The sequence below is a fragment of the Pseudomonas sp. S49 genome, from assembly GCF_009866785.1.
In the GTDB taxonomy this organism is placed as follows: Bacteria; Pseudomonadota; Gammaproteobacteria; order Pseudomonadales; family Pseudomonadaceae; genus Aquipseudomonas.
Map to the genome: position 1 here is coordinate 4264811 of NZ_CP019432.1, position 57671 is coordinate 4322481.

At 59.7% G+C, this 57671-nt stretch carries 44 protein-coding genes (1 of these 44 cut by a window edge); 21 read left to right on the top strand and 23 right to left on the bottom strand.

The features are described 5' to 3' along the window. Positions 1 to 527, top strand: the end of a protein-coding gene (locus PspS49_RS18745) for an acyltransferase (RefSeq protein ID WP_160040968.1). Its footprint begins 685 nt before the window's first position; 527 of the gene's 1212 nt are visible here — the last part of the coding sequence; its start codon lies off the left edge, out of view; the stop codon is at positions 525 to 527. Positions 528 to 816: 289 nt separating this feature from the next. On the opposite strand, the gene PspS49_RS18750 is transcribed toward PspS49_RS18745, so the two are convergent. The 6 genes from PspS49_RS18750 to PspS49_RS18775 all read right to left on the bottom strand — a co-directional run bounded on the left by PspS49_RS18750 (position 817) and on the right by PspS49_RS18775 (position 8062). Then, the gene (locus PspS49_RS18750) at positions 817 to 1197 is read right to left on the bottom strand and encodes a DUF6124 family protein (protein WP_160040970.1); all 381 of its coding nucleotides are present in this window, start codon (positions 1195 to 1197) and stop codon (positions 817 to 819) included. A gap of 371 nt (positions 1198 to 1568) precedes the next feature. Beyond that, complete coding sequence (locus PspS49_RS18755) at positions 1569 to 1901, bottom strand: DUF2790 domain-containing protein (RefSeq protein WP_127928953.1); 333 nt, start codon at positions 1899 to 1901, stop codon at positions 1569 to 1571. Positions 1902 to 1980: 79 nt separating this feature from the next. Next, entirely contained in the window at positions 1981 to 2184 is a 204-nt protein-coding gene (locus PspS49_RS18760) for a co-regulatory protein PtrA N-terminal domain-containing protein (protein WP_127928954.1), read from the bottom strand. A 223-nt stretch (positions 2185 to 2407) separates the two neighbouring features. After that, a complete protein-coding gene (locus PspS49_RS18765) occupies positions 2408 to 5557 on the bottom strand; it encodes a CusA/CzcA family heavy metal efflux RND transporter (protein ID WP_160040972.1) in 3150 nt (1049 codons plus the stop codon). Positions 5558 to 5571: 14 nt separating this feature from the next. Then, entirely contained in the window at positions 5572 to 6765 is a 1194-nt protein-coding gene (locus PspS49_RS18770; protein ID WP_160040974.1) for an efflux RND transporter periplasmic adaptor subunit, read from the bottom strand. A gap of 49 nt (positions 6766 to 6814) precedes the next feature. After that, entirely contained in the window at positions 6815 to 8062 is a 1248-nt protein-coding gene (locus PspS49_RS18775) for a TolC family protein (RefSeq protein WP_160040976.1), read from the bottom strand. A gap of 443 nt (positions 8063 to 8505) precedes the next feature. Between PspS49_RS18775 and PspS49_RS18780 the strand changes: the two genes are divergently transcribed. The 4 genes from PspS49_RS18780 (at position 8506) to PspS49_RS18795 (ending at position 11553) form a co-directional block, all read left to right on the top strand. Then, positions 8506 to 9180 carry a heavy metal response regulator transcription factor gene (locus tag PspS49_RS18780; protein ID WP_095048087.1) on the top strand — a complete coding sequence of 225 codons (675 nt, stop codon included), beginning with the start codon at positions 8506 to 8508 and terminating at the stop codon, positions 9178 to 9180. Beyond that, the gene (locus tag PspS49_RS18785) at positions 9177 to 10583 is read left to right on the top strand and encodes a heavy metal sensor histidine kinase (RefSeq protein ID WP_160040978.1); all 1407 of its coding nucleotides are present in this window, start codon (positions 9177 to 9179) and stop codon (positions 10581 to 10583) included. The genes PspS49_RS18780 and PspS49_RS18785 overlap by 4 nt, the downstream gene beginning before the upstream one ends. 257 nt (positions 10584 to 10840) lie before the next feature. Next, positions 10841 to 11179 carry a type II toxin-antitoxin system prevent-host-death family antitoxin gene (locus tag PspS49_RS18790; RefSeq protein ID WP_224790125.1) on the top strand — a complete coding sequence of 113 codons (339 nt, stop codon included), beginning with the start codon at positions 10841 to 10843 and terminating at the stop codon, positions 11177 to 11179. Beyond that, positions 11176 to 11553 carry a type II toxin-antitoxin system VapC family toxin gene (locus tag PspS49_RS18795; RefSeq protein WP_008083738.1) on the top strand — a complete coding sequence of 126 codons (378 nt, stop codon included), beginning with the start codon at positions 11176 to 11178 and terminating at the stop codon, positions 11551 to 11553. Before PspS49_RS18790 ends, PspS49_RS18795 begins: the two co-directional genes overlap by 4 nt. A gap of 234 nt (positions 11554 to 11787) precedes the next feature. Here the strand turns inward: PspS49_RS18795 and PspS49_RS18800 are convergent, their stop codons facing one another. The 6 genes from PspS49_RS18800 to PspS49_RS18825 are packed head-to-tail and all read right to left on the bottom strand — an operon-like array spanning position 11788 to position 17737. Continuing rightward, entirely contained in the window at positions 11788 to 13530 is a 1743-nt protein-coding gene (locus PspS49_RS18800; RefSeq protein WP_064389298.1) for an ABC transporter substrate-binding protein, read from the bottom strand. Positions 13531 to 13577: 47 nt separating this feature from the next. Then, entirely contained in the window at positions 13578 to 13850 is a 273-nt protein-coding gene (locus PspS49_RS18805) for a DUF2160 domain-containing protein (protein ID WP_007912485.1), read from the bottom strand. Positions 13851 to 13860: 10 nt separating this feature from the next. After that, positions 13861 to 14661, bottom strand: a complete 801-nt coding sequence (locus tag PspS49_RS18810) for a carbohydrate ABC transporter permease (protein WP_090284391.1) — start codon at positions 14659 to 14661, stop codon at positions 13861 to 13863. Between the two features lie 9 nt (positions 14662 to 14670). Beyond that, the gene (locus PspS49_RS18815; RefSeq protein WP_007912484.1) at positions 14671 to 15537 is read right to left on the bottom strand and encodes a sugar ABC transporter permease; all 867 of its coding nucleotides are present in this window, start codon (positions 15535 to 15537) and stop codon (positions 14671 to 14673) included. Then, on the bottom strand, positions 15534 to 16643 hold the full coding sequence (locus tag PspS49_RS18820; protein ID WP_160040980.1) for an ABC transporter ATP-binding protein: 1110 nt from the start codon (positions 16641 to 16643) through the stop codon (positions 15534 to 15536). The genes PspS49_RS18815 and PspS49_RS18820 overlap by 4 nt, the downstream gene beginning before the upstream one ends. Next, complete coding sequence (locus PspS49_RS18825; protein WP_007912480.1) at positions 16643 to 17737, bottom strand: ABC transporter ATP-binding protein; 1095 nt, start codon at positions 17735 to 17737, stop codon at positions 16643 to 16645. Before PspS49_RS18825 ends, PspS49_RS18820 begins: the two co-directional genes overlap by 1 nt. Positions 17738 to 18120: 383 nt before the next feature. On the opposite strand from PspS49_RS18825, the gene PspS49_RS18830 reads away from it, so the two are divergent. Further along, on the top strand, positions 18121 to 19959 hold the full coding sequence (locus PspS49_RS18830) for a sigma-54-dependent Fis family transcriptional regulator (RefSeq protein WP_160040982.1): 1839 nt from the start codon (positions 18121 to 18123) through the stop codon (positions 19957 to 19959). A 306-nt stretch (positions 19960 to 20265) separates the two neighbouring features. Here the strand turns inward: PspS49_RS18830 and PspS49_RS18835 are convergent, their stop codons facing one another. The 3 genes from PspS49_RS18835 to PspS49_RS18845 form a co-directional block, all read right to left on the bottom strand. Then, positions 20266 to 21483 (bottom strand): MFS transporter, encoded by a 1218-nt coding sequence (locus PspS49_RS18835; RefSeq protein WP_127928964.1) that lies wholly within the window; start codon positions 21481 to 21483, stop codon positions 20266 to 20268. A 326-nt stretch (positions 21484 to 21809) separates the two neighbouring features. After that, positions 21810 to 23192 carry a cysteine--tRNA ligase gene (cysS, locus tag PspS49_RS18840; RefSeq protein ID WP_160040984.1) on the bottom strand — a complete coding sequence of 461 codons (1383 nt, stop codon included), beginning with the start codon at positions 23190 to 23192 and terminating at the stop codon, positions 21810 to 21812. A gap of 15 nt (positions 23193 to 23207) precedes the next feature. Further along, on the bottom strand, positions 23208 to 24905 hold the full coding sequence (locus PspS49_RS18845) for a glutamine--tRNA ligase/YqeY domain fusion protein (RefSeq protein ID WP_122600546.1): 1698 nt from the start codon (positions 24903 to 24905) through the stop codon (positions 23208 to 23210). Positions 24906 to 25155: 250 nt separating this feature from the next. Between PspS49_RS18845 and PspS49_RS18850 the strand changes: the two genes are divergently transcribed. Continuing rightward, the gene (locus tag PspS49_RS18850) at positions 25156 to 25662 is read left to right on the top strand and encodes a peptidylprolyl isomerase (protein WP_095118204.1); all 507 of its coding nucleotides are present in this window, start codon (positions 25156 to 25158) and stop codon (positions 25660 to 25662) included. Then, entirely contained in the window at positions 25659 to 26405 is a 747-nt protein-coding gene (gene lpxH, locus PspS49_RS18855) for a UDP-2,3-diacylglucosamine diphosphatase (RefSeq protein WP_034154735.1), read from the top strand. The genes PspS49_RS18850 and lpxH overlap by 4 nt, the downstream gene beginning before the upstream one ends. Positions 26406 to 26585: 180 nt before the next feature. Here the strand turns inward: lpxH and PspS49_RS18860 are convergent, their stop codons facing one another. The 4 genes from PspS49_RS18860 to PspS49_RS18875 form a co-directional block, all read right to left on the bottom strand. Beyond that, positions 26586 to 28115 carry a DHA2 family efflux MFS transporter permease subunit gene (locus PspS49_RS18860; RefSeq protein ID WP_127928968.1) on the bottom strand — a complete coding sequence of 510 codons (1530 nt, stop codon included), beginning with the start codon at positions 28113 to 28115 and terminating at the stop codon, positions 26586 to 26588. A 136-nt stretch (positions 28116 to 28251) separates the two neighbouring features. Beyond that, positions 28252 to 29454 carry an HlyD family efflux transporter periplasmic adaptor subunit gene (locus PspS49_RS18865; RefSeq protein ID WP_008082123.1) on the bottom strand — a complete coding sequence of 401 codons (1203 nt, stop codon included), beginning with the start codon at positions 29452 to 29454 and terminating at the stop codon, positions 28252 to 28254. A 15-nt stretch (positions 29455 to 29469) separates the two neighbouring features. After that, on the bottom strand, positions 29470 to 30939 hold the full coding sequence (locus tag PspS49_RS18870) for an efflux transporter outer membrane subunit (RefSeq protein WP_160040986.1): 1470 nt from the start codon (positions 30937 to 30939) through the stop codon (positions 29470 to 29472). Continuing rightward, on the bottom strand, positions 30929 to 31411 hold the full coding sequence (locus tag PspS49_RS18875; RefSeq protein ID WP_077573642.1) for a MarR family transcriptional regulator: 483 nt from the start codon (positions 31409 to 31411) through the stop codon (positions 30929 to 30931). Before PspS49_RS18875 ends, PspS49_RS18870 begins: the two co-directional genes overlap by 11 nt. A 221-nt stretch (positions 31412 to 31632) precedes the next feature. Here PspS49_RS18875 and PspS49_RS18880 point away from each other — a divergent pair, with 221 nt between their 5' ends. The 8 genes from PspS49_RS18880 to PspS49_RS18915 all read left to right on the top strand — a co-directional run bounded on the left by PspS49_RS18880 (position 31633) and on the right by PspS49_RS18915 (position 44656). After that, complete coding sequence (locus PspS49_RS18880; protein ID WP_150774795.1) at positions 31633 to 32601, top strand: fimbrial protein; 969 nt, start codon at positions 31633 to 31635, stop codon at positions 32599 to 32601. 55 nt (positions 32602 to 32656) lie between these two features. Beyond that, on the top strand, positions 32657 to 35470 hold the full coding sequence (locus PspS49_RS18885; protein WP_116030160.1) for an ATP-binding protein: 2814 nt from the start codon (positions 32657 to 32659) through the stop codon (positions 35468 to 35470). Then, positions 35457 to 36644 carry an EAL domain-containing response regulator gene (locus PspS49_RS18890; protein WP_116030161.1) on the top strand — a complete coding sequence of 396 codons (1188 nt, stop codon included), beginning with the start codon at positions 35457 to 35459 and terminating at the stop codon, positions 36642 to 36644. Before PspS49_RS18885 ends, PspS49_RS18890 begins: the two co-directional genes overlap by 14 nt. Before the next feature lie 87 nt (positions 36645 to 36731). Then, positions 36732 to 39893 carry a hybrid sensor histidine kinase/response regulator gene (locus tag PspS49_RS18895; RefSeq protein WP_160040989.1) on the top strand — a complete coding sequence of 1054 codons (3162 nt, stop codon included), beginning with the start codon at positions 36732 to 36734 and terminating at the stop codon, positions 39891 to 39893. 22 nt (positions 39894 to 39915) lie between these two features. Continuing rightward, positions 39916 to 40563: a response regulator gene (locus tag PspS49_RS18900; RefSeq protein WP_160040991.1), complete on the top strand. Its 648-nt coding sequence runs from the start codon at positions 39916 to 39918 to the stop codon at positions 40561 to 40563. Between the two features lie 106 nt (positions 40564 to 40669). Beyond that, positions 40670 to 41257, top strand: coding sequence for a fimbrial protein (locus PspS49_RS18905; RefSeq protein ID WP_116030164.1), 588 nt, complete (start codon positions 40670 to 40672; stop codon positions 41255 to 41257). Between the two features lie 74 nt (positions 41258 to 41331). Next, positions 41332 to 42078, top strand: a complete 747-nt coding sequence (locus PspS49_RS18910; protein WP_116030165.1) for a molecular chaperone — start codon at positions 41332 to 41334, stop codon at positions 42076 to 42078. An 85-nt stretch (positions 42079 to 42163) separates the two neighbouring features. Further along, positions 42164 to 44656 carry a fimbria/pilus outer membrane usher protein gene (locus tag PspS49_RS18915; RefSeq protein WP_116030166.1) on the top strand — a complete coding sequence of 831 codons (2493 nt, stop codon included), beginning with the start codon at positions 42164 to 42166 and terminating at the stop codon, positions 44654 to 44656. A 130-nt stretch (positions 44657 to 44786) separates the two neighbouring features. Here the strand turns inward: PspS49_RS18915 and PspS49_RS18920 are convergent, their stop codons facing one another. The 3 genes from PspS49_RS18920 to PspS49_RS18930 form a co-directional block, all read right to left on the bottom strand. Continuing rightward, on the bottom strand, positions 44787 to 48461 hold the full coding sequence (locus PspS49_RS18920) for a translocation/assembly module TamB domain-containing protein (RefSeq protein WP_160040993.1): 3675 nt from the start codon (positions 48459 to 48461) through the stop codon (positions 44787 to 44789). Next, positions 48458 to 50185, bottom strand: coding sequence for an autotransporter assembly complex family protein (locus PspS49_RS18925; protein ID WP_160040995.1), 1728 nt, complete (start codon positions 50183 to 50185; stop codon positions 48458 to 48460). The genes PspS49_RS18920 and PspS49_RS18925 overlap by 4 nt, the downstream gene beginning before the upstream one ends. A gap of 66 nt (positions 50186 to 50251) precedes the next feature. After that, positions 50252 to 50902: a GNAT family N-acetyltransferase gene (locus PspS49_RS18930; protein ID WP_150652300.1), complete on the bottom strand. Its 651-nt coding sequence runs from the start codon at positions 50900 to 50902 to the stop codon at positions 50252 to 50254. 303 nt (positions 50903 to 51205) lie between these two features. Between PspS49_RS18930 and xthA the strand changes: the two genes are divergently transcribed. Further along, complete coding sequence (gene xthA, locus PspS49_RS18935; protein WP_008082104.1) at positions 51206 to 52018, top strand: exodeoxyribonuclease III; 813 nt, start codon at positions 51206 to 51208, stop codon at positions 52016 to 52018. Between the two features lie 191 nt (positions 52019 to 52209). Beyond that, positions 52210 to 53544, top strand: a complete 1335-nt coding sequence (locus PspS49_RS18940) for a phosphate ABC transporter substrate-binding/OmpA family protein (protein ID WP_160040997.1) — start codon at positions 52210 to 52212, stop codon at positions 53542 to 53544. Positions 53545 to 53663: 119 nt separating this feature from the next. Here PspS49_RS18940 and PspS49_RS18945 read toward each other — a convergent pair whose 3' ends face one another. Beyond that, a complete protein-coding gene (locus tag PspS49_RS18945; RefSeq protein WP_127928975.1) occupies positions 53664 to 54893 on the bottom strand; it encodes an acyl-CoA dehydrogenase in 1230 nt (409 codons plus the stop codon). A gap of 157 nt (positions 54894 to 55050) precedes the next feature. Between PspS49_RS18945 and PspS49_RS18950 the strand changes: the two genes are divergently transcribed. From PspS49_RS18950 to PspS49_RS18960, 3 genes are all read left to right on the top strand, one after another. Next, positions 55051 to 55980 carry a LysR family transcriptional regulator gene (locus PspS49_RS18950; protein WP_016986544.1) on the top strand — a complete coding sequence of 310 codons (930 nt, stop codon included), beginning with the start codon at positions 55051 to 55053 and terminating at the stop codon, positions 55978 to 55980. A 204-nt stretch (positions 55981 to 56184) separates the two neighbouring features. Further along, complete coding sequence (locus tag PspS49_RS18955; RefSeq protein WP_042559912.1) at positions 56185 to 56583, top strand: MerR family DNA-binding transcriptional regulator; 399 nt, start codon at positions 56185 to 56187, stop codon at positions 56581 to 56583. Positions 56584 to 56730: 147 nt separating this feature from the next. Further along, positions 56731 to 57630 (top strand): hydroxymethylglutaryl-CoA lyase, encoded by a 900-nt coding sequence (locus PspS49_RS18960; protein WP_077573650.1) that lies wholly within the window; start codon positions 56731 to 56733, stop codon positions 57628 to 57630. Positions 57631 to 57671 lie beyond the last annotated feature (41 nt).

Sequence of the window (57671 nt, forward strand, 5' to 3'; positions counted from 1 at the left end):
TAGAACCGCTCGGATTGGCTCAGGGGCCATTCAAGCCGCTGCTGTGCACGCTGTTTCTGCTCTACATGCTCGGCGCCGTGGCCATACAACTGATTGCTCTGCCGATTGCCGTGGGCATGGTCGCGATCATCGCGGTCGTGATTGTCTGGCTGGCGAGTTACCAGAAAGGCTACATCTATTGCCCGCAGTTCATGCGCGGTTTCATGCAGTGGCTCGGCTCGCGGTCGTATGGCCTGTACGTGATCCACGTGTTTACCAATCACCTGAGCACCGAAATCTGGACGCGCGTAGCCGCCAGTCAGGGCGTGCCGCTGGATGGGCGTTTTACCCTTGAGCTGATCGTCACGTCGGTGGTTGTGCTGGTGATCTTGAGTGAACTCAATTACCGCTTTATCGAAACGCCGCTGCGTCTGCGCGGCGCAGAGGTTGCCCGACGCAAACTGAACCATGAGGCCGCGCCCGTGCCGGCCGTTGCGGTTGATGCAAATTCACCTTTAGAAGCGCCTTGCTCCTTTGGTAAGAGATGAATCTATTGGCGTCCTTCGGGCGCCTTTTTTTGCTCGGCGTTGTGCAGTGGTTATGTTTTCCAGGTTCAGGCCCGGCCCTCACCCTAGCCCTCTCCCAGAGGTAGAGGGGACTGACCGAGTTGGTTGTCGAAGATACATCGACCCGAAGAACCTAGGCGTACTCTGATTTTGAAGGGCTTGAAGATCTGCTCCCTTTCCCCCTCGCCCCCCTCGGGGGAGAGGGCTGGGGTGAGGGGGCAGGATTTTGAGGTCAACGCAAAAACAACGGCTAAAAACTGGCCATTGATAACTACGCGTTTGGATCTACGTTATCCAGTGCTTTGTTAACCGCCAGTTCGCCGAGCATGACGACCTGCGCGATACCCAGCAGGGTCTTGCGATGGGTGCCTTCCAGCATCGCCGCGAAGTCACCGAGCATCACTGTGGCAGAAGACAGCGATTCGCTGGCGTTGGCCAGTAATGATTCGGTATCGGCTTTGGGATTGACCAGGAACATCTGGTTGGGGATGTATGGCGCGGACATGATGGCGGCTGAGGGTTTGAGGTAGAAATCGAGGGCGCGGTCGGCGGCTTCGTGGAGTTTTCGGGTGTCGACGGAGGCGTAGGGGGATGTTGAGTTGGCGTCCGGGATTGCGTCTGTTTCGGGGGGATTGGGTGTTGGCTTTTTCATGATATTTCTCCTTCATAACGTTGAAGCTGATCCATTCGGTTCCACGCGAAGGGGTGGCAGCTGTACGCAGGTTGGAACCCGGGGAACGGAGAAACCCGGCAGACTCGAAAGTCTCCCGCGCACAGCCGCCATAACAGACTGCACACCATGAAGGTGAGCAAGCATACGTCATGAAAGACGCTTTGGCGCTGACACGTTCTCCGGGGTTCCAATCCCGATCGCTGAATTGGCAGCGACCCGTACAGGCTAGAGAGCTGACGTCCGACGGACAACCTGAAAACATTGTGGGAAGGTTCCGCACTTCCCACACAACCTTTAAACATCACGAATTGAAATACGCATCGTGATATTGAACATTGGCCCCCATAGATTCAGCTGCCGCCGTTACGACACACGCCCATCACGTTGTACTTGATGGTGTTGAGCTGACCTTTGGAATCCTCGTAGGTCATCGCGGTGGGCACGACATTGCACGCAGCTTGTGGCTTCACCACGCTCACCACTTTGACCACGTCCAGCTTCATGCCATATGCGTAATCCTTCACCACCGGCGGCGCTTTGCCCTGGTTGGCGGCGTACTGTTCCATGGCTTTGCTGTTGGCGCTGAGCGCGCGTTCAAAGGTCCGGTCACCGCCACCTTCAGCCAGCACATTCACAGACATCGCCATGACAGCGGCGAATGCGATCAACTTGAGTACTTTCATATCCATTTCCTTCCCGTCCGGGCTTGAAAAAAAGCCCGGCATCGATGCGCGATAACGGGCTTGTTCAGATGCAGCAGGCTTACAGATCGCGGGTCTTGTCATCTTTCTTGTCGTTGACGACCACCGGGTTGCCGGCGGCTTTTTCCTTGGCGACGAAGAGCTCCATGGAACGGTCGTTGTTGGTCATCATCCGCTCGAATGTGCGGTCGCCACCGCCTTCGGCCAAGGCCACGGAAGAGATCGCCAACGCCACAACAAAAGTACCCATCTGTACGATTTTCATCTTTGATTCCTCGTTTAAGTAACTGACGGGATCAAGGTAACAATCCGAACCTATCGTCACGGTGGCGGGGAAATTACATATCCGTTATCTCCCGGACACACTTCTGAGGTCGAACACAAAACCTGTAGGAGTGAGCCTGCTCGCGATAGCGGTGGGTCAGTCAATGTAGATCTGACTGATAGACCGCTATCGCGAGCAGGCTCACTCCTACAGAGGGGATTACCTATTTAGCTGGAACCGCGTCTTCATCCCGGCGATGGGCGAGTTGGTAGAGCGCCGGCAAGATCAGCAGCGTGAGGATCGTCGAGGACAGGATTCCGCCGATCACCACGGTCGCCAGTGGCCGCTGCACCTCCGCGCCTGTGCCGGTCGCAAGCGCCATGGGAATGAAACCCAGAGACGCCACCAACGCCGTCATCAACACCGGCCGCAAACGCGTCAGCGCACCTTCGTGAATGGCATCGGACAGCGAACGCCCCTCCTCGCGCAAATTGCGAATGAAGGCAATCATCACCAAGCCGTTCAACACCGCGACACCGGACAACGCGATAAACCCGACACCCGCCGAAATCGACAGCGGAATATCGCGCAGCCACAGCGCCATGACCCCACCGGTCAAGGCAAACGGAATCCCGGTAAACACCAGCAAGCCATCCTTGAGATTGTTGAACATCATGAACAGCAATCCGAACACCAACAGCAGCGCCACCGGCACGACAATCTGCAAGCGCTTGGCCGCCGATTGCAGTTGCTCGAACTGGCCGCCCCAACTGGTCCAGTAACCGGCCGGAACCTGCACGTCACGTTCGATCACTTCGCCGGCCTCGCTGACGAACGAGCCGATATCACGCCCGCGCACGTTGGCGCTGACGATCACCAGACGCTTGCCGTTCTCGCGGCTGACCTGATTCGGCCCGAGCACCATATCCAGACTGGCGACTTCTTGCAGCGCAATGAAACCGATCTGATTCGCCGTACTATTGACCGCAGGCACCGGAATCAGCAACGCCGACAGCCCATCGATGTCCTTGCGCATGGCATCGGACAAACGCACAACCATGTCGAAACGCCGATCGCCCTCATACAACGTCCCGGCCTGCCGCCCGCCCACCGCGACCGCGATGGTGTCCTGCACATCACCGACATTCAGCCCATATCGCGCAGCCTTGTCGCGATCAATGTTGATGGTCAGCACCGGCAGCCCGGTGGTCTGCTCAACCTTGACCTCGGATGCGCCTTTGACCTTCTGCATCGCCGCAGCAATCTTCGCCGCCGTGGCATTGAGCACGTCCATGTCATCACCGAACACCTTCACCGCGACATCACTGCGCACCCCGGAGATCAGTTCGTTGAAGCGCAGTTGAATCGGCTGCGACAGTTCATAGTTGCTGCCCGGCAGCGTCGCGGCGGCGGCTTGCAGTTCCGCCATCAGGGTTTCGCGGGACTTGCCCGGGTCTGGCCACTGATCTTTCGGTTTGAGCATCACGTAACTGTCGGAGATATTCGGCGGCATCGGATCGGACGCGATTTCAGCGGTGCCGGTACGGGCAAAGACGCGCTCGACTTCCGGCACCTTCGCCAGAATCAATGTCTCCAGGCGCTGCTGCATGTCCACCGATTGCGTCAGGCTGGTGCCCGGCACGCGCAGCGCCTGCAAGGCGAAATCGCCTTCGCTGAGGCTCGGCACAAATTCGCTGCCCATGCGGCTGGTGAGCACACCGCTGAGCACAATCACACCCAAAGCAGCGCCCACCGCGACAGTACGATGACTCATCACCCAGGCCAGCGCCGGCGCATAAACGCGACGTGCGCCGCGCATCACCGCGCCCTCTTCTTCCTTGACCTTGCCGGTTACGAACAACGCAATCGCCGCCGGCACAAAGGTCACGGAAAGCAACATCGCGCCAAGCAAAGCGATGACCACCGTGAACGCCATCGGGTGGAACATTTTCCCTTCGACGCCGCTGAGCGCGAAAATCGGCAGATAGACGACCATGATGATCAACTGCCCAAAAATCAGCGGTCGCCGCGCTTCCTTCGCCGCCGCGAACACCTCCTTGAAACGCTCGGCACGGGTCAACAAACGCCCGTGATGCTGCTGCGCATGAGCCAAGCGACGCAGGGTGTTTTCGACGATGACCACCGCGCCGTCGACGATGATGCCGAAGTCCAGCGCACCGAGGCTCATAAGGTTGGCGCTGACCTTGTTGCTGAACATCCCGGTGAAAGTGAACAGCATCGACAGCGGAATCACCATCGCGGTAATCAGTGCCGCGCGAATGTTGCCGAGGAACAGGAACAGAATCGCGATGACCAGAATCGCGCCTTCGATGAGGTTCTTTTTCACCGTGGCGATGGCTTTGTCGACCAGGTGCGTGCGGTCGTACACCGGCACGGCGATCACGCCTTGGGGCAAAGACTTGTTGATCTGTTCCAGCTTGCTGGCCACCGCTTGCGAGACGGTGCGGCTGTTCTCGCCGATCAGCATGAACACGGTGCCGAGCACCACTTCACGACCGTTTTCCGTGGCCGCACCGCTGCGCAACTCGCGACCGATTTCCACGGTGGCGACGTTTTTCACCCGAATCGGTGTGCCGTCGACATTGGCCATGACGATGTTGGCGATGTCCTCGGTGCTCGCCACCTGGCCCGGCGCTCGGATCAGCAATTGCTCGCCGCTGCGCTCGATGTAACCGGCGCCGACGTTGGCGTTGTTACGCTCGAGCGCGGTGACCAGATCGGTCAGCGTCAGCTTGTACGCGGCCAGCCGTTTCGGGTCCGGCGCGATCTGATATTCCTTGGCGAAACCGCCGATGGTGTTGATCTCGGCGACACCGGGCACGTTGCGCAATTGCGGCTTGATGATCCAGTCCTGAATCACCCGCAGATCGGTCGGCGTGTAGGCTGTGCCGTCGTCCTTGAGCGCGCCCTCCTTGGCTTCCACGGTCCATAAAAAGATCTCGCCGAGGCCGGTGGAAATCGGCCCCATCAGCGCTTCCGCGCCCTCGGGCAATTGCTCCTTGGCGATCTGCAGACGCTCGTTGACCAATTGGCGGGCGAAGAACAGGTCGGTGCCGTCCTTGAAAATCACCGTGACCTGCGACAGGCCGGAGCGCGACAGCGAACGTGTCTGTTCAAGTGCCGGCAAACCGGCCATCGCGGTTTCAATCGGAAAGGTGATGCGCTGCTCGGTTTCCAGTGGCGAGAACCCGGCGGCGCCGGTGTTGATCTGCACCTGGACGTTGGTGATGTCGGGCACGGCGTCGATCGGCAGCTTTTGATAACTGGCGATGCCGAGGCCGGCCATGAGCAGAACGGCGAGCAGCACGATGATGCGCTGCTCGATGGCAAACTGGATCAGGCGTTCGAACATGGGAGTCTTCCAGATCAGTGGCTGTGCTCGGCTGAGGCTTTGCCCAGCTCCGACTTGAGGACGAAGCTGCCAGCGCTGGCGACTTGCGCGCCCGTTTCCAGGCCTTGGGTGATTTCCACGTGGCCGGCGGCGCGACTGCCCAGCTCAACCGCGCGGGCTTCGAAGCCATCGTCGGTACGCACGAAAACCGTGGGTTTGTCCTCGACGGTCTGGATCGCGGATTCCGGCACGGCGACTCTCGCTTCGCGGCTGTCGGTAGCCACCAGCGCGGTGACGAACAGACCGGGGCGCCATGCGCCTTGCGGGTTTTCCAGCGTCACGCGTACGGTTGCGGTGCGCGTCTGTTCGCCGAGCAAACTGCCAACGTAAGCCACGCTACCGGTGACTTCCGCGTTCAATTCCGGGGCGCTGACGGTGACCGTTTTGCCTACTTGAACCTTGTTCAGATCCTTCGGTGAAACGCCGAAAGTGACCCATACTCGCGACAGATCCGAGAGCGTGAATGCCGCGGTGGTTTCATCGACCACCTCGCCCGGCGTCAGGTGTTTTTCCACCACCACGCCGTCGAACGGTGCGCGCAATTCGTAGCGATTGCCGCCGGTGGCGACCACGCTGCCGCTGAGTACGCTGATCTTTTGCCGCGCATTGCTCACAGCAATTTCAGCCTCTTGCAGTGCTTGGCGCGCCTGGAGGAAATCCTGCTCGGCGGAGATTTTGTCCTGCCAGAGTTTTTTCTCGCGCTCGTAGGTGGTACGCGCCAAGGCCAAACGACGTTGCGCGGCGGCTTGTTCGCTGCGTTGATCAGAGATCTGCTGACTGGCGATCACCGCCAGCAACTGGCCCTTTTTCACCGTTTGCCCGAGGTTGACCGCCACCGCCTCGACCACGCCCGGCACGCGCGGCACGACGTGGGCGGTGCGGTCTTCGTCGAAGCGCACTTCGCCGGGGAATGGCAGGCCGCGGCTGATGTTTTGCGGCTTTGCTTCGGCCAGTTGAATGCCGGCGGCAGTGATTTGCTCGGCACTCAATTCGATGTGCCCTTCTTCGCCATGTTCGCCGTCCGCGGCTGCGCCTTCTTCAGCGTGATCGGCATGTTCGGCAGCCTCATCGGCGTGGGCATCGATGCTTGCATTGCCCGGCCACATCGAACCGATACCAATACCCAGTGCCAATGTCGCCACCGCGACCACCATCAGTTTTTTATCCATGGAAACTCCTCTGCGCCGTGCCTGCGCGCAGTTGTCTGAAAAGTGAAATTCAAGGGCGGACGCTGAGGTCGCCGAAGATCCGTTCGATGCGTACGCGGGCGTCGGTCGCTTCGCTGACGGCCTGGATGTACTGGCTGCGGGCGCTGATCAACGTGCGTTGCGCATCGAGCACATCTAGGAAGCCGAACTTGCCCATTTCGAACCCGCGCGTGGCGCTGTCGACCGCACTTTGCGCGGCGGGCAGGATGGTCTGGTTGAACGCGGTGACTTCGCCGTTGGCGGTCTGCCATTGCTCGAGGCTGGTCTGGATTTCGGTGCGCAAACGCAGCTCGGTGGCGTTGCGCAGATCCCGCGCCTGATCGGTTCGGCGAGCGGCGGCGAGCACGTTGCCCTGATTGCGGTTGAACAACGGAATCGGCATCGACAGCCCGACCACGTTGACCCGCTCGCGCTCGGTTTCGCTGTACTGGCTGCCGATGCTCACGGTGAGATCAGGAATGCGCTGGGACTTTTCCAGGCCCAATGACGCTTCGCGCTGATCGATCTGCAACTTGGCCAGACGCAGCTCGGCGGTCTCGTTCAGACGCTCGAGCAATCTTGTCGGTGGAGGAACGGCCGGCATGCTTTGCGTGGGTGCCTGCACCTTGGTCGATGTCGGCAACGGTGTGCCCATGACTTGCGCCAACTGCTGATAGGCATTGGCCTGATCGCGTTCGGCGCGGCTCAGCTCCAGGCGCACTTCCGAGAGCTGCACTTGCGCCCGCGTGCCTTCGACCGGCGACGATTTACCCGCCTCGATCCGTCCTTGCGCCACCCGCAAACCGTGCTCGGCCAATTGCAGGGATTGCCGGGACAGCTGCAAACGTTGCTGCGCGGTTTGCGCGCTGTTGAACGCCTGAATTACATCGGCACGCAAGGCATTGCGTTTGCGCTCCAGTTCAATCCCGGCGGCATCTTGCGCACGGCTGGCGACGTCGATCCGTGCGCCGCGTTTGCCGCCCAGTTCGATCGGCTGACTGAGCATTACCGTGGTCGTGCGCGAATCGCGGCGAGTGTCTTCGGCTTCCCACGACACTTCGGGGTTGGGGATCAGGCCGGCCTGTTGGCGGTCACCTTCGGCGATGCCGATTTCCCATTGCGCAGCGGCCAGTTCCGGGTTGCCGGCGAAGGCACTTTGCAGGGCTTGATCGAGAGTCAGGGTCGAGGCACTGGCCAGGCTCGCACTGGCCAACAAGAGCATGCCGCTGACGGCTTTTTGCAGGCGTGATCGCGCCGTCCGTTCAATTAAACCGGGCAATGGAAGACTTCCTTTATTGAAGAATCTTTGATGCCGCCACGGTAGGGTTTTGAACTTATCGACAAGGTGACTGAAACATTACAAATCCGTTATCCACGGTTTGCAGAAGTTGTTTTGCTCTAGGATGCGAAGTGCAAAGGGCATTGCCGTAATACATCGAAACAAATACACCGTAGTTATCCGCTGAACAGCACTTGCCGGGATCAAAGCCACGCAGGTTTTGGCTTTTCTGCTGCGACAGACTGTCGCGAGTGGCCGATTTAAAGCCATCACGCGTTGACTCTGTAGCCACTTCAGCCTTTACCGTGCACGCCTGCGCAGTGAGAAATCCCTGTAGGAGATTACTTGCAAGACAGACAACGCCATCCGGAAGCCCCTACAAAAACAATAACTTTCCCGGCCACCTTAATTAAATATCCATTAAATAAAAGTGGTGATAGATCATGCGAATCCTTGTCGTCGAGGACGAGCTTAAAGCTGCCGAATACTTGCATCAGGGTTTGACCGAAAGTGGTTATGTCGTTGACCACGCCGCCACTGGCGCCGATGGTTTGCATCTGGCGCAACAGCAGGCCTATGACCTGATCATTCTCGACGTGAACCTGCCGGAACTCGACGGCTGGGGTGTGCTGGAACAGTTGCGTCGCACCCATTCGACGCGGGTGATGATGCTCACCGCGCGCGGGCGTCTGGCCGACAAGATTCGTGGCCTTGATCTGGGCGCCGATGATTATCTGGTCAAGCCGTTCGAGTTTCCCGAACTGCTGGCGCGGGTGCGCACATTGATGCGCCGTAGCGAAAACATCCCGGTGCCGCAGGTGTTGAAAGTGGCCGATCTGGAACTCGATCCGGGCCGCCATCGCGCGTTTCGCGGGCAACAGCGTATCGACCTGACCACCAAGGAATTCGCCCTGCTGCACCTGCTGATGCGCCAGTCCGGCGAAGTGCTGACGCGCACACAAATTATCTCGCTGGTGTGGGACATGAATTTCGACTGCGACACTAATGTGGTCGAGGTGTCGATCCGCCGTTTGCGGGCGAAGATCGACGACCCGTTCGACAGCAAACTGATCCACACCCTGCGCGGTGTCGGCTATGTGCTGGAGGCGCGGGAATGAAGCCCTCCAGCCTGTCGATGCGCCTCGGTTTGACGGTGAGTATTCTCGGCGCGCTGCTGGTGGTGTTTCTGGCGATCCTCGCCTATTTCGCTCTGACCCATGAACTGAACGCGCTATCTCGGGACAGCCTGGAAAAGAAGATGGCGCAGGTGGAGCACAGCCTGTCGCTGTACATCGATGCCAATGAAATCAGCGGTAAACCGCACATCCTGCTCGATCAGGTCATGGGCCATGACAACCTGACTTTGACGATTTATGACCGTTTGAACCTGCGCTCGCCGCTGCTCAAATCCGGTAGCGGTCTGACTGATCCACGGGTTGAATTGAAAGCAGTGCGCGCGAGCACTGATCAACTGGCGTATTCCGACAGCCTGGATGCTGAAGGCGCGAAATTCCTCACCGCTTCGAAGCTGATTCGTCTCAAGGACGGCAGCAGCGTGCCGGTGCTGCTGTCGATGGACAACGCCCACGATCAGGCTTTGCTCAGCGCCTACCTGCGCTCGACGCTGATTGCCTTGCCGTTGCTGCTGGTATTCATCGGCCTGACGGCCTGGGGCGCGGTGCAGCGTGGGTTGGCACCGCTGCGCGAATTTCGCAAAGTGGCGGCGATGGTCTCGACCCAGGACCTGGAACATCGATTGTCCGTGGTGAACATGCCGCAGGAGTTGAGTGAACTGGCGCAAGGCATCAACTTCATGCTGCATCGGCTGGATGCCGGGGTGCAGCAGTTGTCGCAGTTTTCCGATGATCTGGCGCATGAACTGCGCACACCGATCAACAATCTGATGGGCAAGGCGCAGGTCACGCTGTCGCGCGAGCGCTCGGTTGAGGAATACAAGGATGTGCTGGTGTCGTGCACCGAGGAGCTGGAGCGCGTGGCGCGGATTGTCTCGGACATGTTGTTTCTCGCGCAGGTGAGTCATCCGTCGGCGCTGGCGCCGTTTGAAACGGTGGCGCTGGAGGTTGAAGTGGCGAAGGTCGCGGAGATGTTTTCGTTGTCGGCGCAGGACAAGGATATTCATTTGAATGTGCTTGGCAGTGCCTCGGTGCTGGGCGACCGGTTGATGATTCAGCGAGCGATTTCCAATCTGCTGTCCAACGCGTTGCGTCATTGCCCGAACGGAAAAACCGTGACGTTGCTGATTGAGCAGAGTGCAGCGCAGGCGTCGCTGCTGGTCAGCAACCCCGGTGCCGGGATTGAGGCGCAGCATCTGCCGTATCTGTTCGACCGCTTCTACCGCGTCGACAGCAGCCGCTCCAGGTCGCAGGGCAGCACCGGGTTGGGCTTGGCAATCGTACGCTCGATCATGAGCCTGCATCAGGGTGTGGCGGAGGTAAAGAGCTTGCCGGGGGCGATGACCGTGTTCCGGCTGGGCTTCCCCACCCCCGAATCATCCGTGTAGGAGCTGCCGCAGGCTGCGATCTTTTGCTCTTGTTTTTAAATCAAGATCAAAAGATCGCAGCCTACGGCAGCTCCTACATAGATTTTCGGACATCGTGTCGGTCGATATTTTTGTACGATTTTTTACCGATTTGCTCCCGTCCCCACACAAACGCCGAAAGCTCTCGCCGCAACCTCCGTTTTGTCCTACAGCCAGTTTTGAGTAGATAGCTCTATGGTGGAGGCCTTGGCAGATGGAATACCGACGAGAGGCTAAAAATGAACAGGGATATCGTTTGCGAATGGGCTGAGGAAGTCTATGGTTTGGCAGCGTTGAAATATTCTGGCTATATTTGTCCAGAATACAGGGGTGAGCTGATGATCATCGTTCCGCTGGCTGAAGCCAAAAACAATTTATCCAAACTCGTCGATGATGCCGCTGCTGGCCAAGTCATCACGATTGCCAAGCATGGGCGGGCGATGGCTCGCCTCGTTCCCGTAGGAAAACCCAGCGCTCAGCGTATTGGCGCAATGAAAGGCAAACTGGTGTTGCCCGACGATTTCGACTCACCATTGCCCGATGACATGCTTGATACATTTGAGGGCACTCAAGCATGAGGCTTCTGCTCGACACGCATATTTTGCTCTGGACGCTCAGTGATGACGCCAGATTGTCCGGCAAAGCCAGAAAATTGATTGAGAACGCCGCCGAAATCTACATCAGCGCCGCCACTTTCTGGGAAATGGCAATCAAGGTCGGGCTCGGCAAGCTGAATGTTGATCTGGAAGAAGTCCGCCAATATTGTCTCGACAGTGGCTTTATCGAACTGCCAGTGACTGCAGAGCACGCCATCGCCGTGAAGGATCTTGAGCACCATCATCGCGATCCGTTTGACCGCATTATCGTGGCCACAGCAATGACCGAACCGATGAAGTTACTCACGGCTGATGCTTTGGTTGCTCGTTACACAGATCTGGCTGTTCTGGTCTGATCAAGACACATCCAGTACCGGCACACATCAATGCTGGCGGCGGGTCAGTCGATATCTTTTTCGTCTGACACACCGCTATCGCGAGCAGGCTCACTCCTACAGGTTTTTGTGTCGTTCACAAGCGATGCGTACGCCTCAATCCCCTGTAGGAGTGAGCCTGCTCGCGATTGCGGTAGATCAGACGCCAAAAAAAACGGCACCTTCCGGTGCCGTTCGCCTTTCACATTTCAGCTGTTACTTACGCGCATCCGCCCAGGATTTCAGCAGTTCGTTATAGCTCACGGTCTCGCCCTTCGGCTTCTCGTTGGCCAGTTTAGGTTTCGGTGCGCCCGGTTGATCGAACCAGTACTGCGCGTCGCGCTCCGGATTCATCTTCGGTGCGCAAACGGCCTGGGCTTTGGAGCGTTCGAGGCGCGTCATGATCGCGTCCTGATCCTTGGCCAAACCATCCAGCGCCTGTTGCGGGGTCTTCTCGCCGCTCGCTGCTTCGGCGATGTGGCTCCACCACAGTTGCGCCAGACGCGGGTAGTCCGGCACGTTGGTCCCGGTCGGGGTCCATTGCACGCGGGCCGGGCTGCGGTAGAACTCGACCAGACCACCGAGTTTCGGCGCCAGATCGGTCATCGCCTGCGAGTTGATGTCCGACTCGCGAATCGGCGTCAGGCCGACGATGGTTTTCTTCAGCGACACGGTTTTCGAGGTCACAAACTGCGCGTACAGCCAAGCCGCGAGTTTCTGCTTTTCAGGCGTGGATTTCATGAACGTCCACGAACCCACGTCCTGATAACCGAGCTTCATGCCCTCCTCCCAATACGGCCCGCGCGGCGACGGCGCCATGCGCCATTTCGGCGTGCCGTCGGCGTTGACCACCGGCAGGCCCGGTTTGGTCATGTCGGCGGTGAACGCGGTGTACCAGAAGATCTGCTGAGCAATGTTGCCCTGCGACGGCACCGGCCCGGACTCGGAGAAGGTCATGCCCGCCGCTTCCGGTGGCGCGTACTTCTTCAACCAGTCGACATACTTGGTGGTGGCGAACACGGCGGCGGGACCGTTGGTGTCGCCGCCACGGGTCACGCTGGAGCCGACCGGGTGGCAATCCTCGACGCGAATCCCCCACTCGTCCACCGGCAAACCATTCGGGATGCCCTTGTCACCGCCACCGGCCATGGAGAACCAGGCATCGGTGAAGCGCCAGCCCAGCGACGGGTCTTTCTTGCCGTAATCCATGTGCCCGTAAACGCGTTTGCCGTCGATTTCCTTGACGTCTTCGCTGAAGAATTTGGCGATGTCTTCATAGGCTGACCAGTTCACCGGCACGCCCAATTCGTAGCCGTACTTTTCCTTGAACTTGGCTTTCAGATCGGCGCGCTCGAACCAGTCGGCGCGGAACCAGTAGAGGTTGGCGAATTGCTGGTCGGGCAATTGATAGATCTTGCCGTCCGGCGCGGTGGTGAACGAGATGCCGATGAAGTCCTTGATATCGAGGGTTGGCGAGGTGAAGTTCTTGCCCTCGTTGGCCATCAGGTCGGTGATCGATTCGGTCTTGCCGTAGCGAAAGTGCGTACCGATCAGGTCCGAGTCGTTGACCCAGCCGTCATAGATGTTCTTGTCGGACTGCATCACCGTCTGCATTTTCTCGACCACGTCGCCTTCTTGCAGCAGGTCGTGGGTGAGTTTGATCCCGGTGATTTCGCTGAAGGCCTTGGCCAGCACTTTCGACTCGTATTCGTGGGTGGTCAGGGTCTCGGAAACGACCTTGATGTCCATGCCGCGAAACGGCTCGGCCGCCTTGATGAACCACTTCAGTTCTTCGAGTTGCTGCTCGGCCGTCAGGGTCGACGGTTTGAATTCACTGCCGATCCATTTTTTCGCCGCGTCCTCGTAGGCATCGGCCCAGGCGGATGCGCTCAAACCGCTGAGTGCCAGCATGGCTGCCAATGAAATGCTATGTCGCAGCTTATTGTTTTTGTCGAACATAGAGACCTCCTGTTTAAGTTGTGGAGCCGCGTTGCCGAACGACTCGACTAGCCCCAACGCATCACAGCCAACAGCCACACCAGGGACAACGCGGACGCCACCCAGATGCTCCAGTCGGTGGCGCCGATCACCAGCAAATGCAGGTAGGCGCTGCCGAGAAGACCGATAAACAAACGATCACCACGGGTGGTGGCAATCGGCAGAAAACCTCGCCGCAGGATGCTCGGCGAACGCAATTCCCACGTGGTCATGCCGACCAGAATCAGGCCGATGACGATGAAGAATGCTGCGGTAGGCGTGGTCCAGCTCATCCATTCCATCATCAGCTCCTCAGACCCGACCGAGGGCAAAGCCCTTGGCCACGTGGTTGCGAACAAACCAGATCACCAGCATGCCCGGCAGAATGGTCAACACCCCCGCCGCCGCCAGCACACCCCAGTCGATACCCGATGCAGAAACCGTGCGCGTCATCACCGCTGCAATCGGCTTGGCGTTTACCGAGGTCAACGTCCGCGCGAGCAGCAGTTCGACCCAGGAAAACATAAAGCAGAAAAACGCCGTGACGCCGATGCCCGAGCCAATCAGCGGGATGAAAATCTTCACGAAGAACTTGGGGAAACTGTAGCCGTCGATGTAGGCGGTTTCGTCGATTTCTTTCGGCACGCCGGACATGAAGCCCTCCAGAATCCACACCGCCAATGGCACGTTAAACAGGCAATGCGCCAACGCCACGGCGATATGCGTGTCGAACAGGCCAATCGACGAATACAACTGGAAGAACGGCAGCAGAAACACCGCCGGCGGCGCCATGCGGTTGGTCAGCAGCCAGAAGAACAGGTGCTTGTCGCCGAGAAAACGATAGCGGGAAAACGCATAGGCCGCCGGCAACGCCACGCTGAGGGAAATCACCGTGTTCAAACTCACGTAATAGAGCGAGTTCAGATAACCGGTGTACCAGCTCGGATCGGTGAAGATCACCTTGTAGTTCGCCAGCGTGAAGGCCTGTGGGAAAAGCGTCAGGCCACCGAGGATTTCGGTGTTGCTCTTGAAGGACATGTTCAGCAGCCAGTAGATCGGCACCAACAGGAACAGGATGTACACCAGCAACGGAATAAGCTTTCTTTTGCTCATGGCCGGGCCTCAGCGGTTGGCGTCGGAGTGCGTCATGGCGGTGTAGAACAGCCAGGACACCAACAGGATGATCAGGAAGTACACCAGCGAAAACGCCGCTGCCGGACCGAGGTCGAATTGCCCTACGGCCATCTGGGTCAACGTCTGACTCAGGAAGGTCGTGGCATTGCCCGGCCCGCCGCCGGTGAGCACGAACGGCTCGGTGTAGATCATGAAACTGTCCATGAAGCGCAGCATCACCGCGATCAGCAGCACGCTCTTCAGCTTGGGCAACTGAATGTGCCTGAACACCGCCCAGGCCGAGGCGCGATCGATGCGCGCGGCCTGGTAATACACGTCGGGAATTGCGCGCAATCCGGAGAAACACAGCAGCGCCACCAATGAAGTCCAGTGCCAGACGTCCATCACCAGCACCGTCACCCAGGCGTCCATGGTGTTGGCCGCGTAGTTGTAGCTGATGCCCATGGCGTTGAGGCTCGACCCCAGCAAACCAATGTCGGCGCGGCCGAAAATCTGCCAGATCGTACCGACCACGTTCCACGGAATCAGCAGCGGAATCGCCAGAATGATCAGCACCACCGACGACCAGCGGCCCTTGGTCGGCATGGTCAGCGCAACGGCAATACCCAGCGGGATTTCAATCAACAACACGCACGCCGAGTAGATGAACTGACGCAGCAACGAGTCGTGCAGACGCGGATCGAGCAGCACTTGTTTGTACCAGTCAGCGCCGACGAAGTAGCGGCTGGACTGGTCGAAGATGTCCTGCACCGAATAGTTGACCACGGTCATCATCGGGATCACCGCACTGAACGCCACCAGCAGGAACACCGGCAACACCAGCCACCAGGCCTTGTTGTTCTGCACCTTGTTCATGGCTGCACCTCTTCATCGGCTTCGAGCAGAAACTCATCGGCATAGACCATCAGCCACTGCGCCGGAAAACTGATGTACGCCGTGCCTTGGGGAACCGGTTTGTCTTCGGCTAGGCGCACTTTCAGCGGTGCGCCGTCGAGGTCGAGGGTCATGATTTTGTAGGTGCCGAGGTCTTCGACGTGTACGACCCTGGCCTGCATCGCGTCATCAAACGGCTCGTCCCAGACATGAATAAACTCCGGGCGGATGCCGACCTTCAGATTTTTCCACTGGCCGTGTTCGATATGGCGCTGCATGGCGTCGGACAACGGCAGGTGCGTCGAGGCGAAACCGACGCCACCGGGCTGTGGCTGCACGTCGATCAGGTTCATCCCGGGGCTGCCGATGAAATAGCCGACAAAGGTATGGCTCGGCCGCTCGAACAGTTCCCGTGGCGTGCCGAACTGGACGATCTGGCCGCCGTACATCACCGCGATCTTGTCGGCGAAGGTCGAGGCCTCGAGTTGATCGTGGGTGACGTAGACCATGGTGATGTTGAACTGCTCGTGAATCTGCTTGAGCTTGCGCCGCAGTTTCCACTTCAGGTGCGGGTCGATCACCGTCAGCGGCTCGTCGAACAGGATTGCGGAAACGTCGTCACGCACTAGGCCACGGCCCATCGAGACTTTCTGTTTTTCGTCGGCGGTGAGGTTGCGCGCCTTTTTGCTCAGCAGGTTTTGCAGGTCGAGCACTTCGGCAATTTCCTGCACCTTGCTGTGCACTTTCGCCTCGGCCATGCCCTGATTGCGCAGAGGGAAAGCCAGGTTGTCGAACACGGTCATGGTGTCGTAGACCACCGGAAACTGGAAAACCTGGGCGATGTTGCGCTTCTCCGGCGTCAGGTCGTTGACCGCTTTGCCGTCGAACAACACGTGGCCCTGCGAAGGGCTGAGCAGGCCGGAGATGATGTTGAGCAAAGTTGATTTGCCGCAACCCGACGGCCCGAGCAAGGCGTAAGCACCGCCCTGCTCCCAGACGTGATCCATCTCGCGGATCGCGTAATCCTCGGCGCTGCTCGGGGTTTTGCTGTAGCTGTGGGCGAGGTGCTGCAAACGGATTTCGGCCATCAGGCAACCCTCGCGACACGCCGGCCCGGTGCTTGCACCAGACGGCCCTGCGCATCGAAAACGAACAGTTTGTGGGTCGGGATGTAAATGCGGATCGGCGCATCGACGTCGTATTCGTGAACGCCGGGCAAGTGCAGCACCAGCAGGAAATGCTCGTTGCGCACGTGCAGGAAGGTTTCCGAACCGCTGATCTCGGCGACTTCGACGGTGACTGCCAGTTCGAGGTCATCATCGTTGCTTGGCACCAGCGAGATGTGGCTGGGGCGCACGCCAAAACGGAACTCGCCCTCGCCCACCGGGCGCAGATCGACGTTCAACGGGAAGTGCACAAAGTTGGCGAAGCTGACTTCATTGCCGGCGATGCGTCCGGGCATCAGGTTGATCGGCGGTTCGGAGAACAATTCGGCGGCGAGCACGGTTTGCGGCTGGTGATACACCGAGGTCGACGGGCCGCTCTGAATCACCCGGCCTTCGTGAAGAATGGTCGTGGTGCCGCCCAAGGCCAGCGCTTCGTTGGGTTCGGTGGTGGCGTAGATGGCGATGGTGTGGCGCGCCTTGAACAGCTCGCGCATTTCCTGGCGCAGCTCTTCGCGCAGTTTGTAATCGAGGTTGACCAGCGGCTCATCGAACAGAATCAGCTCGGCATCCTTGACCAGTGCGCGGGCCATGGCGGTGCGCTGCTGTTGGCCGCCGGAGAGTTCCAGCGGATAGCGTTGCAGAAACTTTTCGATGCGCAGCATCTTCGCCGTCTCTTGCACTTTGCTATGGATGATTTCTTTCGAGACACCAGCCTGACGCAACGGCGAGGCGATGTTCTCGAACACGGTCATGGTCGGGTAATTGATGAACTGCTGATAGACCATCGACACGTTGCGCAGGCGCACCGGGCGCTGGGTGACGTCGACGCCGTTCATCAGGATGCGCCCGCTGTCAGGCTTATCGAGCCCGGCCATTAAACGCATGAGGCTGGTTTTGCCGGACAGCGTACGGCCGAGCAAAACGTTGAACGAACCGGGTTCGAATTTCAGGCACGCATCGTCGATCCAGGTCTGGCCCTCGACGGTACGGCTGACGTGCTCCAGGGTGAGTGACATGGCTCGGCCTTTTTATTATTGGAGTCAAGCGACCTGTGCACGGGAGCGAGTTTCGTGCCAGAAATGGCAAGTGGTTGATTTGGCGTGAAAATCGTTGAAAGCGTGGGGAACAGGCGTTCATTGCTGAACACATTTGAACAACCGGGCGATTGACAATGAACAATAGTGAACAACACTCTATAAGCGCTTTTTGCCCGATCTTGAATGCGATAGAGATCCCCTGTGGGAGCGAGCCTGCTCGCGAAAGCGGTGTATCAGTCGATGCAATTCTGTCTGATAGACCGCTTTCGCGAGCAGGCTCGCTCCCACATGGGGATCTGTGTTTTGTTCACGATTCGGGTTCATAACAACAATAAAAATCGCTGCATCAGAGGCCCACTGCCATGGCCGCACCTGCCCCGCCGCTGTCCCACGACGCGATCGTCCAGACTTCCTGGCAACGTTGCCGCGCGTTCGGTCTCGACCACCAAAGCACGCCCGCCTTCGATCAACTGCCCGCCGCTGGCATCGCGCAGTTGCTCGACAGCCATCACTCGCTGGTGCAGACCACTCACCAGGAAGTCCTGCCTTATTACGAAAACATCCTCAGCAACTCCAACTGCCTGATCATGCTCGCCGACAATCAAGGCCAGGTGCTGACCTCGTGGGGTACGCAGCGCTTTATCGAGCCGAATCTGGCGCGGGGTTTTCAGGCTGGTGCAAGTTGGGTGGAACGCACCAGCGGCACTAATGCGATCGGCACCGCACTGGCGTGTGAACAAGCGGTGCATATCGAACACGATGAACACTTTCTGAAAGCCAACCGCTTCATGACCGGTTCCGCCGCGCCGATTTTCGACGCCGAGCGCAAAGTCATCGCGGTGCTTGATGTATCCAGCGACAGCTACCTGCCGCCCTCGCACACGCTGGGCATGGTCAAGATGATGAGCCAGACCGTGGAGAACCGGCTGATCCTCAATCTGTTCCATGGCCAGCATTTTCAACTGACCTTCAACACCGGGTTGAACAACCTCGACAGTCAGTGGGCGGGGTTGTTGATCTTTGATGAGAGCGGACAAGTGCTGTCGGCCAATCGCCGTGCCGATAATCTGCTGGGCGTGCGTTTGTCGCGGGTCAGCGTTGAGAGCCTGTTCAAAGTGTCGTTATTGGAGTTGATCAATCAGCCGGACGGCTTGCCGTTTGCCTTGCAGACGTCCGGGCGTAACCGTTTTCAGTGTTTGTTGAAGCGGCCGAAGCAGGCGTCGATTCAGCCGCGCGTTTTTGCTGTTGAAGCCAAAACCGCCGCGCCCACCGCCATCAGCCTCAACACCCTGCACTTCGGCGACGCTCGCGTGGAAAAAGCCGTGCGGCAGGCTGAGCGTTTGCTGGAGAAAGACATTCCGTTGCTGATCCATGGCGAAACCGGGGTCGGCAAGGAAGTCTTCGTCAAAGCCCTGCACCAGGCCAGTTCGCGCAACAAACAGGCGTTCATTGCCGTCAACTGCGCGGCGATCCCCGCCGAACTGGTCGAGTCGGAATTGTTCGGATACGAGAAAGGCGCGTTCACTGGTGCCAATCAGAAAGGCAGTATCGGGCTGATTCGCAAGGCTGATAAAGGCACGCTTTTTCTTGATGAAATCGGCGACATGCCGTTGCCGACTCAGGCGCGGTTGTTGCGGGTTTTGCAGGAGCGTTGCGTGCAACCGGTAGGCAGCAGCGAGTTGTTTGCGGTGGATTTGCGGATTATCTCGGCGACTAACCGCTCGCTGCGTGAACAAGTGCAACTGGGGCGGTTTCGTGAGGATTTGTATTACCGCATTGGTGGTTTGACCCTGGAACTGCCGCCGCTGCGGGAGCGCAGTGATAAGGAGGCGTTGTTTAAACGACTGTGGGAGCAGCATCGTGAGCCGACGCAGTGGGCGGGATTGAGTCAGGAGGTGCTGGAACTGTTCAGTCGTCATCCGTGGCCGGGGAATTTGCGTCAGGTCAGTAGCGTGATGCAGGTGGCGCTGGCGATGGCTGAGGAGCAACCGGTCAGGCCTGAGCATTTGCCGGATGATTTTTTTGTTGATCTGGAGATGGAGCCGGTTGAGAGCGCGGCGCCGTTGGGGCTGGATCTGAATGATGTTGAAGCGTTGAACCGGGAGCTGAAGGCTTCCGGGGGCAATATTTCGCACTTGGCCCGACGCTTGGGTGTTAGCCGCAATACGCTCTACAAGCGGTTGCGGCAGATTGAAGGTTGAGTGAATCCCGTTCCCCTCACCCCACCCCTCTCCCAAAGGAGAGGGAGCCGACCGAGGTGTCTGACGTTGTACATCGACCTGAAAAAACCAGTCGATTATGGATTCAAAGCAGCACGTTCAGGTCGGCGTATCTCTCGAACATCCCCCATTCAGTCCCCTCTCCTGGAGGGAGAGGGAGCCGACCGAGGTGTCTGGCGTTGTACATCGACCTGAAAAAACCAGTCGATTATGGATTCAAAGCATCCCGTTCAGGTCGCTGTATCTCGTGAACATCCCCCAATCAGTCCCCTCTCCTGGGGGAGAGGGCTAGGGTGAGGGCGAAAATTCCGGCTCAACATGCGCAACCGAAGCCGCCTCCAATGTGCGCAACCCGACCAGCACAACAACCACCATCATGATCCCAGCGCCAATGGCCACGCCAAAACCCGCCCGCGCGCCCCAGGCATCAATGACCAGCCCCGCCAACATGCCGCCCAGCGCAACGCCAATGCTGATCCCCGTGGTCATCCACGTCAGCCCTTCGGTGATCCGCGACGGCGGGATGATGATTGTCCCCAGCTTCATTACGATGACCATCGTTGGCGCAAACGAGATCCCGGCGATGAACAGCGTCGCTGACAGGACATACACGTCGGCTGCAAAAATCGGCAACACCCCGGTCAACGCCGTGACCAGGATCCCGATCAGGAACTGTTTTTCTATCGCCAGCGAAACCCTCATTGCACCGAACGTCAAACCCGCCACCAGTGAACCGAACGCATAGGCGGCGAGGATAAAGGTCGCCGACGCTGGCCAGCCCTGCGCATTGGCGAACGCGACGACGGCGACATCGATTGCTCCGCCAATGACACCCATCGCCAACAGCGCCAGCACAATGGTGCGTACACCGGGAATCAGCAGGGTTGAGCCGCCATGACTGGCGTGGCCCACGACAACTTTAGGTTCAGTCTGGCGTTGCAGGAGGAACGCCGTTACCCCGACGGCCAGCAATCCGACCGCGACCAGTGGCCCGGCTTCAGCGAAAAAACTCACACTCAAACCGATCGCCAGTGGCGGGCCGACGATGTAGGCCATTTCGGTGAGGACGGTGTCCAGCGAGAAAGCCGTGTGCAGTTGAGGCTTACCCCGGAACAACTGCGTCCATCGCGCGCGAATCATCGACGGCATGCTCGGCATCGTTCCCGCCAGTGCCGCCAGCACAAACAGCAATGCGGCTGGAGCGCGCAAGTAGACGGCGATGATCAGCGCCAGCAACATGACAATGCTGAACGCCGTGACGACGGGCAGCACGCGGCTCTGGCCATGTTGATCGACCAGTTTTGAGATGTGCGGGCCGAGCAGCGCATTGGCCAGGGTGAACGTCCCGGCGACGGCGCCGGCCAGCCAGTACACACCGGTTTGCTGGACCAGCATGGTGATGATGCCGATGCCGATCATTGCCTGCGGCAAGCGGGCGATAGAGCTCGCGAATACTAGCCCGGTGGCACCGGGGGTCGCCAGCAGCTCGCGATAGTGATTAGCCATGGTGTCTCCATTCGATATTCGTCGCCGCTCAGCATCCTGCTGAACGCGTTGCCGACATCAAGACCTACGCGAACGTCAAAAGCAACCCTCACCCCAGCCCTCTCCCAGGGGGAGAGGGAGCTGACCGAAGTGTCTGGCGTTGTGCATCGACCTGAAAAACCGAGTTGATTATGGATTCGGCAAACATCGTTCAAGTCGGCGTACCTCTCCAGCATCCCCCATTCAGTCCCCTCTCCCTCTGGGAGAGGGCTAGGGTGAGGGGCTTTTCCAGCGTCCAAACAAAAAACCGCACAAGGCGGGTTTTGTTTTGAAGCGAAACACAGCTATCAGTCAGCCAAACGCCAGGTAGTCCCACCCTTACCGTCTTCCAACACAACGCCCATCGCCGTCAGCTGATCACGGATACGATCGGACTCAGCCCAATCCTTACCCGCACGTGCCGCCAGACGCGCCGCAATCAGCGCATCAACCTCTGCCGCATCGACACGCCCTTCAGCGCCCGCCTGCAGGAAGTCATCCGCCTGTAACTGCAACACACCCAACACACTCGCCAGCTCTTTCAGACGCGCCGCCAGACCTGCCGCCGCATCAAGATCGCTCTCACGCAGACGGTTGATCTCACGCACCATCTCAAACAGCACCGCGCACGCTTCCGGGGTACCGAAGTCGTCGTTCATCACCGTGGTGAAACGCTCGACGAAGGCTTCGCCGCCAGCAGGTGCGACGTTCGGCAGGCCTTTCAACGCGTGGTAGAAACGCTCCAGTGCGCCTTTGGCGTCCTTGAGGTTGTCTTCCGAGTAGTTGATCGCGCTGCGGTAGTGGCTCGACACCAGCAGGTAACGCACGACTTCCGGGTGGTACTTTTCCAGCACGTCGCGAATGGTGAAGAAGTTGTTCAAGGACTTGGACATCTTCTCGCCATTGATGCGAATCATGCCGCAATGCATCCACGCGTTGGCGTAGGTCTTGCCGGTGGCCGCTTCGCTCTGGGCGATTTCGTTTTCGTGGTGCGGGAACTCGAGGTCGCTGCCGCCGCCATGAATGTCGAAGGTCTCGCCGAGGCAGCAGGTGGACATCACCGAGCATTCGATGTGCCAGCCCGGACGCCCGGCGCCCCATGGCGATTCCCAGCTTGGCTCGCCCGGTTTGGCGGCTTTCCACAGCACGAAGTCCAGCGGGTCCTGTTTCGACTCGTCGACTTCGATGCGCGCGCCGATGCGCAGGTCTTCGATTTTCTTGCGCGACAGCTTGCCGTAGCCCATGAATTTAGCGACGCGGTAGTACACGTCGCCATTGCCCGGGGCGTAGGCGTAACCCTTGTCGATCAAGGTCTGGATCATCGCGTGCATGCCCGGAATGTGATCCGTGGCGCGCGGTTCCATGTCCGGCTTCTTGATGTTCAGGCGCGCTTCGTCTTCGTGCATCGCGGCGATCATGCGCTCGGTCAACGCTTCGAACGATTCACCGTTCTCGTTGGCGCGGTTGATGATCTTGTCGTCGATGTCGGTGATGTTGCGCACGTAGGTCAGGTCGTAACCGCTGAACCGCAACCAGCGGGTCACCAGGTCGAACGCGACCATGCTGCGGCCGTGGCCGAGGTGGCAGTAGTCGTACACGGTCATCCCGCAGACGTACATGCGCACCTTGTTGCCATCCAGCGGCTTGAAGACTTCTTTGCTCTTGGTGAGCGTGTTGTAGATCGTTAGCACGTTAAATCCCTTGAATCACTGGCCCCACGAATCACGCAGGGTCACGGTACGGTTGAATACCGGCTGACCTGGTTTCGAGTCCTTCAAATCGGCAACGAAGTAGCCTTCGCGCTCGAACTGGAAACGGTCTTCCGGCTGTGCATTGCCAAGCGATGGCTCAGCACGACAACCGGTGAGTACCTGCAGCGAATCAGGGTTGATGTTGTCGAGGAAACTCGCGCTGTCTTCAGCCTTCTCAGGGTTGGCCGAACGGAACAGACGATCGTACAGACGCACTTCGCACTCGACGCTGGCCGCGGCCGGCACCCAGTGGATCACGCCTTTGACCTTGCGGCCTTCCGGGTTCTTGCCGAGGGTTTCCGGGTCGTACGAGCAACGCAGTTCAACGATGTTGCCATCGGCGTCCTTGATCGCTTCGTCGGCACGGATCACGTAGCTGCCGCGCAGACGCACTTCACCGGCCGGTTCCAGGCGCTTGTAGCCCTTCGGCGGCTCTTCCATGAAGTCGTCACGGTCGATGTAGATTTCCCGAGCGAATGGCAGCGCGCGTACGCCCATGTCTTCTTTCGGGTGGCGCGGCAGTTCGAGGTTCTCGACCTGGCCTTCCGGGTAGTTGGTGATGACCACTTTCAGCGGACGCAGTACGCACATGGCGCGCGGTGCGGTCTGGTCGAGGTCGTCACGGATGCTGAATTCGAGCATGCCGAAGTCGACCACGCCGTCGGAACGGTTGGTGCCGATCATTTCGCAGAAATTGCGGATCGATTTCGGCGTGTAGCCACGGCGGCGGAAGCCCGACAGCGTGGACATGCGCGGATCGTCCCAGCCGTTGACGTGCTTTTCATCGACCAGTTGCTTGAGCTTGCGCTTGCTGGTGATGGTGTAGTTGAGGTTCAGACGGCTGAACTCGTACTGACGCGGGTGCGCCGGCACTGGCAACGCGTCGAGGAACCACTCATACAGCGGACGATGGCTTTCGAACTCAAGGGTGCAGATCGAGTGGGTGATGCCTTCGATGGCGTCCGACTGACCGTGGGTGAAGTCGTAGTTCGGGTAGATGCACCACTTGTCGCCGGTCTGATGGTGATGGGCGTGACGGATGCGATACATGATCGGGTCGCGCAGGTTCATGTTCGGCGAGGCCATGTCGATCTTCGCGCGCAGCACACGGGCGCCGTCCGCGAACTCACCGGCACGCATGCGGGCGAACCAGTCGAGGTTCTCTTCAACCGAACGGTCGCGGAACGGGCTGTTCTTGCCCGGCTCGGTCAGGCTGCCACGGTATTCCTTGGCCTGCTCCGGGGTCAGGTCGTCGACGTAGGCTTTGCCGGCCTTGATCAGCTCGACGGCCCAGTCGTGCAACTGGTCGAAATACTGCGAGGCGTAGCGCACTTCGCCGGACCACTCGAAGCCCAACCATTTGACGTCGCTTTCGATCGCGTCGATGTATTCCTGGTCTTCCTTGGCCGGGTTGGTGTCGTCGAAACGCAAGTGCGTGACGCCGCCGAACTCCTGGGCCAGGCCGAAGTTCACGCAGATCGACTTGGCGTGGCCGATGTGCAGGTAGCCGTTAGGCTCAGGCGGGAAACGGGTAACGATCTGGGTGTGCTTGCCCGAGTCCAGGTCTGCCTGGATGATCGGCCGCAGGAAATTGACCGGCACGGCAGGGCCGGACTTGGCATTCGAGGTAGGGTCGACAGTGGGCTTGCTCATAGGATCCTTGACTTACATGTGCGCGGCCGCAGAGGGGGCCAGACAAAACAAAGCCGCTATCATAGCCGATGCTGTCAAGGGGCTGACAGAGCACGGCCTTAAATCAGGTGCGTTTAATGCACCTGATTTCAAAAAACAGCCTCGAAATTCGCGCCTGTCACGCTAAACTGCGCACCTTGGCCCACGGGCTGAACCGGTAACGGGCCGAAATGTCCCATTACCCACGAATTCCTTATAAAGAGTAGCGATCATGACTCAAGTTAAATTGACCACCAATCATGGCGACATCGTCATCGAACTGAACGCTGAAAAGGCGCCGATCACCGTCGCCAACTTCATCGAATACGTCAACGCCGGTCACTACGAAAACACCGTTTTCCACCGCGTCATCGGTAACTTCATGATCCAGGGCGGCGGTTTCGAACCAGGCATGAAAGAAAAGAAAGACAAGCGTCCAAGCATCCAGAACGAAGCTGACAACGGTCTTTCCAACGAGAAATACACCGTTGCCATGGCCCGCACCATGGAGCCGCATTCGGCATCCGCGCAATTCTTCATCAACGTTGCCGACAACACCTTCCTCAACCACAGCGGCAAGAACGTGCAGGGCTGGGGCTACGCGGTATTCGGTAAAGTGACCGCCGGCACCGACGTTGTCGACAAGATCAAAGGTGTTTCGACCACTTCCAAGGCCGGCCACCAGGACGTACCAGCAGACGACGTGATCATCGAGAAAGCCGAGATCATCGAAGCGTGATATTGCTGATTTCAGACTTGCATCTGGAAGAGGAGCGCCCGGACATTACCCGGGCGTTTCTGGATTTGCTCGCCGGACGCGCCCGCTCGGCGAGTGCGTTGTACATTCTCGGCGACTTCTTCGAAGCGTGGATTGGCGACGACGCCATGACGCCCTTCCAGCGTTCCATCTGCCAGGCCCTGCGCGAACTCAGCGACAGCGGCACGGCGATTTTTCTGATGCACGGCAATCGCGACTTCATGCTCGGCAAGGCCTTCTGCAAGCAGGCCGGCTGTACGTTGTTGAAGGACCCGAGTGTCGTGCAGTTCTATGGCGAGCCGGTGCTGTTGATGCACGGCGACAGCCTCTGCACCCGCGACGTCGGCTATATGAAGCTGCGTCGTTACCTGCGTAATCCGATCACCCTGTTTATCCTGCGCAATCTGCCTTTGAGCAGCCGCCATAAACTGGCGCGCAAACTGCGCAGCGAAAGCAAGGCACAAACGCGGATGAAGGCCAATGACATTGTCGATGTCACGCCGGAGGAGATTCCGCGGATCATGCAGGAATATGGGGTGAAAACCCTGATTCACGGGCACACTCATCGCCCGGCGATCCATAAGCTGCAGCTCGGTGAGCAAGCGGCGAAGCGCATTGTGCTCGGGGATTGGGATCGGCAGGGTTGGGCGTTGCAGGTGGATGAGAGCGGGTATGCCTTGGCGCCGTTCGACTTCGCCCCGCCACTGGCTTTGCCGCACGGCTGAAGATCGCTACCCCCTCACCCCAGCCCTCTCCCCCAGGGGGGCGAGGGGGAAAGGGAGCCGATCTCTGTGCTTTTCAAAACCTGAGTTCGGCTCGGTATTGCAAGTCGGTGTACCTCGAACAATCAACTCGGTCAGTCCCCTCTCCCTCGGGGAGAGGGTTAGGGTGAGGGGCTTTTGACCTTAATGTCCTGAAGCCGCAGGCCCCGCCTTGGCAGCAAACGGCGGCTTCGCCAGCCACACAATCAGAATCAACCCCATAAACCCCCAGCCCAGCAACGTGAAGTAATCCACGGTAGAGAGCATGTACGCCTGGCTCGTCAAAATCTGATCCATCTGCGCATACGCCGACTGGCTCGCCCCACCCAAAGAATGCAAGGTCTCGCGAGTCGCCGGTTCAAAGGTACTGATGCTTTCACTCATATACGCATGATGCTGATCCGCCCGACGAATCCAGATCCACGTGGTCAGCGATGCCGCAAAGCTACCGCCCAACGTCCGCAGAAAAGTCGCAAGCCCGGCACCATCGGCAATCTGACTCGGCGGCAAGTCCGACATCAGAATGCTCAAGGTCGGCATAAAGAACAGCGCCACACCAATGCCCATGAACAACTGCACCAGCGCGATGTGCTGGAAGTCGACCTCATTGGTGAATCCGGCCCGCATGAAGCAACTCAGACCAATCGCCAGAAACGCCAGCCCGGCCAGTAACCGCAGGTCGAACTTGTTCGCGTACTTGCCGACAAACGGCGACAGCAGCACCGGCAGAATGCCGATCGGCGCCACGGCCAGACCGGCCCAGGTCGCGGTGTAGCCCATTTGCGTCTGCAACCACTGCGGCAGGATCAGGTTGATGCCAAAGAACCCGGCGTAACCCAGCACCAACACCAACGTGCCGATGCGGAAGTTACGGTGCGCAAACAATCGCAGGTTGACCACCGGATGCTGGTCGGTCATTTCCCAGATAACGAACACCGCCAGCGCGATCACCGAAATCGCCGCGCCGATGATGATGAAGTTCGACTCGAACCAATCCAGATCATTGCCCTTGTCGAGGATCACCTGCAACGCGCCGACACCGATGATCAGGGTGATCAGACCGACGTAATCCATCGGCTGACGGCTGGTTTCCACCGGACGTTTGGCCAGTTGCGAACGCACCACCATCACCGCAAAGATGCCGATCGGCACGTTGATGAAGAAGATCCACGGCCAGCTGTAGCTGTCAGTAATCCAGCCACCGAGAATCGGCCCGGCAATCGGCGCGACCACCGTGACCATCGCCAGCAACGCCAGGGCCATACCTCGCCTCGCCGGTGGATAGACCGCGATCAACAGGGTTTGCGTCATCGGGTACAACGGCCCGGCAACCAGACCTTGCAGGACGCGGAAGCCGATCAGTTCCGGCATCGACGTCGAGATACCGCAGAGAAACGAGGCCAGCACGAACAGAATCGTGGCCCAGAGAAACAGCTTTACCTCGCCGAACCGACGGCTAAGCCAACCGGTCAGTGGCAGCGCAATGGCGTTGCTCACGGCGAACGAAGTGATCACCCAGGTGCCCTGCTCCGAGCTCACCCCGAGGTTGCCGGAAATCGTCGGCAGCGCCACGTTGGCGATGGTGGTGTCGAGCACTTGCATGAACGTCGCCAGCGACAGGCCGATGGTGCTGAGCAACAGGCTGGGCGGCGTGAAAGAGGCGTTATTGCTCATTGTGAATCCTATGAAACCTGATTAGCGCCGGGCCCTTTGTGGGAGCGAGCCTGCTCGCGAAGGCGGCCTTTCAGACAAATAAATGCTGAATGACACACCGCTTTCGCGAGCAGGCTCGCTCCCACAGGGTGAGGGATCAGCGTTGCGCGGTTTTGCTGACCGCAGCGCTGTTGTCGTGGATCAGCTGCGCAATCATCGCGTCGGCTTCGGCCAGTTGACGGTCGTAGACGTTGGTGCTGAACGAGGCTTTTTGCGGCGGCTGCTGCGCCAGCACCGGACCGCTCTGGTCGTGCAGGTTCACTTCAACATTGGTCGACAGACCGACGCGCAGCGGGTGCTTGGCCAGTTCTTCGGCGTTGATGTGAATCCGCACCGGTACACGCTGCACAATCTTGATCCAGTTACCGGTAGCGTTCTGCGCAGGCAGCAGAGCAAACGCGCTGCCGGTACCGGCGCCGAGGCTGTCGACGGTGCCGCTGTACTTCACATCGCTGCCGTAGATATCGGATTCGATGTCGACCGGCTGACCGATGCGCATGTCACGCAACTGGGTTTCCTTGAAGTTGGCGTCGATCCACAGCTGATCCAGCGGAATCACTGCCATCAACGCCGTGCCCGGCTGCACGCGCTGACCGAGCTGCACGGTGCGTTTGGCCACGTAACCGGTGACCGGCGCGATCAAGGTGCTGCGGGCATTGGTCAGGTAAGCCTGACGCAGGTCGGCGGCGGCGGACATCACATCCGGATGCGACGACACCACGGTGTCATCGACCAGCGCGCTGGTGGTTTTCAACTGCTGTTTGGCGTTGGCCAGGGCGTTTTGCGCCGAGGTCAGGTCGTCGCGAGCGTGGGACAGTTCTTCCTGGGAAATCGCCCCGCCCTGCGCGAGGTTTTTCCGGCGGTTGTAGTTGTCCTGGGCTTTCTGTACTTCGGCCTGTTGCGCGTTGACCTGGGCTTTCATGCCATCAACATTGCTGTACAAGCCGCGCACCTGACGCACAGTGCGCGCCAGTTTCGCCTGCGCACTTTGCAGGCCGACTTCAGCGTCGTTCGGGTCGAAGTTGATCAGCACCTGACCTTCGTGAACCAGATCGCCATCGTCAGCGCCAATGCTGACCACGGTGCCGGTCACCAGCGGAGTGATTTCGACAACGTTACCGTTGACGTAGGCGTCGTCGGTGCTTTCGTTAAAGCGCCCGATGAATTCGTGATACGCCCAGACGCCGGCGCAGGCGAGTGCAACCACAACGGCCAGCACCAGCAGCATGACTTTGCGCTTGCGCGGGTTGCCGGTGTCCGGGGTGTTGCCTTGAGCTTGGGTGTTTTCGGCAGTGGCCATGACAATTACCTTGAATTAGTTGTGCGGCGTGGCTGGGCTGGCGTTGGCTGCGGTCAGGGTTTGCCCCTGGAAGCCGCCGCCCAGCGCTTGCATCAGTTGAATCGACAGGTCGATCTGCTCGGCATTGAGGGTGGCCAGTTGACGCTGGGCCTGCAGCAATTGCTGCTCGATGCTGAGCACGTCCAGGTAGTTGCCGATGCCGGAACCGTAACGCTGGACGACGGTGTTGTAAGAATCCTGAGCGATGTCGGTGGCGTGTTGCTGCGCACCGATCTGCCGGCCGATGTCACGCAACTGGTTGATCGTGTCGCTGACATCGCCCAGTGCTTTCACCAGACTTTTGTTGTACTGCGCCACCACCAGGTCGTAATCGGCGTCGCGCGCATCGAGGTTTGCGCGCAGGCGTCCACCGTCGAAGATCGGCACCGAAATGGTCGGGGCAATGTTGAAGAAGCGACTGGCCGAACCGAACATCGCGTCACCCAACAAGGACTCGGCGCCGGCCGAGGCCGACAGGTTCAAGTTGGGATAGAAGCGGGTTTTCGCCGAATCGATGTCCTTGCTCGCCGCTTCTACGCGCCAGCGGGCGGCAACCAGATCCGGGCGACGACCGAGCAGTTCCGCCGGCAATACCGACGGCACGGCGACAGCGCTGGCTTGCAGGACTTTCGGTCGGGCGATTTCGTTGCCGCGATCCGGGCCTTTGCCGAGCAGCACGGCCAAAGCGATCTTGGCGCTGTTCAGGCGTTTTTCCGCGTCGATCAGGCTGGCTTCGGAACTGGCTTCCAGGCTTTGCGTTTGCTGGAACTGGTACTGGCTGTCGATCCCGGAGCTCAGGCGACGCTGGCTCAGGTCGAGCATTTGTCTGGTGCGTTTGAGGTCTTCGTTCGCCAGGTCATAAACGATGTGCGCCTGACCGAGATCGCTGTAGGCACGAGCGACGTCGGCGGCGAGGGTCAACTGTGCAGCCTGACGGTCGACTTCAGCCGCGCGGGCCTGACCGAGTGCAGCTTCCCAGGCATCACGCTGACCGCCCCACAGGTCGAAGTTGTAATTGAAACCGGCGCTGACATTGCGCACCGTCGAATAAGCACCGCCCTGCCCCAGCGGATCCTGATCGCGAGCCAGGCGCGAACGGCTGATGCCGGCGCTGGCGTCGAGGGTCGGATAACGCTCGGCGTCGGCGGCATACGCAGCCGCACTGGCCTGATGGGCGCGCGCTTCGGCGATCTGCATGTCCGGGCTGTCGTGCAGCGCTTCGCGGATCAGGCCGTCGAGTTGCGGGTCGCCGAGGCTGGTCCACCAGTCGCTCTTCGGCCACGCGGCCGGCGACAGGGTCACGCCGTTGAGCGATTGGCCGACTTCCAGGCTTTTTGCATCAAGGCTCGCGCCCGAAGTGTCGAGGCCGCTGTAGTTGGCGCAGCCAGCGAGGATCATCGCCGACAGCACCAGGGTCAGGCTGCTGCGCAAGGTTTTACCGCTCATTGTGTTCACCTAAACGCTGGATGGTGATCGGGTCACCGGCTGCCAGCAGGATTTTCTTGAGGATGTATTCCAGGGTCTTCAACTCGTCCGGAGTGACGGCGCCGGCCAGTTCATTCATCGCGTCGGCGCCGATGTGCGGCAGGCGATCGGCCAGTTGCTGGCCTTGCTCGGTCAGTTTCAACTGCACCTGACGGCGATCGCCTTCGCTGCGTTGGCGAGCCAGAAAGCCTTTCTGCTCCAGACGATCGAGCATGCGCGTCATCGAACCGCTGTCGAGCGACAGATGCCGGCACAGCTCGGCCGGGGTATCGACGCCGAACTGGGCCATGATGATCAACACCTTGAACTGCGCGGCGGTGATGCCGTGGGGTTCCATGTGGGTGTCGATGATCCGGTCCTTGAGCAGCGCAGCACGGCCAAGCAACAGGCCGAGATGGCAGTGTTTGAATTCGTCCGGGGTGAAATGCTTCATTTGCTCACCTAATAACTGCCTAGGCAGTGAATGTATGTCGAGATGTTACTGCCTAGGCAGCGAATGTCAACGCAATAGTTAGGAGGCTTGGTAGTTAGTTGACCAGTGGAGTGGGTTTTTGTGTTGCATGGGCGACCGCATTCTAGGAATCGCCTGATGTCCAGGCTCGAGTGCCGTGGCTAACGTACGCCGCTCATCGGCCGACACGTAAAGCCCTACTAATGAAGCGTTTCAAACTCCACCGCCCGCTCCTGCTCTCTATCGCAGTCACTCTGTTTGCCTGCGCTTCGAACGCGATGGCCGGCAGTTGTGTGGTAGTCGACTCAAAACTCGACACGCTCAACTTCGGCGCCAGCCTGGCCAGTTCAACCCTGACCATTCCTGCCGACACACCCAATGGCACCGTGGTTTATCAGGACACCGTGCAGTCGACCGCTCACATCTGGAGCTGCTCAAAGACGTCCATGTTCGGCATTCTGATGAATCCGAAGTTAGGCACCGCCAGCGGTACGGAAACTCTTTTTCCGTTAGGCAAAAGCGGGCTTTCCTACCGGGTCTGGTTTGCCGCGCTAGACCGCTACCAATCAGCGCCGCAGGCCATCGCGCCCAACACCAGCTATGGCTTCGGTGCAAACTCGGTGCGCCTGGAAATCGTCAAGACCGGCGAGCTGGCGTCGAAAGTCAACATCGATGCGGGGTATCTGGGCAGCCTGCAGGACGATGATCTGATCCTGAAAAAACTCAACCTGATGAACCCCATCGTACTGAACGCCGCCTCCTGCGAGACACCTTCCGTCCCGGTGGCCATGGGCGACGATTATCAACTTCATGAATTTCGCGAAGCCGGCGCCAAGCCGCGCACGGTGCGCTTCGATATCGCCCTGAACCAATGCCAGACCGGCATCAAGAAAGTCACCTATTCGCTCAAGGCCAACACGCCAGTGATCGACGCGACCAAGGGCATCGTCGCACTGAATGCCGGGTCCACCGCCAAAGGCATCGGCCTGCAAGTGATGAATGAAGCGGGCCAGCCGATCGCTTTCGACACGACCTACCCGTTCGATGCTTTCAACACCACCGGGCTCAACTTCAAGATCCCGTTGTCAGCCGCTTATTACCGCCTGGGCAATGAAGAACTCAGCGCGGGCAGCGCCAATACCGAAGTGACTTTCATCGTCAATTACTTGTGAAGTCTTTAAGAATCGTCTGATTTTCGCCGCCCCCGGCCACCCCTACTGTGCCGGCATGCGATTGAAGAATTACCTCCACCAGATCAGCCCGGTCCTGTCCACGCCCCATGCTGCGCGACGTTTGTTGCGCATTTTTGCGTGGGTGTTGCTGGTGGGCATCCTCGGTGGCGTGTACAGCTTTCTGCTGTTCACCTTCAACAATGAGATCTCCCAGCGGCGCAGCTACATGAGCAGCGCCATTGCCGAGGCGCATACGTTTTTCACTACGCGCGAGGCGCTGCTGGAAAGCCTGAGTTTGTCGGCGACTCGGCAGACTGCGTTAAGCGCGCCGCTGTCCGAAGAGGAAATTCGACTGTTGCTCGGACAACCCCCGGGCAAGCAATGGAGCATCTGGCTGACCCAGCGCATGCGCGACTACCTGCAGGCGCGCAAACTGAACCTGCTCTACGTCAGCAGCGGCGCCAAGGTGCAGGTCTGGCGTCTGTACAACACGACGCCCATGGCCGGCGATTTTCCGCGTGCGATGCTTGATCGCCTGGAAACCCTCAAGCGTGACAACACCAGCGCCCTCAAAGAAATCTGGCTGACCCACAATTCGCAAGGGCACTCGCAGCTGTACATTTTTATTCGTCTGGATGATCGCGACCTCGATTCCGGCTGGCTCGGTCTGGAAATGGACGACCGCGAAGTCTCCAGCGCATTGAGCGACCATAGCGCCGGCGAGTTCACCATGTTCAACTCGCAAGGCATGCCACTCTTCAGCAACAGCCACAAGCCGCCGCCCGGGCAGGATCTGCCGCTGTTGCGCCAACAGGATTTCTTCGGCTTCGTCGGAGACGGCTGGCTGCCCGAGCAATTGGTGTTGCGCAAACAGCTGAAATCGTCGGACTGGCAGTTGACCTATTCCATCGACTTGCTCGCAGTGTTGTGGGCGTTGTGGCCACAGATGCTTGGCGCGCTGGCCTTCTGCGTGGCCAGTATCAGCTTGGTCTGGCTGCTGATCCGGCGTCTGGAACATCGCTTCATCATGCCGACCCTGCAACGCATTCAAGCGTTGGTCGAAAGTGAGCTGTTCAGCCGCGACGTGATCCAGACCGCGCCAGTGGCGCTCTGCGTATTACGCCGCAGCGATGCTCAAGTGGTGCTGGAAAATACCCTCGCGCAGCAATGGCTGGGCGCCTGCAGCGAACAACTCGGCCCCGGCTGGATCCGGGCTGCATTCGCGGAAAACGCGCCATGCCTGACCGACTACTTCGAGACCGCCGACGGTCGCCACCTGTACCTGAGCTGCGCGCCGACCCGCTACAAGGGCGAAGACGTGTTGCTTTGCGCCTTCAGCGACATCAGCGCACGCCGACAGATCGAAGCGGCGCTGGAGCAGGCGCGCCAGTCGGCCGATGCCGCCAACGAAGCGAAAACCCTGTTTCTGGCGACCATGAGCCACGAAATCCGCACGCCGCTGTATGGCGTGCTCGGCACTCTGGAGTTGCTCGCTCGGACCCGGCTCGACGCTCAGCAGAAAGGTTACTTGCGAGCGATCGAAGGATCGTCGGCGACCCTGCTGCAATTGATCTGCGACGTGCTCGATGTGTCGAAAATCGAGGCCGGGCAATTGGCGCTGGAACTGAGTGATTTTTCCGTCGTGGCGCTCGCCCAAGAAGCCGTTCAAGGATACGCGGCGGCGGCACAGAGCAAAGGCTTGCAGCTGTACGCCTGCTTTGACCCGCAATTGCCCGACAGCTTGATCGGCGATGTCAGTCGCTTACGGCAGATCCTCAATAATCTGTTGAGTAACGCGGTCAAATTCACCGATTCCGGGCGCGTGGTGTTGCGGGTCAAAGTGCTGACCCGCGAAGGCGAACGCGTTTGCGTGCAATGGCAGGTCTCGGACACCGGGCGCGGGATTGCCCACGCGGATCAGGCCTTCATCTTCGAACCGTTCTACCAGACCCAAGGCAACAGCCATGAGGTTGCCGGTACCGGGCTGGGCCTGCCGATTTGCCTGCGCCTGACCCATCTGATGGATGGCACCCTGCGCATGGTCAGCGAGCCGGGGCTGGGCAGCAGTTTTTCCCTGACCTTGCCGCTGGAGCAGCGCTCGGGTAATGCGCAGCCTGAGGGCAAGGCGAAGCTCGCGGCCGATACCGTTTACGTGGTGTCGCCAGTGCGCGAGCTGGCCGAAAGCCTCGCTGGCTGGTTGCGCCGCTGGGGCGCTCTGCCGCATATCGGCGCACCGGCCAGCCACGACGGTGCCGACGATGGCGTGTTGCTTGAGTTGTGGCCTGCGCCGATGGAACAGCGCCGAGAACTGCGCTGGGCAGGGCCACGTATTCTGGCGAGCGGCGATGGCGCGTGGGAGTCGCTGAGCAAAGGCGACGGCTGGCTCGTCAACCTGAACGATCTGGCCGCGATCCGCCAGGCGGTGTGCCAAGCGCAGGGCGGTCCCGTCATCGAGCATCAACACCCCGCTCAAACCCAGGTGCTGGCGGCGTTACACCTGCACATCCTCGTCGCCGAAGACAATGCGATCAACCAACTGATCCTGCGTGACCAATTGCAGGAACTGGGCTGCACGGTGACGTTGGCCAGCGATGGCGAAGAAGCCTTGTCACTCTGGCAGGACGACAGCTTCGATGTCGTCCTGACTGACGTGAACATGCCACATCTCAACGGCTACGAACTGGCCAAGGCCCTGCGACACCTGGGCTGCACCACGCCGATCATCGGCGCCACCGCCAACGCCCTGCGCGGTGAAGAGGCGTTGTGCCTGGCCGCCGGCATGAATCACTGCCTGATCAAACCTTTCACGTTGCGAGCCTTGTCGACCGCACTGGCTCCCTACCAACGAGTCGCCGATGAAGTCCTCTAGCCTACTGATTGTCGAAGATCACCCATTTCAGCATCTGTACTTGCAGAACCTGTTCAATGCGCTGGGCGTGTTCGATCTGGAATTTGCCCGGGACGGCGAAGAAGCCCTGCACCGCCTGCAAAATCGCGAATTCGATCTGGTGCTTACCGATCTGTTGATGCCGGGCATGGACGGCGTGCAGTTCATTCAGGGCCTCGCGATGCAGAAATCGCGCCCGGCACTGGCGATCATGAGCGCCGCCTCGCGGCGCATGCTGATGGGTGCGAGCCTGGTGGCGAGCAATCTGCAGGTGAAGGTCATCGGGCTGATTTCCAAACCGGTCAACAGCGCGGCATTGCACTGCCTGATCGAGCAGTTGCAGGCGTTGCGTCAGGACGCGCCTGTTGCCGCGCATACCGGTATTGATCGGCAGAGCATTTTGCGCGCGCTGGACAACGGTGAGCTGCAAGCCTGGTTTCAACCCAAGAAGGCGCTGGACAATGGCCGCATCGTCGCCGCCGAAGCACTGGTGCGCTGGGTGCACCCCGAACATGGCATGTTGTTACCGGGGTTATTTCTGCCGGTGCTGATCGCCCACGACCTTGAAGAACATCTGCTCTGGCGCATGCTGGAACAGGCGATTGCCGCCCAGGCAATATGGCGCCAGCAAGGCTATGACATTCCGGTGTCGATCAATCTGCCCACGCACTTGCTCAACAGCCACGACCTGCCCGATCGCATCCTCGCCTTTGTCCTGCAACACAACGGTCTGCCGGCGCGGATCTGTTTCGAGCTGATGGAATGCTCGGTGCCCGACGACATCAGCAATTTCTACGCCGGAGCCTGTCGCTTGCGGATCAAGGGTTTCGGCTTGTCTCAGGATGATTTCGGCAAAGGCTACAGCGCCTACATGAACCTGGTGTCGGCGCCGTTTACCGAGCTGAAAATCGACCGTGCACTGGTCCAGGGTTGCAACAGCAACGCCGAACTGGCGCAAGCGCTGACCAGCATCGTCACCCTGGGTCGGCAACTGGGCCTGACGGTGGTGGCCGAAGGCGTGGAAACCGCGCAAGAACTTGCTCTGTTGCGTAAGATCGACTGCACTCAGGTTCAGGGTTTCCTGATTTCCCACGCAGTGTCTTCGGAGCAGTTCCAGCAGTTGCTCAGCCACGACGGCCCGGCGAATGTCTGGTGACCGGCACAATGCAGTGGACAATCACCACTTGCCATCGAGGCCATCCATGTTCACTCGCGTAATCACTTTCTTTGACCGGGCGTGTTGATGCCGCATCCCAATGCCTTGCTGGAAAAACTCGCCAGCAGTTCACTGCGCCTGAACAAGGGCTTGCTGATCCTCGGCGCGCTGGTTTTGCTGTTGCTGGGCATCAGCTATCTCGGCGTGCAGCGCATGGTCGAAGAACAGCGCGATACCATGCAGTTCCACTTCGCCCGGCTGATGGAAAACATTCGCGAGCAGGAAGCGTTTCTCGGCGATATCTCACGGGCCAGCGACAAGGGCGAGTACTTCCCGGAAACCGTGGCGCCGCCGGTGGTGCAAAAGCGTTTGCCCGAAGAAGGGCCGAACATTTATGAAGGCCGTGGGCTGCCGTTCTCGCTGCCATTCAGCGTCAAGATCGATCCCGAGCGAATCGCTCCCAGCCAACACCCCAAGGTGTTTGCCCTCGGCAGCTATCTGGCAGCGTATTACAGCGCCTTCTGGGCGGCCTCGCATTACCAGTCGCCGCAGGTGATCCTGCTCAACGGCCCGGACAATTTCGATATCGCCGTGCCCGCCGCCGGTCGTCTGCGAGGTGCGGGGCCAACGCAAATCAGCACCTTCGTCGAGATCATGACCCAGAAGAATCTGCAACGGCGCGCGCAGACTTCAGCGCAAGTGCAGTGGGCGCCCTACCCGTTCGCTGCGGACGACAACGTGACGCCGAGCCTGCTCGCTTATGTACGGATCAACCTGAGCAAACCGACGCTGACCATTGAAGGGGCGAATTCCTGGGTAGTGCTCGGCTCGCTGCTGAAGCTCTCGCAAGTCAACAATATCGAGCGTTTGATGAAATGGTCGATCTACGATGACTTCACCCTGATCACGCCCAGCGGCACAGTGTTGATCGGCGAACTCAAGCCTGATCGGGTGCTCAATGAAGGCGCAAACCTGACCCGCGACGGTCTGGTGTTCAAGCTGAGCAGCCCCGGTGAACGGCACTGGACGGCGATCTATGTGATCAGCGTGCAGAGTTTTCTCGATTACGCATTATGGCCATTGCTGTGTCTGCTGGGCTTGGTGCTGGTAGTGCTCGGCAGTGGCCGAGCGCTGAATCGCTGGTACGCGCAACGGGTGATTTTGCCCGCACAAAGTGCCCACGCAAGCATCGCCGAAAGTGAAGCGTTCAGCCGTGCGGTCATCGATACCGCACCGACCGGCCTGTGCGTGATCAGCCGTCGTGATCATCAGGTCTTGCTGGAAAACCAGCGCGCCCAGCAATGGCACGACACCCAGGAATTGATCAGCCTGCTCGAACAACAAGGCGCGACCGGCCATGGCCACGCGGAGCTTGAGATCGACGGCCGGCATTTGCACGTGGCCTTCATCGCCACCCGTTATCAGGGCCAGGACGCGTGGCTGTGTGCGCTGCACGATGTCACCCGCCATGTCGAAGATGCAGCGGCACTGGAAGTCGCCCGTCAGGCGGCCGATTCGGCCAATCAGGCAAAAAGCCGTTTTCTGGCAACCATGAGCCATGAAATCCGCACGCCGCTGTATGGCGTGCTCGGCACCCTGGAACTGCTTGGCCTGACCGATCTCGCGCCGCGTCAGCAGGCCTATCTGGAAACCATTCAGCGCTCGTCCGCCAGCCTGTTCAAACTGATCAGCGACGTGCTGGATGTGTCGAAAATCGAGGCCGGGCAGATGAACCTTGAGCTTCAGCCGTTCTGCCCGCTGGAGCTGACCGAAGACGTGGTGCGCAGCTACGGCGCGTTTGCCCGAGGCAAAGGTCTGCAACTGTACGCCTGCATTGATGCGGCATTGCCGGATCAACTGCTCGGTGATGCGCAACGCATTCGCCAGATCCTCAACAACCTGCTGAGCAACGCGATCAAGTTCACCGATAACGGGCGCGTTGTGGTGCGCGTTGTGGTGCTGCAAAGCACTGGCGGCCGCGCCGAGGTGCAGTGGCAGGTCAGCGATTCCGGCGTGGGTATTTCCCAGGCACAGCAAGAGCAATTGTTCGACCCTTTCTATCAAGTCAATGAAGCCGATAGTCATGCCGGTGCGGGTCTCGGTCTGGCCATTTGCAAATGGCTGTGCGAGTTGATGCATGGCGAGTTGAATGTGGTCAGCGAACCGGGCCTGGGCAGTCGCTTCAACCTGCAACTGGCGCTGGATTGCGCGCCGGGCAGGCTCGCCGATTGCCCGGCCTTCGAGGCCGGCAGCGCCGCCGTTTACGTGCGCGCACCGGTCGCCGAACTGGCGCAGCATCTGCTCGGCTGGCTGCACCGCTTTGGTCTGGATTGCCGTCTGGTGACGCACGAGTTGCCGTCGTCTTCCGCGCTGCTGGTGGATCTTGCGCCGCTGACCCACGCCACGGTTTTCGATGGCCAGCGAATCGTCGCAATACCGGGCGGCCCCAACCCGGCACAGATCAGCGGCAGCGGCTGGCAGGTCGATGCCGACGATGTGCGCGCGATTGGCTGGGCGATCGCGCTGGCAAGGCACGACGCCCATCAGCGGCGCGTACCCGAGCAGCAGGAAAATACCCGAGCACTGAACCTGCGCGTGCTGGTGGCCGAGGATAATGTGATCAACGCAGCGGTCATCCAGGAACAACTGGAGGCACTAGGCTGCTCGGTGGTTGTCACTACCAACGGCGAACAGGCGCTGGAGCGATGGGCGCCGGGGCGCTTCGATATGCTGCTGACCGACGTCAACATGCCGATCATGAACGGCTATGAGCTGACCACAGCCTTGCGCGAACAGGATGCAACGCTGCCGATCATCGGTGTTACCGCCAACGCCTTGCGCGAAGAAGGCGAACGCTGCGCCGCTGTGGGTATGAACGCATGGTTGGTCAAACCGCTGAACCTGGCGACGCTGCGCGCGCAACTGCAAAGCCACTGCCAGATTCCGATCGCGCAGGTCGCTGACATCCCGCCAGCGCTATCGCCGAAGATGCGCGAGCTGTTTGTCTCGACACTGCACAAGGATATTCAGACCACCCTCAGCGCGCTGGATGCCGCCGACGCCAACAGCGTCGCGCAGCAACTGCACAGCATGGCCGGTGCGTTGGGTGCGGTGCAGGTCGAGGCGCTGGCCCAAGCTTTCGTTGCACTGGAATGCCGCCTGACCGGCATGTCGGTGACTCCCGCGCTGGCCGTAGAGGTTCGTCAACAACTGGCGCGCCTGACTGACCTGCTCGACGCCCTTGAATAATTTCACTCTGGATAAAGCACTCATGGAAACCTTCAACGTTGTCATCGCCGATGATCATCCCATCGTCCTGCTGGGGGTGCGGGAACTGGTCGAGCGCGACCGGCGCTTCAGCGTAGTCGGCGAGGCCGCGTGTTCCGATGGTTTGATCAAGCTGCTGAGGTCACAACCGGTGGATCTGCTGATCACCGACTTCAACATGCCCGGTGACTCGCCCTACGGTGATGGCCTGAAACTGGTGGAGTACGTGACCCGACACTTTCCCGCAGTGCGGGTGCTGGTGCTGACCATGATTTCCAACCCGTTGATCCTGACCCGCCTGCAAGAACTCGGCGTACTTGCAGTCATTCAGAAAAGCCAGTTGCACGTTGAAATAGAAGTGGCGCTCAAAGCCATCGCCAAGGGCAAGCGCATAAGCGGCCATCGAACGACGCCGACTTCGGTGCTGGACGATGGCGCCGATCTCGATGAACGTTTCTCCCGTCTATCGCCCAAGGAACATGAAATCCTGCGCTTGTTTGTTCAGGGGCAAGGCGTCAATGAAATCGCCCGAGGTCTGAATCGAAGTGCAAAGACAATCAGCACGCAGAAGATTTCGGCCATGCGCAAACTGGATGTCAGCAGTGATCAGGAGCTGCTGACTTACTGCATCGAACGCAACTTGTTCAATTGACAGACTGTTGCCCCTCGCAACTTGCTGGTTTCTAGGGATTGTCTGATGTTGCAGCGCCCAACCGGGTTTTATCGTGTTGTCTTTACCCCACCAATGGAAAAGCAACATGAAAAAGCTGTCTCGCACGCTTCTCGCCCTGTCGATCTTCGCTGCCGCTAATGTCCTGGCGGCCGATCCGGTTGTGCCTACCAAGGCTGGCAGCGGCACCATCAACTTCACCGGCACCATCAACAACGATGCCTGCTCGGTCGAAGGCGCCGGCAAGGACAAGACCATTTCGGTGAACATGGGCGAAGTGTCGATCAAGGACATGGGCACCGCCACCGCGCCAAAAGGCAACGGCACGCTGAGCGTCGAGAACTTCGACATGAAGATCAACTGCAACGCTGGCACCAAAGTGGCAATGATCTTCGAACCAACCAAGGGCGCAGGCTCGGGTATCGAAACCGGCACCAAGGTCTTGAAACTGATCGACGGCCTGGGCTCGGCAAAAGGTATCGGTATCGCCTTGCTTGATGCCAACGGTGCAGTAATCGACCTGACTTCGCCGACTACCGCGCGCATCGAAAACACCCTGCAGGACAGCAACACCACGCTGAAATTCTCGGCCGCCTACGTGACCACCGTCGATCCGAAACTGGCCGTTGCCGGCCGTGGCGACGCGACCCTGCCGTTCACCCTGCAATACGAATAAATCGCGCGATTCATCGAGCACTGTGCGGGGCCGAACGGTCCCGCACTTTCTTTCACTCTGCGCGGTAATTCTTCATGTTTTTACGTCCTTCCCTGTCCCTTTGCGTCGGCCTTCTGGGCCTGCTCGCCGTCAATCAGGCCATGGCTGGCATTTCCCTGAGCAGCACTCGACTGATATTCGACGGCAAGCACAAAGAAGCCGGCATCACCGTGCGCAACAGCGGTGCAGACGTGTTGATTCAGTCCTGGGTCGATACCGACAGCGACGAAGCCTCTGTGCCCTTTGCCGTCACTCCACCGCTGGTGCGCGTCAGCGACGGAGAACAACAGATTCTGCGGGTCATCTACGAAGGCACCGGTATGCCCAAAGACCGCGAGTCGGTGGTGTGGTTGAACGTGCAGGAGATCCCGCAGTCGGCGAAAACCGCGAACACCCTGCAACTGGCGGTGCGCCAACGGATCAAGGTGTTCTTCCGCCCTGGCGGCCTGAACAACAACGCTTATCAGGCCCCGACCGAGCTGACCTGGCGACTGACCGAGCGCGCCGGCAAGAGCGTACTGGTGGTGAGTAATCCCGGGGTTTATCACGTCTCGATTGCCGACATCACTGTGCAATCCGGCGCCACACGCGAGCATCCGTTCGACTCGATGATGATCGCCCCTGGCGAAGAAAAAGAGTTTGTTCTCAAACAACTTCACACGGCAGGTTCCCCGCGCCTGTTGTTCAGCAGCATCAACGACTACGGCGCCAGAGACCGTTATGTCGCGCAACTTTCCGGCAGCGCCGCAGTAAGCGCCAGCCTGGATAAAGAATCGCCATGACTCGCGTGCTGCTTTAACAGCCGCACTTTCACTGTATTTCTCTTCGCTCCGTTAGTTCGTATCGGAGGTGATATAGGGTTCCTGCATGTTTTTATTCAAGCGCGATGGCCTGGCACCGTTTTCGGTTGCTCTGGTCTTCAGCACAACCTGTCTGGCTGACGCCGAAGAGCAATTCAATACCTCGTTTCTGCAAGGCGCGACGTCTGCCATCGACCTGCAATCGCTGCTCGCCGGCAGCCGCGTGCTCCCCGGCACTTACCGGGTCGATCTGTATGGCAACGATATGCTGGTGGGCCGCCGCGATATCGCCTTTCGGCGTCTCCCCGACAGTCACAAGGTCCAAGCCTGTCTGACTCTGGACATGCTCAAGCAACTGGGCGTGGATATTGGCAAGCTGCAAGCCAGCGGCAAACTCGACGTCGCCGATGCGGATGCCTGCCTCGACCTGCCCGCGCTGATCGATCATGCCACCGTGCGCTATGACGTGCCGCGCCTGCGTTTGCTGGTCAGCGTGCCGCAAAGTGCCATGGAGCGTGGCCGCCGTGGTTATGTCGATCCGGCGCTGTGGGACGAAGGCGTACCCGCAGCGTTCATCAATTATCAGGTGAGCAGCAACCGCAACAGCACCGATGCCCAGACCACGATTGCCAATAACGTCGGCCTGCGCAACGGCATAAACCTTGGCGGCTGGCGCCTGCGTAACGAGTCGAACTTCAACAGCAGCACCGGCCAGCCAAGTACGTTCAAGAGCAACCGCAGCTACCTGCAACATGACGTCACCGCGCTGAAGGGCCAGTTCAGTGCCGGGGATATTTTCTCCGACGCCGACCTGTTCGACAGCGTGCGTTATCGCGGCCTGAAACTGGCCTCCGACGACGGCATGCGCGCCGACAGTGAGCGCGGCTATGCGCCGGTGATTCGCGGCATTGCGCAATCCAGCGCCACGGTAGAGATTCGCCAGAACAACTACATTCTGTACACCGCCAACGTACCGCCCGGGCCGTTCGAGATCAGCGACATTTACCCCAGCGGCTCCAACGGCGATCTGGAAATCACCGTAATCGAAGCCGATGGCCGGCGCCGGGTCACGGTGCAGGCTTTTTCAAGCCTGCCGATCATGGTGCGCGAAGGCCAGTTGAAGTACAGCGTTTCGGCGGGCCGCTACAACAGCAACAGCGATGACCAGCAAACGCCGGAATTTATCAGCAGCACCGTGGCTTATGGCGTCAGCAGTAACCTGTCGGCGATTGTCGGCACTCAGGCCACCGAGGATTTTCAGGCACTGTCGATCGGCGCCGGTCGCAACACTGCCATCGGGGCGATCTCGCTCGATCTGACCCACTCCAGCAGTCGCACCTTCGGCCAGACGCTCAAGGGCAACAGCCTGCGCGCGTTGTACGCCAAGACCTTTACCGGTACTGACACCAACTTCACCCTCGCCGCTTATCGCTATTCGACCGAGGGCTATCGCACCTTGAGCGAACACGTCGAAGAGCTAAGCCGTGAGGGTGAGCAGCGTAGCGGCAACTCGAAAACCCGCACCGACCTCACTGTCAACCAGAGCCTGGGGCGCAATCAGCAGTTCGGCAGCATCTACCTCAACGCCAGTGATCAGCGCTATTGGGGCCGCGGCGGTTCGCAGAGCCTGTCGGCCGGTTACAGCAATTATTGGGCTGACGTCAGCTACAACCTCAGCGCGACTTACACCAAGGATGTCGGCAACTACGGCCCGGCGAACAACGACACTTTGTTCAATCTCTCAGTGTCGTTTCCGCTGGGCTCAAAGCCCCGCGCGCCGCGAGCGTTCGTTTCGGCCAGCACGCAGAAAGATGACAGCAGCACCCAGGTCGGCATCAACGGTTACCTGTCCGAAGACAGCGACACCTATTACTCAGTGCAGGGAGGCAACAGTCGCACCGGCGGCAGTACGGGGTCGGCCAACCTCAGCACGCGAACCCCAGTGATGGACATCAGCGCCGGCTACAGTCAGGGCCGTGGCTACAACTCGCAGAGTCTCAACGTGGCCGGATCGATTGTCGGCCACGCGGGCGGGATCAACCTGGGGCAGACCGTCGGTGAGACTTTTGCGCTGGCGCAGGTCGACGGTGTCAAAGACGTGAAGATTGCCAGTTTCTCGGGCGCGAAAACCGCCGGTAATGGATTCGCTGTGGTGTCCAATGCGCAGCCGTATCGGGTCAACTGGATCAGCCTCGACACCCGCGACCTGGGCGGCGACTTTGAAATTGAAAACGCCACCCAGCAAGTGGTACCGCGCCGTGGTGCCGTGGTGCTAGCGCGCTACGCGAGCAAAACCGGACGCCGGGTGCAGTTTTCTCTGTTCGACGCGCACCACCAGCCGATCCCGTTTGGCGCCGCACTGGAGGACGCCGCCGGCAAACAACTGGCGATCTCCGACCCGAGCGGCAAGGCACTGGCGCTGGTCGCGGACGACGCCGGCACCCTGACCATCAATTGGCAAGGCCAGCGCTGCGAGGCGTCGTATGCACTGCCCGAGCGGGACAAGGCGTTGAACTACGAGCGGGCCTCCCTGGTGTGCCGCGCGCCAGTGGCTGACTGAGAAGACGCCATCGCTGGCAAGCCAGCTCCCACAAAGTCCTTGGCGCACACAACAATCATGTACGCCACAGAAGCTTGTGGGAGCTGGCTTGCCAGCGATTGAAGCGACTCGGTTCAGGAGAAAGCGCGATCTAGAAATCGCGCTTGTAGAAAATATCCAGCGAACTGGCCACGCCACTGGCCGCTTCGACGTAAACCTTCTTGCTCAGCTTATAGCGCAGCGCAATGGTGCTGGCCGGTTCAAACACGCCAACGCCATAACGCAAACTGAGCTTCTCAGTAATATTGCCGCTGGCCACAACACTGGTGGCATCGCCGCTGCCTGCCGTGTCGAGCTGGAAGTCCTGAATCCCCAGATCCTTGGCCAGACTGCTGGTGACCCCGGAACTGCCCATCAAGCCCAGACCCAACGCTGCTTGCGCGAGCATGTTGTTGTCTTCGCCATTGGTGCTCAGCGGTCGACCGAGGACCAGATAGGACAACGCCTGTTCCTGACTCATCGCCGGTTCCGAGAAGATCTGCGTGGTCGGCTGCTCGGCGCTGCCGCTCAGGCGAATACCGGCGATCACGTCGTCGGTCTGGCGAATCGCTTCGATGTCCAGATACGGCTGATCGAGGGGGCCGGCGAACAACAGACGCGCACGGCGCACTTGCAGGCGCTGGCCGTAGGCACTGTAGCGGCCGTCGTTGAGCCACAGTTCGCCACGGGTGTCCATGTTGTCGCCGATGTGCACATGGCCTTTCACGTTGGCGGTCAGGCCGAAACCGGCGAAAGCCAGTTTGTCTTCGCCGACCACCACGTCGATGTCCATTTTCATCGCCATCGGCGGTTTGCCCTCTTCGGTCTGCGCGCCGACGATGATCGTGTCATCGGAGACTTTCACCGTTGATGGCGGCAATTCGCGCACGGTGATTTCGCCTTTGGGCACCTGCACTTTGCCAGCGATTTTCAGCTCGTCGCCGGCCATGGAAATCTTCAGGTCCGGCGCCACTTCGAGCTTGGCATAGGGCTCGACGGTGACCGGCAATTGCGTGCCCTTCAACGCCAGATCGACCACCAGCGCCTGCCCCCAGGCGACGTTGCCGTTGAGGCTGCCCTGCCCGTTCTTGCCACTTTTCCAGCCGCCGTCGAGGCGTACCGATTCGCCGGCAATCAGCGCGGTGAGTTGCAGGTTCTGCAGTTCCATCGGCAACTCGGCGCCGGACACTTCACCGTCGCTGAGTTGCACGGTGCCGTTGACCAGCGGCGCGAGCAATCCACCGGAAATCGTGCCGCTGCCATTCAGGCGCCCGGTGAGTTTTTCAACCATCGGCACAAACGGCCGCGCCACCGACAGATCCAGCCCGCTGAGGCGGAACGAGCCGCTCAACGGCTTGTTTTTCGGCAGTGGATTGAGCTGCGCCTGCACCATCAGTTCGCCGAGTTTGCCGCCGACGAAATTCAGTTCGGTGTCGACGCGCTTGGGCGTGAGTTTGCTGGTGAGTTTCAGCGTCTGGTAGGGGAAATCCAGCCACTGATCCTTTTCCTTCATGCGCAAGGTGCCGCCGCTGGCGTCCACACTGACCACACCATTGGGGCCGCTGGCCGGCAGATCCAGTTGCAGATCGGCGTTGAGCTTGCCCTTCCAGGCAAAGTCTTTCGGCAGCCATTGCGCCAGACTTTCGATCGGAAATTGCTTGAGGTGGTAGCGCAGTTTCGGCTCCGGCATCAGCCGTTGATCTTCACCGCACAGGCTGGCATTGCCGGACATCCAGCAATGCGCGCCAAAGTTGATTTTGCCGTCAGCCAGACGTTCGAGCTTGGCCGGGCTTTGCAGTTTCCAGTCCTGACCACCGGCCTGAATATCGCCGCTGGCCAAGCGTCCGCGCCAGTTGCCTTTGTCGAGATTGCCGTCCAGACCGAGGGCCAGTTTCAGCTTCGGCCCAATCAGGTCGAGGTTGAGTTTCTGGCTCTTGATGTCGCCCTGAGCGCTGGCGGTCAACACGCCCAGGTTGGTGTCACCGGCCTGAATGCCAGCGCCTTTCAGATCGATCTTCGCCCGTTGCGCGCTGTCGAGTGTGGCGTCGAGGTTGAGGCTTTGCAGGCGATTGTCCTGAAACGCCAATTGCGAACCTTGCAGGCCGAGTTTGCCCTGAGGCGCTTGCAGCGTACCGGCCACATTGACCTGACCGGTGACCTGCCCGCGCAGTTGCGGCCAGAGCTGGGCCAGACGCGACAGCTTGATGTCGATCTGCCCGGTGAGTTTCTGTTGCAGGCTGCCCTTGCCACTGATGCTGTTGTCGCCGAGACGGATTTGCAGGGCGTTGAGATTCCACTGCTCGCCAGCGCCGTCAGCCTTGGCCTGGAGGATTGCCGGTTGCCCGCGCAGTTTGCCTTTCAAGTCGAGGTCGGCGGTGAGGCTCAGGCGCTCGTTCTTCATTTCGCCTTGGCTTTTCAGCGGTCCAGCTAACGTGCCCGGCAACTCGGCGACCCAGTACGCCGGGTTGAGCGCCGACAGTTCCAGCGCGGTGTCCCAGGCGATACCGTCGGCGAACTGCACATTCACATGGCCTTCAGCCTTGCCCTGCCCGGCTTCCATTTTCAGTTGCGGCAAGGCGACCTGTTTCAGGCTGCCGCTGAACGGACTGCTCAGGGTAAACGCACCCGCCGGGCCATCCATTGCGGCGGCGAAGTTGCCGAGGTATTGGCCGTCGGTGTAGGAGACTTCGCCAGTAAACGTACGCAAGGCGACTTGTGGCTCGTCGATTTCGTTATAGAGCCGATGCCACGGGAAATCCTGCCAGTTGATATTGGCTTGCGCGGTGAGGCCTTTGCTCCAATCGACACTGCCAGTGAGTTTCAGGCTTTGCTTGTCGTTGGCTGTCAGATCAAGGCCGGCGATCTGCGCGCCGCTGGCGTCGACTTTACCTTTGAGCAACAGCGCCACCGGGCCTTTGTCGGCGGGCAGCGTGGCGTTGCCGTTGAGCTGGTAGCCGTTTTTCAGGTCGCCTTCGCCGGTCAACACCAGTTGATTGAGTTGCAGGGTGTCCGGTAAATCAGCGCTCGGTTTGAACGCCTCGGAGGTGATGCGCACTTTCGCCGGCAGGTTTTCCGCCAGCGGTTGCAGTTCGCCGCTCAACTGGCCGTCAAGGTAACCCCCGCTGTCGGCGTGCAGGTTGAGGGTTTTCAACAGGTCGCCGTCGATCTTCAACGCCAGTGTCCACGGCCCCGTTCCCGGCGATGGCAACGTCAGGTCTCCGGCGATGTTCAGCGGCCAGTTGCCGGTCGGCGTGAGTGTGCCAGACAGGTTCAGGCTGAGGTCGTCGCGCTGCAATTTCACGCTGTCGATCTGCATGCCCTGAGCGGTCCAGTGCGCCGCCAGTTGCAAGCCCTTGAGTTGTTCGCTGCCGTTGAACAGCAGACTGCCAACCTGCACGTCGCCCAGTTCGATGGCCACCGGCAATTGCAGATCCGGCAGTTTGATCGGGCCGCTCTCGGTGGTTTCTTCGCTCGGCGGGAATTGCAAAATGACCTGATCAGCCTTGAGCTGTTCGATGCACAAGGTCATGCGTGTCAGGCACAGCGGTGACCAGGCGAAGATTGCCTTGTTCAGCTCGACGCGACTGCTGTCCTGCTGCCACAGCAGATGATCGGCACTCCATTGCCCGCCGAGACGGCCCTGAAAATTTTCCACCGTCAGCCCCGGCACGAGGCCCAGCACCCAGCGGCTGCCGGCCGCCGTGCCGAGTACGGCGGTGACACTCAATACAATCAACAACACCAGCGCCAACAACGCCAGCGCCGTAATTTTCAAACCACGCTTCACAGCTCAGGCCCCATGGAAAAGTGCAGCCGGATGCCGCCATCGTCGTCGAGTGCGTGGGCCAGATCGAGGCGGATCGGCCCGACCGGCGAGACCCAGCGCACACCAATACCGACCCCGGTCTTGAGGTTCGGCAGTTCGAGTTTGTTGAAAGAGTTGCCTTGGTCGACGAAGGTCGCGACGCGCCATTTCTCGGCGATCGAGTATTGATACTCGACGCTGCCGGCGACCATGTAGCGGCCACCGATGCGATCACCCTTGGAGTTTTCCGGGGACAGGCTCTGGTAGTCATAGCCGCGCACACTCTGATCGCCGCCGGCAAAGAAGCGCAGCGACGGCGGCACCGAGTTGTAGCCGTTGGTGGCGCTGCCACCGACCTGCACGCGACCGAGGAAGCGGTGTTTGTCGAACACCGTGGTCAGGCCTTTGACCAGCGCGGTGCCATATAAAAGGTTGTTGTCGGAGCCGAGGCCTTCCTTCGCCACTTTGCTTTCGAAGCTCAGGCGATAGCCGTTGTGCGGGTCGATGCGGTTGTCGCTTTTCAGGTACGAGTAACTGATGCCGGGCATCAGCAAGGTACTCAGGCCGGAGTCATCGCCGAGTTCATATTCTTCACGCTGCCATTTCAGCGAGATCACCCGCTGCCAGCCGCTCGGTAATTTGCTGTGCCATTCCGGGCCGAAGGTCAGCAGCTTGCTGAGCGTGTCGGAACCGTCGATGTCTTCGAACTGATAACCGCCGGCCCAACGCAGTTTGTCGGTCAGTGGTGGGTCGAGCGGGATGTCGTAGAACAGCCCGACGTTTTGTCGGGGCGCCGAGAGTTCGGCTTCCCAGCCATAGCTGTCGCCTTGCGGGTTGACCCAGTGGCGGGTCCAGTTGGCTTTGATGCGCGGGCCGACGTCGGTCGAATAACCGAGGCCCAGACCCATGGTGCGGGGCTTGCGCGTGTCGAGTTTGACGTCCACCGGGATCACGTCGTTCTTCGCGGTGGTCGGTGCGGCATCGACGCGTATGCCTTCGAAATAACCGCTCGATTGCAGATCGCGATTGAGCTCGGCGATCAGCTCGGAGTCATACGGTTCGCCTTCCTTGAACGGCACCATGCGTTGCAGCAGGTCTTCGTCGAACGGCGTGTCGCCTTCGAATTTGACTCTGCCCAGCGCATAACGCGGGCCGCTTTCGTAGATCAGTTCGACGTCGGCGACACCGGCGCGCGGGTCGACCAGGAGTTTCTGACTGGTGAAATGGCCACTGAAGAAACCGAAGCGCGAGGCCTGATTCTGAATAAGTCTTTTGGCGTCTTCGTAACGCCCATGATTGAGCACCGCGCCGGACTTGAGCACGTCACTTTTCGGTACACGAAAGGATTTGAGGGAGGCAGCCGGGCCGTCGACACGAATGGTGACGTTGCGCAGGCGAATCGGCTCGCCGGGATCGATGTTCAGCACCAGACGCGGTTTTTTGCCGCCCTTGACGTCACTTTCGATCTGCGGCTGGTAGTAGCCCAACGCCTGAGCCGCTTTGCGCGCCTGCTCTTCGGCACCGCGACTGAAGCGCTGCAGGGCTTCTTCGTCACGATCGCCGAGGCTGCCGATATAGCCTTCTATATTGGCCTTGAGTTCATCGTTGGACGGTTTGATCCGCACATCCAATTCACTTTGCGCCAGCGCCGCGCAGCTGGTTAACAGCAGGAGCACGCCACTGGTAAATCTTCCTGGAAACTTCATAGGCGCGGATGCTATCACGGGCTTGGGAGCGTGATAGAACAGGAAATTTCCCAAGAAGTTCGATTGTCATGCTGTTGCAGTTTGTAACACCTGCGGATTGGCGTGGAAAAATACGTGTTCGCGCACCGGGCCGACGGCAACTTCGCCGATCTCTTCGTAACCCTGCCTTTTATAGAATTCCAGATATCGTGGGTTGCCAGTGTCGAGCACCACGCCCTGCGAGGTTTCGTCCACCGCGCACCAGTTGTGTACGGCGGTCAGCAGTTGCTCGCCAAAGTGCTTGCCCTGAAATTGTGGGTGGATGCCCAGCAGCGGCAGCATGTGCACCGAATCACTGGGCACACACGCGGTGACGGCGTCGTGGTAATCGAGATAGCGGCGGGTGCAGCGGAAACCGGTGCTGAGCACCATGCGCAAACGCCACGCCCAACTTTCGGTGATGCCCAAACGGCGTTGTGGCGGCGCGATCAGGGCGATGCCGATCAGGCGATCGTTGACCAGCAGGCCGATGGCCGGCAGATCCTGCAGAAAGTGTTGCTTGACCAGTTCGCGCACTGTCGCCCGCACACGTTGCTCGTAACCGGGGCGTTCGGCTTCAAACAGGTAGCCGAAGGTCGGCTCGTGGCGATACGCCTGATAAAGCAGCGAGCGGGCTTCGCGGGAATAGCCGCGGTCGAGCATATGAATGTCGGCGATGGCGGTCTGGGTTTCAGGCATGACGGTGATTCTCCCCGGGGCGCGTTCAAATGGCGGCGCTCTTGGTGGTACGAACCTTTTGCGGGTGGCGTGGTTCCCCACAGGTATAGACCAAGTCGGGATCTTCATCGATTTTGCTGGCCTCTTCGCGAGCAGGCTCGCTCCCACATTTTGGAATGCGTTCCCCCTGCAGGAGTGAGCCTGCTCGCGATGGCGCCATTGCTGACAACACAAATCCCACAGACAAAATTGATTTCTCCCACCCCACACTGGCCCCCATCCCACATGTCAGCTAGCATCGCCCTTTTGCCAGGACTGCCGACCATGAAGATCGTTTCCTTCAACATCAACGGACTGCGCGCCCGTCCGCATCAGCTGGCAGCGCTGATCGAAAAACACCAGCCGGACGTCATCGGCCTGCAGGAAACCAAAGTCCACGACGACCAGTTCCCGCTCGAAGAAGTCCGCGCCCTCGGTTACCACGTGTATTTCCACGGCCAGAAAGGTCACTACGGCGTAGCGATGCTTTCGCGTCAGGAACCGATTGCGATCCACAAAGGTTTCGCCACCGATGAAGAAGACGCCCAGCGCCGCTTTATCTGGGGCACGTTCGCCGACGCCAATGGCGTGCCGGTGACGATCATGAACGGCTACTTCCCACAGGGCGAAAGCCGCGACCACCCAACCAAATTCCCCGCCAAGCAGCGTTTCTACAGCGATCTGCAAGCGCTGCTGGAAAGCCAGTTCCACAATGAACAGCCCGTAGTGGTGATGGGCGATGTGAATATTTCCCCGGAAGACTGCGACATCGGCATCGGCCCGGACAACATGAAGCGCTGGTTGAAAACCGGTAAATGCAGCTTCCTGCCGGAAGAGCGCGAGTGGATGGCACGCCTGAAGAACTGGGGCCTGACCGACAGCTATCGCCACTTGAACCCGGACGTGACCGACATGTTCAGCTGGTTCGACTACCGCAGCCGTGGTTTTGAAGATGAACCGAAGCGCGGGCTGCGCATCGATGTGATTCTGGCGTCGCATGGTTTGTTGCCGCGGGTGAAGGCTGCGGGTGTCGACTATGAATTGCGCGGGATGGAAAAACCGTCCGATCATGCGCCGATCTGGCTTGAACTGGCCTGATCTTCGAATCGCCTGAAATCCCCCCTGTGGGAGCGAGCCTGCTCGCGAAAGCGGTGTATCAGAAACATTCTTGTAACTGACACACCGCTTTCGCGAGAAGGCTCGCTCCCACATTTAGATCGCTGTCATCTCCAAGTAACTTTTCTGACTTAATCTCCCCGGCAATCCCCTTGGCTTGATTCGGTGCCGGCATGACCCTGCGTGTTCTGTGCGTTTTTCTCTTGAGTGCGTGGCTGTCGGTTTCTGCCACCGCCCTGCCCCTCCCTGAAAACGGCCCGGCGCTGCGCATTCAAGGCTCCAACACCATCGGCGCCGAACTCGGCCCGGCACTGGTCGAAGGCCTGTTGCAAGAACAGGGTCTGCTGAAAATCCACCGCGAAACCCCGGACACCGCCAACGAACTGCGCATCGTCGGCCAGACCAGCGAAGGCAAACGCGTGGTCGTGGAAGTCGCCGCCCACGGTTCCAGCACCGGTTTCACTGCGTTGAAAAACGCCAGCGCCGATCTGGCCGCGTCTTCCCGCGAGATCAAGGACAGCGAGCTGCAGACCCTGCAATCACTGGGCGATCTGAAAAGTCCTGCCGCCGAACAAGTCATCGCTATCGATGGCCTGGCGATCATCCTTCATCCCGATAATCCCCTCCAGCAACTGGACACCGAGCAACTGGCGCGGATCTTCAGTGGCGAAGTGAAAACCTGGGAAGACCTCGGCGGGCGTGGCGGTGCGATTCATTTATATGCACGCGATGATCAGTCCGGCACGTTCGACACGTTTAAGGAGTTGGTCCTCAGTCGTCGTGGGAAAAGTCTGAGCAGCAACGCGAAAAGGTTTGAGTCCAGCGAGCAATTGTCCGACGCAGTCAGTACGGATCCTCAGGGCATCGGCTTCATCGGTTTGCCTTACGTGCGTCAGGCCAAAGCGGTGGCCATTGCCGATGGTGCGTCGCAATCGATGTTGCCGCTGAACAGCCTGATCGCCACGGAAGACTATCCGCTGTCGCGGCGTTTGTTCTTCTATCTGCCACCCGACAGCAAGAATCCATGGGCGCAGGCCTTGGTGACGTTTGCGCAAAGTCGTCAGGGCCAGGCAATTGTCGCCGCCAATGGGTTCATCAGTCAGACCGTGCACGCCATGAGCGTCGCGCCGAATGCGCTGATGCCCGAGGGTTATCAATCCCTCAGCCGCCACGCCCAGCGTCTGACGGTGAACTTCCGTTTTGAAGAAGGCAGCGCGAACCTCGACAACAAGGCGCGTCAGGATCTGGCGCGAGTGTTCGACTATATAAAGCGCCACGACAAGACCGAGCGCGCGGTGACATTGGTCGGGTTTGGTGATGCCAAGGATGACCCGGCGCGGGCGGATTTGCTGTCGAAGCTGCGGGCGATGGCGGTGCGGCGTGAGTTGGTGAAGAACGGCGTGGTGTTGCGCGAAGTTCGCGGCTTTGGTGCGTTGATGCCGGTGGCGGCGAACAATGCGGATGAGGGCAGGATCAAGAATCGGCGGGTTGAGGTTTGGGTGTATTAGCCCTACCCGATCGTTCCCACGCTCTGCGTGGTAACGCCGCCATGGACGCTCCGCGTCCACTGTGACGCGGAGCGTCACGGGATGCATTCCCACGCAGAGCGTGGGAACGATCAGGTGGATCAGCGTTCGCTACGCAGCATCTCCTTTGGCACATACTTGCCGATTTCAAACTTGCCGATCGCCGCGCGGTGCACTTCGTCCGGGCCGTCGGCCAGGCGCAAAGTACGTTGCATGGCGTACATGTAGGCCAGCGGGAAATCGTTCGACACACCGGCTCCACCATGCATCTGGATCGCCCGGTCGATCACCCGCAATGCGACGTTCGGTGCGACGACTTTGATCTGCGCAATTTCGCTCTTCGCCACTTTATTGCCGACGGTGTCCATCATGTACGCGGCTTTCAACGTCAGCAGACGTGCCATGTCGATTTCCATCCGCGAGTCGGCGATCTTGTCGACGTTACCGCCCAGACGCGCCAGCGGTTTGCCGAAGGCAGTGCGGCTCACCGCGCGTTTGCACATCAATTCCAATGCACGTTCAGCCATGCCGATTGAGCGCATGCAGTGGTGAATCCGGCCTGGGCCAAGACGACCCTGAGCGATTTCGAAACCGCGGCCTTCACCGAGCAGAACGTTTTCGTACGGCACGCGCACATTGTCGAAGAGCACCTCGGCGTGGCCGTGTGGCGCGTCGTCGTAACCGAATACCGGCAACGGACGGACGATCTTCACGCCGGGAGTGTCGACCGGCACGAGGATCATCGAGTGCTGGGCGTGGCGTGGTGCATCGGGGTTGCTCAGGCCCATGAAGATCAGGATCTTGCAGCGCGGATCGCAGGCGCCGGAGGTCCACCATTTTTTGCCGTTGATCACCCACTCGTCGCCATCACGCACGGCGCGGGCCGCCATGTTGGTAGCGTCGGAGGAAGCCACATCCGGTTCGGTCATGGCGAACGCCGAGCGGATCTCGCCTCGTAGCAACGGTTCGAGCCAGCGTTGTTTCTGTTCTTCGTTGGCGTAGCGCACCAGCACTTCCATGTTGCCGGTGTCTGGCGCCGAGCAGTTGAACGGCTCCGGCCCGAGCAGCGAGCGGCCCATGATTTCCGCCAGTGGCGCGTATTCGAGGTTGGTCAGACCGGCACCGAGCTCCGATTCCGGCAGAAACAGATTCCACAGGCCTTCGGCCTTGGCCTTGGCTTTGAGCTCTTCCATGATCGCCGTCGGCTGCCAGCGATCGCCTTCGGAGACCTGGCGCTCGAACACGGCCTCGGCCGGGTAAACGTAAGTGTCCATGAACGCGGTCACGCGCTCACGCAGTTCTTGCACCTTGGGCGAATAAGCGAAATCCATGATCAATTACCTTCTTGGGCAGAGGTTGTTTAAGTCATGCAATCGATGCTAGAACAGCGCTGATAATTTACCTAGCCTATTCTCGGCGTGTATAAACATTCATCACCGATATATGATCCAGTGATCGCCAGCCCTTAAAAACAAGAGAAGCCGCGTTATGAATCTGAGCAAGGTCGACCTCAACCTTTTCATCGTCTTCGACGCGATCTACACCGAAGCCAACCTGACCCGCGCCGGGCAGATTGTCGGCATCACTCAGCCGGCGGTATCCAACGCATTGGCACGGTTGCGCGAGACCTTTAACGATCCGCTGTTCGTGCGCACCGCGCAGGGCATGGTGCCGACGCCGATGGCGCAGAACATCATCGGCCCGGTGCGCAACGCCCTGTCGCTGCTGCGCGTGTCGGTTCAGGAAAGCCGCATTTTCAACCCGGCACAAGCAGTCAAGACTTACCGCATCAGCATGACCGACCTCACCGAGGCGGTGATTCTGCCTCCGCTGTTCCAGCGCCTGCGCCGTCTGGCGCCGACGGTGATCATCGAAAGTTTTCTGTCCAAACGCCGGGAAACCACCAAGGAACTGGCCGCCGGGCGTCTGGATTTTGCCGTCGATGCGCCGCTTAACACCGACCCGCAGGTGCGCCACGTCAAGCTGATGGAAGACCGTTACGTCTGCGCGATGCGCAAGGGACATCCGATGGCGGGCAAAGAAAAGCTATCGCTGGATGACTATCTGTCGCTGACCCATATCCACATTTCCAGCCGCCGCAGTGGTTTGGGTTATGTTGATCTGGCGCTGGGCAAAATGGGCATTCAGCGCAAGATCGCCCTGCGTTCGCAGCATTATTTGATGGCCTCGCAAGTGATGCAGCAGACCGACATGGTCATGACCGTGCCGGAGCGCTTTGCCCGTCGGCATGAACTGCAGGCGTTTAATCTGCCGGTCAATGATGTGCCGCCGGTGGAGACGCATCTGTATTGGCATGAGAGTACTGACCAGGACCCGGCGAATCGCTGGATGCGTGAGCAGATGATCGAGTTGTGCCAGCAGGTGACGGCGCAGGAGAAGAAGCTCGATAAGGTGTAGGGCTTTTTACCGCGTCTTCGTTCTTCGCGAGCAGGCTCGCTCCCACAGGTTCTCGGTCGAACACAAATCCGTATTCAACACAGATCCACTGTGGGAGCGAGCCTGCTCGCGAAGGGGCCATCAAATACAACAAAAATCATCCCGCTTGACGTAAACGTCAACCTGCCATTAGCTTAGCGCCAAGACCTTTTTCCGAGCGCTTCCATGAGCAGCCAGACTTACAGCATCTCCGACCTCGCCCGCGAGCTGGACATCACCACCCGGGCGATCCGCTTTTATGAAGAGCAAGGCCTGCTCAGTCCTGAGCGCCGCGGCCAGGAACGCATCTATTCGCCGCGCGACAAAGTCAGCCTGAAGCTGATCCTGCGCGGCAAGCGCATCGGTTTTTCGCTGGCCGAATGCCGCGAACTGATCGAGCTTTACGACCCCTCCAGCGGTAACACCAAACAGCTCAACAGCATGCTGGCGAAAATCAGCGAGCGCCGCGAGCAGCTTGAGCAGCAGTTGCTGGATATCGAACAGATGAAGCTGGAACTCGATACCGCCGAAGAGCGCTGCGTGCAGGCGCTGGAGCAGACGCTCAAGAGCCAGCAGGCCATTTAGCCAACAACACAAATCCCCTTGTAGGAGTGAGCCTGCTCGCGATAGCCGTGTGTCAGTCGAAATAAATGCTGACTGACACTGCGCTATCGCGAGCAGGCTCACTCCTACAGGGGTTCTCCACGAATTCAAAAGAGCAGGTCAACCGCCATGTCCCTCCCCTCCCAAGTACGCCTGATCGAAGTCGGCCCGCGCGATGGCCTGCAGAACGAAGCCCAACCGATCAGCGTCGCCGACAAGGTGCAACTGGTCGATGCTCTCAGCGCCGCCGGCCTCGGCTATATAGAAGTCGGCAGTTTCGTTTCGCCCAAATGGGTACCGCAGATGGCCGGTTCTGCCGAGGTGTTCGCGCAGATCCAGCGCAAACCCGGCGTGACCTACGGTGCACTGGCGCCGAACCTGCGCGGCTTCGAAGACGCCATAGCTGCCGGGGTCAAGGAAGTCGCGGTGTTCGCCGCGGCCTCCGAAGCCTTCTCGCAACGCAACATCAACTGCTCGATCAGCGAAAGCCTGGCGCGGTTTGCGCCGATCATGGAAGCCGCGCAGCAGCACGGCGTTACCGTGCGCGGTTACGTGTCCTGCGTGCTCGGTTGCCCATATGAAGGCACGGTCGCGCCGGAACAAGTGGCGATGGTCGCGCGCGAGTTGTATGCAATGGGCTGCTACGAAGTTTCACTGGGCGACACCATAGGCACTGGCACTGCTGGCGCGACTCGCCGCTTGTTTGAAGTGGTTTCAGCGCAAGTGCCACGAGAAAAACTGGCCGGGCATTTCCACGACACCTACGGTCAGGCCATGGCCAACATCTACGCCAGCCTGCTCGAAGGCATTTCGGTATTCGACAGCTCTATCGCGGGCCTCGGCGGCTGCCCGTACGCCAAAGGCGCGAGCGGTAACGTTGCCACCGAAGACGTGGTGTACCTGCTCAATGGCTTGGGTATCAAGACCGGAATCGACCTGGACGCCTTGATTGCCGCGGGTCAGCAGATCAGCGCGGTGCTCGGCCGCCCGAGCGGTTCGCGCGTGGCCAAGGCTCGTAGCGCACAGTGAAGGGGAAAGGTGTTACCGCTGAGTCTGGAATGTGGGGCTCA

Coding starts and splice junctions, on each gene's coding strand:
- PspS49_RS18750 (WP_160040970.1), bottom strand. CDS start 1,197: ATGAAAAAGCCAACACCCAATCCCCCCGAAACAGACGCAATCCCGGAC.
- PspS49_RS18755 (WP_127928953.1), bottom strand. CDS start 1,901: ATGAAAGTACTCAAGTTGATCGCATTCGCCGCTGTCATGGCGATGTCT.
- PspS49_RS18760 (WP_127928954.1), bottom strand. CDS start 2,184: ATGAAAATCGTACAGATGGGTACTTTTGTTGTGGCGTTGGCGATCTCT.
- PspS49_RS18765 (WP_160040972.1), bottom strand. CDS start 5,557: ATGTTCGAACGCCTGATCCAGTTTGCCATCGAGCAGCGCATCATCGTG.
- PspS49_RS18770 (WP_160040974.1), bottom strand. CDS start 6,765: ATGGATAAAAAACTGATGGTGGTCGCGGTGGCGACATTGGCACTGGGT.
- PspS49_RS18780 (WP_095048087.1), top strand. CDS start 8,506: ATGCGAATCCTTGTCGTCGAGGACGAGCTTAAAGCTGCCGAATACTTG.
- PspS49_RS18785 (WP_160040978.1), top strand. CDS start 9,177: ATGAAGCCCTCCAGCCTGTCGATGCGCCTCGGTTTGACGGTGAGTATT.
- PspS49_RS18790 (WP_224790125.1), top strand. CDS start 10,841: ATGAACAGGGATATCGTTTGCGAATGGGCTGAGGAAGTCTATGGTTTG.
- PspS49_RS18795 (WP_008083738.1), top strand. CDS start 11,176: ATGAGGCTTCTGCTCGACACGCATATTTTGCTCTGGACGCTCAGTGAT.
- PspS49_RS18800 (WP_064389298.1), bottom strand. CDS start 13,530: ATGTTCGACAAAAACAATAAGCTGCGACATAGCATTTCATTGGCAGCC.
- PspS49_RS18805 (WP_007912485.1), bottom strand. CDS start 13,850: ATGGAATGGATGAGCTGGACCACGCCTACCGCAGCATTCTTCATCGTC.
- PspS49_RS18810 (WP_090284391.1), bottom strand. CDS start 14,661: ATGAGCAAAAGAAAGCTTATTCCGTTGCTGGTGTACATCCTGTTCCTG.
- PspS49_RS18815 (WP_007912484.1), bottom strand. CDS start 15,537: ATGAACAAGGTGCAGAACAACAAGGCCTGGTGGCTGGTGTTGCCGGTG.
- PspS49_RS18820 (WP_160040980.1), bottom strand. CDS start 16,643: ATGGCCGAAATCCGTTTGCAGCACCTCGCCCACAGCTACAGCAAAACC.
- PspS49_RS18825 (WP_007912480.1), bottom strand. CDS start 17,737: ATGTCACTCACCCTGGAGCACGTCAGCCGTACCGTCGAGGGCCAGACC.
- PspS49_RS18830 (WP_160040982.1), top strand. CDS start 18,121: ATGGCCGCACCTGCCCCGCCGCTGTCCCACGACGCGATCGTCCAGACT.
- PspS49_RS18835 (WP_127928964.1), bottom strand. CDS start 21,483: ATGGCTAATCACTATCGCGAGCTGCTGGCGACCCCCGGTGCCACCGGG.
- PspS49_RS18845 (WP_122600546.1), bottom strand. CDS start 24,905: ATGAGCAAGCCCACTGTCGACCCTACCTCGAATGCCAAGTCCGGCCCT.
- PspS49_RS18850 (WP_095118204.1), top strand. CDS start 25,156: ATGACTCAAGTTAAATTGACCACCAATCATGGCGACATCGTCATCGAA.
- PspS49_RS18860 (WP_127928968.1), bottom strand. CDS start 28,115: ATGAGCAATAACGCCTCTTTCACGCCGCCCAGCCTGTTGCTCAGCACC.
- PspS49_RS18865 (WP_008082123.1), bottom strand. CDS start 29,454: ATGGCCACTGCCGAAAACACCCAAGCTCAAGGCAACACCCCGGACACC.
- PspS49_RS18870 (WP_160040986.1), bottom strand. CDS start 30,939: ATGAGCGGTAAAACCTTGCGCAGCAGCCTGACCCTGGTGCTGTCGGCG.
- PspS49_RS18875 (WP_077573642.1), bottom strand. CDS start 31,411: ATGAAGCATTTCACCCCGGACGAATTCAAACACTGCCATCTCGGCCTG.
- PspS49_RS18880 (WP_150774795.1), top strand. CDS start 31,633: ATGAAGCGTTTCAAACTCCACCGCCCGCTCCTGCTCTCTATCGCAGTC.
- PspS49_RS18885 (WP_116030160.1), top strand. CDS start 32,657: ATGCGATTGAAGAATTACCTCCACCAGATCAGCCCGGTCCTGTCCACG.
- PspS49_RS18890 (WP_116030161.1), top strand. CDS start 35,457: ATGAAGTCCTCTAGCCTACTGATTGTCGAAGATCACCCATTTCAGCAT.
- PspS49_RS18895 (WP_160040989.1), top strand. CDS start 36,732: ATGCCGCATCCCAATGCCTTGCTGGAAAAACTCGCCAGCAGTTCACTG.
- PspS49_RS18900 (WP_160040991.1), top strand. CDS start 39,916: ATGGAAACCTTCAACGTTGTCATCGCCGATGATCATCCCATCGTCCTG.
- PspS49_RS18905 (WP_116030164.1), top strand. CDS start 40,670: ATGAAAAAGCTGTCTCGCACGCTTCTCGCCCTGTCGATCTTCGCTGCC.
- PspS49_RS18910 (WP_116030165.1), top strand. CDS start 41,332: ATGTTTTTACGTCCTTCCCTGTCCCTTTGCGTCGGCCTTCTGGGCCTG.
- PspS49_RS18915 (WP_116030166.1), top strand. CDS start 42,164: ATGTTTTTATTCAAGCGCGATGGCCTGGCACCGTTTTCGGTTGCTCTG.
- PspS49_RS18925 (WP_160040995.1), bottom strand. CDS start 50,185: ATGAAGTTTCCAGGAAGATTTACCAGTGGCGTGCTCCTGCTGTTAACC.
- PspS49_RS18930 (WP_150652300.1), bottom strand. CDS start 50,902: ATGCCTGAAACCCAGACCGCCATCGCCGACATTCATATGCTCGACCGC.
- xthA (WP_008082104.1), top strand. CDS start 51,206: ATGAAGATCGTTTCCTTCAACATCAACGGACTGCGCGCCCGTCCGCAT.
- PspS49_RS18940 (WP_160040997.1), top strand. CDS start 52,210: ATGACCCTGCGTGTTCTGTGCGTTTTTCTCTTGAGTGCGTGGCTGTCG.
- PspS49_RS18945 (WP_127928975.1), bottom strand. CDS start 54,893: ATGGATTTCGCTTATTCGCCCAAGGTGCAAGAACTGCGTGAGCGCGTG.
- PspS49_RS18950 (WP_016986544.1), top strand. CDS start 55,051: ATGAATCTGAGCAAGGTCGACCTCAACCTTTTCATCGTCTTCGACGCG.
- PspS49_RS18955 (WP_042559912.1), top strand. CDS start 56,185: ATGAGCAGCCAGACTTACAGCATCTCCGACCTCGCCCGCGAGCTGGAC.
- PspS49_RS18960 (WP_077573650.1), top strand. CDS start 56,731: ATGTCCCTCCCCTCCCAAGTACGCCTGATCGAAGTCGGCCCGCGCGAT.